The following is a 57,010-nucleotide window of genomic DNA, read 5'->3' on the forward strand; positions in this document are numbered from 1 at the left end:
CTGCATCCGGGAGGATGTGGGAGAGTAGGTCACCGCCGGACAAAATTTGATGGTTGAGGGCCCCGCATGGTTGCGGGGCCCTCACCTGTTTAACCCGCGAACCAACCCTCCCTGCTGGCTAAGGTCCGGGCCTGGCTGATGCTGACAAGGGCTGCCGACCGGGTAGTAAGCAAAATCATGACCCGCCAGCCACGCCGTCCAGCTCCTCAATGTCCTCCGCGGACAGCCCCACTCCGGCGCCGGCTGCGTTGTTCCGCAGATGCCCGGCGGAGGACGTTCCCGCTATGAGCAGGATGTTTGGGCGACTGACCAGAGTGAGATCACCCCCCCGTTCCTTATGGAGTGGAAGGTCAGTTCTGTCCTTCGCTGCTGCAGCCAGGCCAGGCAATGGGCAATGGACAGTGGCGATACGCCGTGGCGGCGAATCACGTGTGTGAGGGCCTCGTCCTGCGTGGTCAGCGGGCCGTCAAAGACGCGGTAGACTTATAGAGCAGAAACCCGAAAGGGCAGCCTGTAACCAAAGACTTCCCGCCGCGAAAGTGGTCCGGGGCAAGGGTTACGGCGGTCATAGCGTGGGGGAAACGCCCGGTCCCATTCCGAACCCGGAAGCTAAGACCCACAGCGCCGATGGTACTGCATCCGGGAGGATGTGGGAGAGTAGGTCACCGCCGGACATACGTTGAAGATAAGGATCCGCACAAGGACGTGCGGGTCCTTATCTGTTTAAGCCTGCACGGAGGCCGCGCCGGCATTCCACGGCACTGCTAAAGCCGTGGGTCGGTGCCCGTTTGCCGCCCCGACCCGTGACCTAAACCCGCCCGGCGGGTCACCATGGTCCGGTGGCCGACGAGAGCATGAGCAGGCATTTTGCCCGGCGGGTCAATTCCGGACCCGATCTGGACCGCACCATGTTCTTCAGTGATGCCGTGTTCGCCATTGCCATGACGCTTCTGGCCGTGGACATCAAGGTTCCCCAGGTTCCACCGGACCAACTGGGCGCCGCCGTGGCCGAGCAGTTCCCGGAATTCGGCGCATATGCCCTGTCCTTTGTAGTGACTGCTGCCTACTGGCTCAGCCATCACCGCCTCTTCCGCCTGCTCAAGGGCTTCACCGGCCGGCTGCAGCAACTGAACCTGCTGCTCCTGCTGTTTGTTGCCCTGCTGGGGTACGCCACGGACATGCTGGCCTTCTACAGTGACCAGGTGCTCGGAGTCGTTATCTATGCGGCGGCGCTGGGACTGATCGGCACCGTCAACAGCGCGCTCTGGTGGTACTGCAGCCGCGCGCACATGTTCCTGGATGACGTGGACCCCCGCCTTCTGGCCTACGCGCAGGTCCTTGCCCCGGTAACGCCCGCCGTTTTCCTGGCCTCCATCCCGGTGGCATTCCTCTGGGGCCCGCAGGCAGCGGCCCTGTCCTGGCTGGCAATTCTTCTGATCAATGCCGTGCTTCGCTACGTGGGCGGCAAGCGCTCCGCCCCGGGCTGACGGCCAGGCGAGGGGCCGATTCGTTGGATTGGGCCTGTGTCGGGTAGTCTTATATCTGCTTCTTACGGAGCAAGCCTGGAGGATTCGCCTAGCGGCCTATGGCGCACGCCTGGAACGCGTGTTGGGTTAACGCCCTCGGGGGTTCAAATCCCCCATCCTCCGCCAAAAAGAAACACCCCGGTCCTTTGGGCCGGGGTGTTTCTTTGTCTGCAGGGAGGCTCCCTAGTGTTGCTTTTCCTGCCGCAGCGCCGCCCGCGTGGCCACGGATACCGAGCCGAAGCCGATCACCGCCGCGGCCCCGGCCAGGCCCAGATACACCAGGGGCTGGATGGTGGGCAGCGGCATTCCCGAGACATTCACCGCGATGCCCATCAGCGGCGGGACGGCCAGGGCAGTGCCGAGGACGACGGCGGCCACTGCCAGCAACAGCGATTCCGCACCCGTCATCCGGCACAGCTGCCGGTCCGATGCACCGAGGGACCGCAGCAGCATCAGCTCCGGCCGGCGCCGGGCGGTGGCCATCACCAGCGAATTCACCACCGACAGGCCCACATAACCGAGCAGCACCAGCATCGCGATGATGTTCACCCAGGATTCCGCCTGCCGTTCCGCAGCGCCCGCGGCACCTGCGGAATCCCGGTCCACGGCGGTCAGGCCGAGCCCTGCGAGCTGTTCGCCAACCTCGGCGCCGTCCGCACCGTCAGCTGCGCTCACCAGCAGGTAGTCATTCAGCCCGGCAGTGGTGTGCTCCAGCAGGACGTCGTTGGCGACCGTCACGTCCCCGAACGCCAGCCCGCGCTGATACGTGGCCACTACGACGGCGGAGGCTTCAGTTCCGTCCCCGTAATGGAAGGCGAACTCCTCGCCCAGACCGACGCCGGACTCCCGCGCCAGGTCCACGCTCAGTGCCACCGTGTCCGGTTCGGTGAGCCCGTCCAGTGACCCTTCACTGACACCCAGATCCAGGGTGGTGTCCAGCCCGTCCGGCTCCAGGCCCTGGATGCCGTAGGCCTCCATCCCGTCCTCGGTGCCCAGGAACCGCAGGTCGGCCAGCACCGCCGAGTGGGCCACCGGGGTAACCGTGTCCACCGCCGGCAGTCCGGCCACCTCGGCGGCGAGCTCGGCAGAGATGCCGGACGCCGGTGCGCTGACCATGTAATCCGCCACCATGCCGTCCCGCGACTGCCGGCCCGCCTCTGACTCCACCGTGGTGGGCATAAACAGCTGCACCGAGCCCAGCGCGATGGCCAGGGCCAGCGGAATGATTCCCGAGGCCAGCCGGCGGGGGAACGCCGAGGCGTTTGCCTCCGCAAGGGCCAGCGACGCCGAGGGGCTGCGGCCCAGCAGCGGCTTCACCAGCCGGAGCACACCGGCCACGATCCAGGGCCCCAGCATGCCCGCGCCGATGATCAGCAGCAGCACGCTGGACGCGGCCACCGCCAGCCCCGCCGTGCCGGGAAGGGCCGCGGGCAGCAGCGCGGCCACGAGTCCCGCCGCCAACAGTGTCATACCGCCCAGCCTGCGGCCCCGGCCAAGCTGCGACTTCTCCGTAACGGCTTCACGCAGTGCCGTGGTGGGGGCCATCCGTACCGTGCCGCGGGCCGACACCAGGGACGCCCCCAGGGCAGCGGCAACACTGAGCGCCACGGCGGCCAGCGCGGGGAGGGGGCTGTAGGCCAGGGCGAAATCCTCCGGGATGATGCCGTCGGCGGTGAACTGGGCTCCGAGCAGATACGCCAGCCCGAAGCCCGGCGCGGCCCCCAGCACGGCGGCCGCGCCGGAAACCAGCAGGACCTCGCGGATGATCATGCCCAGCGTCTGCCCGCTTCCGGCGCCCACGGCGCGCAGCATGGCGAACTCGCGGCGGCGGCCCAGGATGGACAGGGACAGCGTGCCGGCGGTGACAAACACGGCAGTCATCACGGCCACGCCGGCCAGGGAACCGCTCAACAGCAGCAGCATGGACCTGGCCGCGGATCCGCCCAGGTTCTCCACGTCGCCGCGCCGGTCACCGGTGTAGGTGACGACGCCGTCCACCCGGTTTTCGACGTCGGCCGCCAGTTGCTCCGCATCCACGGAAGAATCGGCAATCACGCCGACGGTGGCCACCGACCCGGCATGCGGCCACAATGCCTCCGCCGCAGGGGCGCTGAGGAACACAGCGGGGGAGGAGCCGGCGTCCTGCGCCGAGGCAATACCGGACACGGTGTACTCGGCCGGCACGCCGCCGTGGGAGAGCACCAGACGGTCCCCGGGGGCGGCGCCGAAGGACCCGTCCACCACCACGTCGTCCGCGGCACGGGGCGCCTCGCCGGCGGTCAGCTCATAGGGCGCCAGGACCGCAGAGTCCCAGGCCGAGGCGGACAGGCTGCGGCCGTCGTCGTCCGCCAGGGGAATGCTGACGTTGGCTACCGCCTGCTGAACCCCTGGGATGCCGGCAATTTCGGCAACCGCGTCTTCCGGAAGGAGCACCCGCTCGGCGAAGGGGGCGTCCATATCTTCGACCACCGGCAGGGACTGCGGGGCGCCCACCACCACATCGGCGGCCTGCAGCTTCTCGGCGGAGGTGCCCCCGCGCAGCCCGGACTCAATCAGGACACCCATGGCGGTGATCAGCGCCGCGCACAGGAACACGGCCACAAACACGCCGGCGAACCCGCCGCGGTGGTGCCGGATGGAGTCTTTGGCAAAAGTCCACATGATTAGCGCTCCCCCAGGTAGGCAACGTGCTCGGTAACTTCATGGACGGTGGCGCCGCTCAGGCTGCCGTCCAGTTGCCCGTCGGCCAGGAACACCACGGTGTCCGCCGCGACGGCGGCCACAGGATCGTGGGTCACCATCACCACGGTCTGTCCCAGTTCCGAGACCGTGTGCCGCAGCAGGTCCAGGACCTGGCGGGCCGTCCCGGAGTCCAGCGCACCGGTGGGCTCATCCGCGAAGACGGCGGCGGGCCGGGTGATCAGTGCCCGGGCAATGGCCGCCCGCTGCTGCTGCCCGCCGGAGAGTTCCTGCGGCTTCCGCTCGCCGAAACCGCCCAGGCCCACCGCGTCCAGGACATACTCCAGCCAGACGGCGTCGGTGGCCTGCCCCGCAAGCAGCAGGGGAAGGGTCACGTTGCGGGACACCGTGAGCTGGGGCAGCAGGTTGTAGGCCTGGAAGACGAACCCCACGTGGTCCCGGCGGAACCGGGTCAGCGCCCTGCCGCGCAGCCGGGAAATCTCAGTCCCGCCCAGCAGCACCCGGCCCTGGTCCGGGGCATCCAGCCCGGCAGCGCACTGCAGCAGGGTGGACTTGCCGGAACCGGAGGGACCCATGATTGCGGTGAAGCTGCCCTGCGGAACGGCCAGGGAAATGTCCCGGAGGGCGGGCACGGCGGCGGGGCCGGAGCCGTAGCTTTTGGACACGCCCGCAAGCTGCAGGGCGGCGGGGGCGGAAAACTCGTCAGCATCGGTAAACATGCGGATCATCCTTTGGATTGGGCGGGCAGGTTGGCTGTCTTCGACGCTACGGAGATCGAAGAACGGATCCGATACAGCCAAACGGTCGGTTGGGGGTATAGCTGGCTATACCGACACGGCCAGGCGGCTCCGGCATAATCAGGCAGGTGACTATCCGTGCCGGCCTCGAATCCCGCTTCCGGGATGCCGTTTTTCTCCTGCGGGAGGGCGGCTACTGGCTAGCATCCCTGGGAATGCTGGTGGCCGGGATGGCGCTGCTGCCGTTCCTGCCGCTGGGGGTGGGCCTGTACGCGGTGCCGGGGCTGCTGGGTGCACTGAACCTTCTGGCGGCGCGGGCACAGGGAAGGGCTGCCGGCTTCACCTCCGCGGTGATCCCCTTTGACCGGCGCCATCTGGCCGGGAAGCATTCCTTCGGTGAACTGGCGGCCATGGTCAGTGCCCCGGAGACCCGGCGGGACGTGTCCTGGCTGCTGTTCCATAGCGCCTCCGCCCTGCTGGCCGCGGCACTGACCCTGGCATTGCCGTTGGGCGGTGTGCTGTATGTGCTGGCCGCCCCGTTCTGGGCCCTGTTTCCGCCGGACGCCCCGTTGGAGCTGACTATTACCGTGCGCAGCTGGACCGATGCCGGGCTGATGATGGCGCTGGGACTGGTGTACGTGGCGGGCGCCTGGGTGCTGGTTCCTTGGCTGGCCCGTCGGTTCAGCGGTGCCACCTTGGCCATCCTGTCGCCGCGGCGCTATGCGGACCTGGCCCGGCGGATCTCTGACCTCTCCGCGGCGCGGGCCAGCGCGCTCGCCGCCCATGCCGCCGAGCTCCGCAGGATTGAACGCGAACTGCATGACGGCGCGCAGAACCGGCTGGTCGGCGTCGTGATGATGCTGGGGCTGGCGCAGCGGGCTGCGGAAACCGATCCGTCGGCAGCCGTGCCGTTTATCGGCCGCGCCCAGGATGCCGCGTCCGAGGCGCTGGCGGGACTGCGCGCCGCCGTGCACGATATCTACCCGCCGGTGCTGGACGAGCTGGGCCTGGGCGGAGCGGCGTCGGCCCTGACCAGCCGGTCTCCCATCCCGTGCTCCCTGAACGTTGCCGGCCTGCAGCGTGCTCCGGCAGCGGTGGAAGCGGCGGCGTACTTTGTGCTGGCCGAAGCCCTGACCAACGCGGCCAAGCACTCCGGCGCGGACCGGATCGACGTGGTGCTGCGGACCGAAACCGCGGGCCGCGAGGAGATCCTGGTGGTTGAAGTGGACGACGACGGCGACGGCGGCGCCCGGGTCAGCGCTGCCGGGGACAGCGGGTTGCGAGGCGGACGCACCAGGGACGCGCCCACCAGCGACGGCCGCCCCGGAGACGCGCCCACCAGCGACGGCCGCCCCGGAGATGCGCCCACCAGCGCCGGTTCGGGCACCGGGCTGGCCGGAATTGCCCGCCGGGCCGCGGCGTTCGGCGGCCAACTGATCCTGACGAGTCCGCCGGGCGGACCGACACACCTGCGAGTGGAGCTGCCATGCGCCTTCTGATTGCCGAAGATGATGCCCTGCTGCGGGCTGGGATGCAGCTGCTGCTGCAGAGCGAAGGCTTCGAGGTAGTGGGAGCGTGGGACAACGCCGATGACCTGCTCGCCGCCTTTGAGCCGGGCAGTGCCGACGGCGCCGTGCTGGATGTGCGGATGCCGCCCACCTTCACCAATGAGGGGCTGAAGGCCGCCCTGGAACTGCGGGCCCAGGTCCCCGACTTTCCGGTGCTGGTGCTCTCCGCGTATGTGGAGGACAGGTACGCCAGCCGGCTGCTCGGCTCCGGCGCCCAGGGCGTCGGGTACCTGCTGAAGGAACGCGTGGGCAACGTGGGTGACTTCGTGGACGGGCTGCGCCGTGTGCTGGGCGGCGGGACCGTGATGGATCCCGAAGTGATTGCCCAGCTGTTCAGCCGCCGTTCCACTGAGGACCCCATCCGCTCCCTGACGCCGCGGGAATTCGAAGTGCTGGGCCTGGTGGCCGAGGGCCTGGGCAACACCGCCATTGCCGAGGCCATCACGGTCTCCGAAACCGCGGTGAGTAAACACATCGGCAACATCTTCGCGAAACTGGGCCTCGCGCCGTCGGACAGCGGCCACCGGAGGGTGCTCGCCACGTTGGCCTACCTGCGTTCCTAGCCCGGCTACCCGCCCTCTCGCTCGAGGTGCCTCGGGTCCTGGCCCGGGTTGCCCGCCGGGTCTTGTTTCCCGGTGGCGTCCGGTGACAAGGTGTGAGGCACGGACCGGCCCGGGAGGTTGCACGTGGAACAAAACGGCTCAAAGATTGCGCTGATCACCGGTGCGTCCCGCGGGATCGGACGGCGGGTGGCGGAGCGGTTGGCCGAGCAGGGGACCCACGTGGTGGTCAGCTACCGGCAGAACGCCGAAATGGCCAAGGAAACGGTGGCCCGGCTGCAGGAACTGGGCGGCGGCGGGATAGCCGTGCAGGCCGACGTGGAGAATCCCGAGGACATAGTCCGGCTCTTCGACGCCACTGCCGATGAATACGGCCGGCTGGACTTCTTCATCAACAACGCCGCCGCAGCGGCCTTCAAGAACGTGGTGGACCTGAAAACCCACCACCTGGACCGCGCCTACGCCGTCAACGTGCGCCCGTTTGTCCTCGGCGCCCAGGAGGCAGTGAAGCTGATGGACGACGGCGGGCGCATAGTGGCGCTGACCAGTTACGGCAGCAGCCGGGCGTTCCCCACCTACGCCGCCCTGGGCTCCTACAAGGCCGCCGTGGAATCCTTTGTCCGGTTTATGGCCGTGGAATTCGCCGGGTACGGCATCAACGTCAACGCCGTGAACGGCGGGCTGATCGATTCCGATTCGCTGGACTACTTCTACTCCATGGACGGCATGGCCGCGATGGAAAGCGTGCTGGCCCGGATTCCCAAGCGCCGGGCCGGCACCGTGGATGAAATGGCCGCCGCCGTGGAGTTCCTGCTCTCACCCGGCGCCGAGTACATCACCGGCCAGGTGCTGGCCGTGGACGGCGGCCTGTCCGTGATTGCCCCGCCCTTCCATTCCGAGGCCTCGGGCCCGCCGATCCAACTTCCGGACCGGCCCACCCGGGACCGCCGCTCCTAGCCGAACCCAACAGGAGGCAGCCGTGAGCTACGATTCCACCCGCTACCGGGACTATTTCGAGCACTCGCTCACGTATGCCGCCGGCTTTGGCCGCAACGTGGCCCGTTACGGGGACAGCATTGCGCTGGTGGACCCGCCCACCGGCCGGGAATGGAGCTACGCCCAGCTGGGTGCCGCCGTGGATTCCGTGGCGCGTGCCCTGGCCGAGCGCGGCGTCGGACGCGGGGACCGGGTGCTGTACCAGCTCTACAACGGAGTGGAATTCGCCCTGCTGTACCTGGCCACGCAGCGGCTCGGCGCCGTCAGCGTGCCGGTGAACTACCGGCTGGCCCCGGCGGAAACCGCGCACATCCTGCGGGACAGTGATCCTGCGGTGTTTGTGATCGACGCCGAACACGCGGACGGCGCGCAGCGGGCCCTGGAACTGGCCGGTGTCTCCCCGACGGTGCTGGTGGCCGGGGGCAACGACGCCGGGCGCTGGGGGATGGGGTCCGGGCACCTGGGACAGGACTTCGACGCCGCCGTGGCCGAGGCAACCGGCACCCTGCCGGACCTGCCCGCGGACTTCTCCACCTTCGAGGAAAGCACCCGGTTCTACACCTCGGGCACCACAGGCATGCCCAAGGGTGTGCCGCTGCCCTCCATCGCCGAACTCATGAGCGCCCACGACGTGATCATGCACTTTCCGCTCACCCCGCAGGACCGCACCCTGAACATGACCCCGTGGTTCCACCGCGGCGGGCTGCACTCCGGCGGGCCCAACCCGGTGTTCTACATCGGCGGTTCCGTGGTGCCGCTGCGCAGCTTCAATCCGGCCACGGTGCTGGACTGGGTGGGGGAGCAGGGGCTGACCTACCTGATCGGGGCGCCCACCACCCTGGAGATGATCGCTGCGGAGCAGGAGAAAAACCCGCGCGATCTGGGCACCCTGCACGGCATTGTCACCATGGGTGCGCCGCTGGACCGTGCCGCCGCCATCCGGTACCAGGAACTGCTCACCCCGCGGATCTTCAACGGCTACGGCACCACCGAGGGATTCTGGAACACCTTCCTGCGCCCGGAGGACCTGCCGGCGCACGCGGGCACCGCCGGGAGGTCCTGCACCGACGACGACGTCGCCGTCGTCCGCGTGTTCGAGGGCCGCCGCGGTCAGCCGCACGAACTGGCCGCCCGGGACGGCAGCGAAATCGGCGAGGTGATCATGCGCTCGCCGAAGTCCGGGTTCAGCTACGCCAACCTCCCGCAGGTGGAGGAGGAGAAGTTCCACGACGGCTGGCTGTATCCCGGGGACATGGCCACCTGGGATGCGGAGGGGTACGTGACCATCATGGGCCGGACCGATGACATGATCATTTCCGGCGGCGAAAACGTCCACCCGGTCCAGGTGGAGGCCGCGCTCGCGGACCATCCCGGCGTGCTGGACTCCGTGGTGGTGGGCGTGCCCGATGACCAGTGGGGCCAGCGCGTGGTGGCGTACGTGGTCCGCCGTGATGACACGGTGGACGCCGCCGGACTGGAAACCTTCTGCCGTGAGCATCCCGGTCTGGCGGATTTCAAACGGCCGCGCGGCTACCGGTTCGTGGACGAGGTGCCCCTGACCGCCCCGGGGAAGAAAATGCACTACAAGGTGGCCGACGCCGCCGCCCAGGACTGGTTGGACGGGCGGATGGAGGTGCCCGGGGCGGCACAGAAGGCACCTGCGGATGAGTGAGGACCCGATGGCCGACCGTGTTGTCATCACCGGCATGGGGGCGCTGACCCCGCTCGGGAACAGCTGGCCGGACACCTGGTCCGGCCTGCAGGCCGGGCGCAGCGGCATTGAGAAGATCACCGCATTCGACGCCGCGGAGTTACCCACCCGGATTGCCGGGGAGGTCCGGAACTTCGACGCCGCACAGCTGCTGCCGGTCAAACGGCTGCGCCGTTCCTCCCGCGCCTCGCATCTGGCCGTGGCGGCGGCCCGGGAGGCGGTGGCCGACGCCGGACTGGGGGATTCGCTGGAAGGCACCGAAGCGGCGGTCCTGATTAACAGTGCGGTGTCCGGGTATCCGGAAATCCAGGACGCCACCGAGACGCTGGGCCGGGACGGGCTGCGTCCCATCAGCCCCAGCTTCGTCGCGTCGTCGCTGACCAACATGCCTGCCTGCGAGGTGGCGATTGATCTGGCCGTGCACGGGCCGGTGAACGCCAGCGCCCTGGCCTGCGCCAGCGGCACAGCGGCCCTGCTCGAGGCCCGGCGTACCCTGCTGGCCGGTGATGCGGACGTGGTGGTGGCCGGCGGCACCGACGCAGCGATTACTCCGGTGATGTTTGCCGGACTCTCCGCCATGCGCGGACTCTCCCGGAACAACGACTCCCCGCAGGAAGCCAGCCGGCCGTTCGATGCGGACCGGGACGGTTTTGTCTTCGGGGAAGGTGCCGTGGTGTGCACGCTTGAACTGCTCAGCCATGCCCGGGCCCGCGGTGCCGAGGTCTACGCCGAGGTGCTGGGCGGGGCGATGACCAGCGACGCGTTCCATATTGTGGCTCCGGATCCCAGCGGCAGGTATGCGGCCGAAGCCATCTGCCGCACACTGGACCGGTCCCGGCTGAACCCGGAGGACGTGGACCTGGTGGCAGCGCATGGAACCTCCACGCTGGCCAATGACCGGACCGAAACCCTCGCGCTGCATACCGCCTTCGGCGAGCACGCGCCGTCGTTGGCCGTCACCGCTCCCAAGTCGATGACCGGGCACCTTATCGGCGCTGCGGGCACCCTCGGCTCCCTGCTCTGCGTGATGGCCATCCGCGAGGGCGTCATCCCGCCCACGGTGAACTACACAACACCGGATCCGGAGTGCGATTTGGACTATGTGCCCGGGACGGCCCGCGAATCCCGGGTGCGGTATGCCGTGACGAACGCGTTCGGGTTCGGCGGGCAGAACGCTGTGGCGGCGTTCGGGCCGGTCTGACTCGCGGCGCTAGTAGGTGCAGTAGTTGTGGAGCCCGGCTTCGTACGCTTCCGGGTAGAACTCCCGTGCCAGGTCGATGGAGGTCCGCCACCCCTGCTTAGTCCGGATGCTCCAGGCGGCGTCCAGATAAGGGTCGATGTAGAGCGGTTCCAGACGGGATGTCCACCGGTTGCGCTTTACCGCAAACGAGTCCTCCTCCGGGCGAGCGCAGGTGTCGCCCCAGTACCTCTCAATATTCCCGTAGACCGCGGCGGCGGCCTGGTTCCTGCCGGCATCCGACGTTGACTCACTGAACGCAAGGTCAAGGTACTGCAGAGCGTATTCGCGGGAGCCGTCGTCGACGATCCGGTTCGCGTCCTCGCGCTGGACCCTTATCTCCTCAAGGCGTGCATCGTGAAATTTTGTCCCCAGCCGGTCAACGTAGGACTCGGCTTCCGGTGACGTCATGGCTGGACTGTTCCAGAAGGCTTCGTAGCGCTCCGCGGAAAGGGTGCCCCGGGCATTGGCGGGCGCCTTTGCCCGTTCCAGCATGCTGCTGGCTGTCCAAACGATGCTCGCCAGCAGTTCCGTATCTTCCGGATGGGGGCTGACGGGAGGGGAAGAGAAGGGGCATGCCCGGGGGAGGGCCGCCGCCAAGGCTCCGGGGTAAACCTTGTCCACCAGTCCGCCCACCGGTCCGGTGTCCTTGGCGGCCCAGGACAGCAGCACTTCGTTCTCAGGAGTAACCGCACGCCAGTCGCTGATGAGGGAGCCGGCGGACACGGAGGGGAAGCTTCCGACCGTATCGGGCAAACAGGTTCGTTGCGCGAGTCCGGTCAGGTCCTCGTAGACCATCTTCTTGGCCTGCCGGATCTGCCCGTGCGTGATGAGTTCGGCCAGTTCGTCCACGGCGGCCTGGGCGTTAGCGCGCTTGTCCGGGGCCCGGATGGTTTGTGCCGTGCTGCGCAGATGGTCCGTGCTGTTCCGCAGGCCCTTCGCGGAGGCCTCGTTGAGGACCTTCAGCAGGGCAGCGGTGTCCGGGGTGTTCATCTCCGGTTCGTTCCAGAACGCTGCGTAGTCCGCTTCGCTGATGTCCGCCGGGAGGGGGTCGGATGAGGCGTGTACGTGCTCGCGTGCCGTCACCACAACGTAGCCCTGTGTCCGGGAATCCTGGGCGGATTGGCGTGTGGCGGCGTCCAGCACGGCCGGATAGACGTCGGGCAGGGAGATGGCAGTGACGATCGCGAGGGTGGCCAGGACTACTTTCAGCCGGCCGGGCCTGTGCTGTTTGTGCGGGTGCACAGAGCCCGGCGACTCGGCTCGGCTCCGCATGCCACGTTCCCCCAGACACTTTCCGGCGGGCAGATCCCGCTGCCAAGGAAGCCTAGCGTACGGCGGGAAGCTCCGGCTCGACGCCGGGAACCGCCGGCTCGACGTCGGGCATGGACGCCCCGGGCTGGACCAGTTCGGCGTCGCGGGCGGCGAAGTGTTTCCGCCCGGTTCCCACCGCAAGGGCGGCGAGCCCCACGGACACCGCACCCAGCGCAAAACCGGCGAACACGTCCACCACGTAGTGCCACCCGAAGTACACCGTGGCCAGCGTGGTCAGTGCCGAGTAGATCCACATGATGCAGCGGACCGCCTTCGGCAGCCGGGTCAGGTGGGCCACCAATGCGGCGGTGAAGATGATGGACACATGCAGCGAGGCGAAGGCTGCAATGCCGTGCACGTTTTCCGAGGCGAACGGATCCGTCAGCACTTCGGCACGGTTTTCATACAGGGTGTCCTGCAGGGCCGAGACCGTGGTTTCCGGCAGGTCGTAGAACGGTGTGGCGTCGGCATACACCGGGCCCAGCGAGGGAAGCGCGTAGTAGCTGGCCGTACCCAGGATCCAGTTGAAGGCCAGGGCGGTGGCGTACCAGGCACCCCGCTGCAGGTTGTCGGACCACACCAGCGCTGCGGCCAGGGACACCGGCACAAAGACCATAAACAGCATGTAGACGCCGGAGAGCAGGGCGGCGCTGAATCCGGTACCCAGGAGGTTCTGGAGCACATCGGCCGGGTAGGCTCCGCCGGCAAACCACTTGTCCGAAGCTTCCAGCATGGGGTCGGTCAGGCCCTCCCGCAGGAACGGCAGGAAGCTCTTCAGGTTCCGGTAGGACATGTACGCCAGGTAGAAGGTGAGCAGTCCGGCAATCGCTACGGCCAGCCGCGACCCCGTCCAGCGGGTGCGCAGGACGTGCGACGTTGCGGCGCCCACGCCGCCCAGCTCCCGGCGTCGTGCGAAGACCCGGGGAACCACGTCCGCAGCGATCATCAGCAGCACCATCAGGGGCAGCCGGACGTAGCTCGGGCCAAGGAATCCTTCCGGATCACGGACCGGCAAACCGGCGACGACGGCGGTTGCCAGCATCAAGACCGTGAAGGCTGCTGCAACCAGCAGGGGGACGCCGAAAAGACGGCGCCAGGCAGAGCGGGCAGGCCCGGCGGGGATAGTCATTAGACTGTTTTATCCCACCGGCCCGCGGAATCCGGGGTAAGTGCCCGTATGCTCAGTATGCTTTCGATCACATCCCGGCAGGCCGGTTTTTCGCCGGGCATGGTCTTTGCTGTCAGGCGGTTTCGGACACGGCCGGGGCTGAGGATGCGGTGGAGCCGATGACCCGGGCGAGCTCGCGGGACCGGCTCCACATGGGCCAATGGCCCGTGGGCAGGTCAACGACATCGAGGTGCTCCAGTTTCGCCACCTCGGCAAACATCGGATGGCCGGTCCGGGCCAGTTCGAGCATCTGTGCGCCCGGGATGGAGCAGCAGATCAGGGTAGTGGGAACCTCGCTGCGGGTGCCCTGTGGAAGGTTGGCGGGTTGCCGCAGCACGGCGCCCGGTTCAGGGACGGCCCTGGTCCGGAACCGCTCGAGGGCCTCGGAGCTCAGGCCTTCGAGGCTCGCCTGTTGGCCCAGGACGTCGAAGGGCGGCAGCGGCAGCTCGTCCAGCGAGTCCGGCAGGTCCGGGGCGAAGATGCTTCCGGGCGCGACCGGGCCGGAATCGACCCAGATGACGCTGTGCACGAGTTCGGGGTGCCGGTCGAGGACAAGGCACACGGGAAAGTTGGCCCCGCTATGCGCGACGATAACCGCCGGCTCACCCCCGGCGCGCATAAGGATGTCCTCAATGGCCGCGGCTTGATCATCCAAGGTGGCGGCGGTGCGCGAGGGGTCGTGCTCCTCGAGTCCGGGCAGAGTCACCGCGATGGTGCGGGGGTGGTCTGTGATGAGGTGTTCGAGCACCTCGTCCCAGGCCCAGGCGCCAAGCCAGTGGCCGGCGATGAGGAGGATGGGCCGGTTGCTGTTGTTTGTGGTCATGTTGAAACTTTTGCAGACCCGGCGGACAGGTGTGTGTCACCATTTCTGTCATGAATCTGCAGGAGATTTCCCGGTGAAGCGAACCGAACGGCTTCATGCCCTCTCCGAGATGCTGCGCCGCAGCGGGACTCGGGGATGCAGCGCCGGCCGGCTGGCGCGGGAGTTTGACGTCTCCGTCCGCACCGTCAAAAGGGACCTCGCAGCGCTGGAACGGGCAGGTGCGCCGGTCTGGTCCCGTCCGGGTCCGGGCGGCGGCTACGGACTGGCTGCGGGCGCAACGTTGCCGCCGGTCAGCCTGTCTCCGGCGCAGGCGGTGGCGCTTATGGCTGCCGTCTCTGCCGCATCGGATGCTCCCTATGCCGATTCGGCTGCCGCCGGGGTCCGGAAGATCATGGATGTCCTTGATCCGCGGACCCAACGACGGGCAGATGAGCTGGCCGGCCGCGTGTGGGTCGCCGCGCCTCCCGCATCCGCACGGGTAATCAGATCTGTTCTGGAGGAAGCCATGGCCGAGCAGCGGGTGCTCCGCCTCCGCTACACGGCAGCGGACGGCACGGCGACCGTGCGCGACGTCGAGCCGGTGCTGTTCGCGTCCACGAACGGGCGGTGGTATCTGGTGGGCTGGTGCCGGCTGCGGGATGCCATCCGGTGGTTCGCCGTGTCACGAATCGAAGCAGCCAGCGCAACCGCGATGGCCTGCAGCGGCCACACCGTCAGCGAGGTCGGAGACCCTCCGGCGAATGCACGGCCGGTGAACGGCTGAGCTGTTCACCGGCGATGTGCTGGTGCAGGGGAGGTTTGTCTGCGGGGGTGTGGCCGCGGGGCCGCGGGGCCGTGGGATGCCCTGCCGCTAGTTGCTGAGTGCGTTATCCAGCGGTTCGGAGATCTCGCTGTAGTCGCCGTCTTCCAGCTGCACGGCCTTGCCGTCCAGGTACAGGCTGGGCGTGCCCTTGACCTGGAGGTCCTGGGCATCCTGCAGGTCCCGAGCCACCCGGTCCTTGATGGCGTCCGACGTGTAGTCGGCGTTGAACCGGTCCATGTCCAGACCGAGTTCTTCGGCGTAACCAGCGAAGATGCCGTCCACATCGGACTCGGTCTTCCAGTCCTGCTGGTGCTCGAAGACCTTGGCGGCCATGGCCTCCAGCTTGCCCTGCTCCGCCGCGGCTTCGACGGCGCGGGCGGACGGTTCAGCGTTCTGGTGCTTGGGCAGCGGATAGTTCCGCACCACAATGCGGACCTGGTCGCCGTAATCCTTCTTGGCCTGCTGGATCAGCGGGTCCATCATGCCGCAGTAGGGGCACTGGTAGTCGGTGAAGAGGACCAGGGTGGCCTGCGGATCGGCCGGATCGGTAATGGTCCGGGCGTCCGCGGGGACCAGCTTGTCCATCTTGTCTGCGGGAACGCTGGCTTCGGCTGAAGCGGTAGCGGTGGCACTGGTTTCGGGGGACGGGGTATCTGTCCCGCAGGACACCACCCCTCCACTTACTAACAGGCCGGCGATGATTAGTGAAGGTACAGCCCTGCGCATGGTTCCTTTCCGGTATTGGGGAAGCGCGCGCAGCACGCGCCAAGTACGGGTTGGAAAACTACAGGTTGGACTAATGCAGGTTGGAACACTGCTTACCTTCAATTTTTCCACCGGGCCGCGGGGGTACGAAAGGGGTTTTCCGGCCTTCTGCTGTGATCTTGATCGGGCCAGCGGGTGAGGCAGATTACCGGGACGTGCTATCCGGGACGTGCTTACCCGTGCGGCGGTTGCCGGGTCATCCGGTCCGGAAGTACTCCATCACGCCGGCACCGTCCCAGATTTCCGCATACTTGGCCTGCAGGTCATACAGCGAGGCGTTGTGCACGGTGTCATCCCGGTCGCCGACGGCGTCGCCCACCACAATCGGAATGAAGCCGTGCTGCACCGCGTCCACGGCCGTGGCCCGGATGCAGCCGCTGGTACTGGTGCCCACGATCACCAGGGTGTCCACCCCCTGGGCATGCAGCCGCTCGGCCAGATCGGTGCCAAAGAAAGCGCTCGCATACTGTTTGACCAGTACCGCCTCGCCCTGGACCGGGGCCACTTCCGGCATGATCGTGCCCAGCGGTGCATCGCCGATCAGCAGCCGCAGTGCCGGGACCTTCAGGATGAAGACCCCGCCGTCCGCGCCGTCGGGCCCGTAACTGACCCGGGTGTGCAGCACCGGAATGCCGCCTGCCCGGGCCGCCCCGATCACCGCGGCGGCCGTGTCCAGGAAACCCTTGTCCGGAAGGCAGAGCGGGCTCTGCGGTTCGAAGTAGGCGCGCATCAGGTCCACGGACACCACCGCCGGAGTGGTGCCCGGGGCCAGATTCCCGTCAAAACCCTCGGCAAACCCGGTCACAGCATCGCCACCGGGGGAGCGGGTGCGGCCAAGCCGGTTTCGGTGAGACTGTTAGCCAGCAGGTCGGGAAGCTCGCCGCCGCGGTTGAACAGGGGCAGCGGCTCCTGGCGCGTGGCACGCAGTTGGGTGCGCAACTCAGTGGTGGCGCCGTCGTCGACCGTGCCCTTTTCCGAGCAGACGACGCCGTAGCGGCGGGCGCCGTCCGCGGTCACCAGCCCGCGGCGCACTTCCTTGGCCACCAGTTCCGGGTCCCGCTCCAGGGGATCGCCCCATCCGCCGCCGCCCCACGTGACAAAGTGCAGTACGTCGCCGGGGTGAACCGCGACGTCGTGCACCTTGGAGGGCAGGATGTCCGTGCTGCCGTCCGCCCGGTCGATCCATTTCCGGCCGCGGGCGCCCGGATCGCCGCCGCGGACGCCCCAGGGGTAGGTGAGCCACCGGTCGTCGTGGATGGCGATGGTGCCCGGTTCCAGGAACCGGTAGGCCACGTCCACCCCGTTGCCGCCGCGGTGCAGCCCGGCACCGCCGGTGTCCGCGATGGTTTCCCAGCGTTCAATGACCATCGGGTAGTAGGACTCCAGGTACTCGCAGGGGATGTTGGTGAAGGAAGGCCAGAGGGAATGCCCGTCCGGTCCGTCGCCCACCGGGCGTCCCGGGATGCCGCCGAAGCCGATCGAGTAGAGCTGGAACCATTCGCCCTTGCGGTCCCCGGAACTGTAGTTCCCGGAGTACATAAAGTGCGGCGAGGAGGAGAAACCGGCGCCGTTGAGCAGGTCCGGGTTGGCCTGGCCGAGCAGCCCGCCGAACAGGTCGAAGAGCCGGCCGATGCCGTGGTTCCGCCCGTTCAGCGCCGCGGGATAGCGGGGTTTCCAGAAGGTGTCCTCGGGGATTTCCACGTCCACCAGCGGATAGAAACCGTCATTCCAGAGGATCTGCGGGTCCGCGACGGTGATCATGTAGATCCCGAAGAACATCCGGATGAGGTTCTCGTTAATGTAGTAGTTGATCGGCCCCTGCGCCTGCGGGCTGCTGCCGGTCAGGTCAATCAGCACCTTTTCGCCGGTGCGGGTGATGGTCATCTTCAGTTCATAGGGGCCGAAGCCGCGGCCGTCGTCGTCAATGAAGTCCGTGAAGGACAGCGGTTTGCCCTCTTCGAACACCATGGACAGCAGGGTCTTCATGGCCCGGTAGTTGCGGTCCAGCAGGGCGTTCAGCGCCGAGGTGTAGGTGTCGACGCCGAAGCGGGCGCACATTTCCTGCACCCGGCGGGCGGCGGTGCTGCAGGCGGCCACCAGCCCGTTCAGGTCCGCCCGGTTCCAGTCCGGCTTCCGGACCTGGTTCAGGATGATGCCCAGCGACGTCTCGTCCCGCTCCCCGCGCCGGTAGAGCTTGAACGGCGGGATGACCACGCCTTCTTCGAAGATGGTGCGCGCATCGGTGGGCATGGACGCCGGAGTCTTCCCGCCGACGTCGGTCATGTGGCCGAACTGCGAGGACCAGCCGACAATCCTGCCCTCGTAGAAGATCGGCATCACCACCAGCCAGTCGTTGGCGTGGCTGATCGCGGCGCCGCAGGAGTACGGGTCCGAGGTCATCAGGACGTCGCCCTCCTCGATGGTCCCGTTGAAGTTCGCCAGGAAGTCCGGGATGGAGAGGCCGAACTGGCCCACGATCATTTTTCCGGCCGGGTCGGCGATGAGCGGGAACTCGTCATGCTGTTCCCGGATGCCCGGGCTCAGGGCGGTGCGGAAGAGGGTTTCGTCCATTTCGTAGCGGGCGCTGCGCAGGGCGTTTTCGATCAGGTCGAGGGTGACGACGTCGACGTCGACCGCCCGCAACGGCTCGGTGGCGGTCTCCACAAGCTGGGCCATGGGGGCTACTCCTTGGAATCTTCGGGGGATTTTTCGACGGGGCGGATGAGCAGGCTGCCGTGCGGGTGCACCGTGGCGGTGTGTCCGGGCAGGACGAGGGTGGTGGAGTCCATTTCGGCAATCACGGCCGGGCCGGTGACCACGTTGCCGGCGAGTAGCCGGTCCCGGTCATAGATGGTGGCTTCCACGGTGGCGCCGTCCACGTAGATGCTGCTCTTGGTGCGTTCGGCATCGGACGGATCGGTGCCGCCGGATTCGAGGGTGATCGAGGCGACTTCCGGATGCGGTCCGTTGACCGTGGCCCGGACGGTGACCAGCTCATGTTCGTTGTCCAGGAGGAAGGAGAACAGCCGCTGGTGTTCGGCGTCGAACGCCGTGCGGAGGCCCGCGAATCCGCTGCCGTCCCCGGCCTTGAAGGCATCGAAGTCCATCGGGACGGGGATTTCGAATCCCTGCCCGTGGTAGCGGACGTCCGCGGAGTAGCTGATGCTCAGGTCCTCCTCGCCGAGCCCGGCGGAGAGCAGTGTCTCCCGGGCGGTGCCGGCCAGTTCCTCCAGCAGCCCGGCCAGATCGGCGTCGGAGAAATCGCCGAACGGGCGCACGAGCGTGCGGGCCGCTTCATCGCGCAGGCTGGTGGTGGCGTCCCCGTAGGCGGACAGCACGCCGGGGGAGGGCGGAATGATCACCGGCCAGGCGCCGGTGAGTTTGCCCAGTGCATTGGCGTGCAGCGGTCCGGCCCCGCCGAAGGCCACCAGCGCGAAGTCCCGGGGATCGAAACCCTGCTGGGTGGAGACGAGTTTGAGTGCGCCGAACATGTTCTCGTTGACGATGTGCACAATGCCTTCGGCGGCGCGTTCCACCTCGTTCAGCCCGGTGGCGTCGGCAATGGTTTTCACTGCGGCGGTGGCGGCTTCGGCGTCCAGGCCGATTTCGCCGCCGGCGAGCTGTGCAGGCAGGTAGCCCAGGACCACGTTCGCGTCGGTGACGGTGGGTTCGAGGCCTCCGCGTCCGTAGGAGGCCGGACCGGGCGCTGCTCCGGCGGACTGCGGGCCCACCCGCAGGGCCTGGGTGAGTTGCGGAACGTGGGCGATGGAGCCGCCGCCGGCACCGACGGTGCGCACATCCACGGACGTGGCACGGACGGTCAGGTCTCCGACCGTGGTTTCGCGTCCGATCCGCGGCTGCAGGTTCTGCACCAGGGCGACGTCGGTGGAGGTGCCGCCCATGTCGAAGGTGAGGAAATCTTTGTAGCCGGCCTGCTCAGCCGCCCAGGCCGCGCCGGTCACTCCGCCGGCCGGTCCGGAGAGCAGCAGTGAGACCGGGTTGTCGGCGGCGACGGCACCCGAGACCAGGCCGCCGTCGCTGCGCAGGATGGAGAGCTGGGCGTCCATGCCGGCGTCGGTCATCTGGGCGTCGAGGTTGCGGACGTAGCCGGAGACCTGACCCTGCACGTAGGCGTTGGCCACGGTGGTGATGGCCCGCTCATATTCGCGCAGTTCCGGCAGCACCATGGAGGAGCGGGAGACCGGGATGTCCGGGAGTTCTTCTGCGGCAATTTCGACGATCCGCGCTTCGTGGTCGCCGTTGGCGTAGGCATTGATCAGGCAGATGCTCAGCGCTTCGATGCCGTTCTCCCGGAGTTTGCTCAGTTGTGCGCGGACGTCGTCCTCGTCCAGGGGAATCAGTACGGATCCGGTGGTGGAGACCCGTTCGGTGACCTCCACGGTGTCTTCGAGGTCGGCCAGCGGTTCGGGTTTGGGCCAGATGATCCAGCCGGCGAGTCCGCCGGGGACAAAGGAGCGGGCAATCTGCAGGACCTGCCGGAATCCGCGGGTGGTGACCAAGCCGACTCGGGCACCTTTCTTCTCCAGGATCGCGTTGGTGGCCACGGTGGTTCCGTGCAGGACGTCGCGGACCTCGGCCGGTTCGATGCCTGCTGCGGCGCAGACCTGGCGGATGCCGTGCAGCACGCCGGCGGACTGGTCTTCGGGGGTGGAGGAGGTCTTGTACCGGTGGGTTTCCCCGGTGTCCTCATTGACCAGCAGAATGTCGGTGAATGTGCCGCCCACATCCACGCCTAACCGAAATGCCATCAGTTCTCCTTGAGGTGTGGGGGTGCACTCGGGATGCAAGTGCGGGGTCCAAGTGCGGGGAGCAAGTGCGGGGAGGAACGTGCCGGGACGCGGCGGGTGCCTGACTGTGGTGCGTCGTGCGGTGCTGCGGTGTTGCGGTGCTGTGGTGCTGAGCAGCTGTGGCGCTTTGGTACGTGGTTGCTTGGTGGCTGGATGCTCTGTTGCGTGCCTGATTGCCTGTGCCGTGTCCGGTGGCATCAGGCTAGGTGTGACGTGAAACACTGTCAATAGATTGCATACAACCCATGAATCCGGCATTCACGGTTCCTTGACAGGTAGCGCCGAGTACTGCCAAGTTGTATGCACCATTGGCTTCCGCATTCCGCGGAGGCCGCGTCGCAGGAATCTTCAGGAGGACCACCATGGCACCATCCGAACAGCCCGCCGGGCCGCTGGCCGGGGTGCGGGTGGTGGAAATGGGCCAGCTGCTGGCGGGGCCGTTCTGCGGCCAGCTGCTCGGCGACCTGGGGGCCGACGTCGTTAAGATCGAAGATCCCGCCAAGGGGGATCCGCTGCGCCAGTGGGGACGGCAGCTGCCGCAGGGGCAGTCGCTCTGGTGGTCCGTCGTCGGGCGGAACAAACGTTCCGTCACGCTGAACCTGCGCGATCCCGAAGGCCAGGCGCTGGCACGGCAGCTGATCGCCCAGGCTGATGTGCTGGTGGAGAACTTCCGGCCGGGGACCATGGAGCGCTGGGGGCTGGGGTTCGCTGAGCTGCAGGAGCTGAACCCCGGGCTGGTGATGGTCCGGGTGTCCGGCTTCGGGCAGGACGGCCCCTACTCGCAGCGGGCCGGATACGGTGCGATTGGCGAGGCCATGGGCGGGCTGCGGTATGTGGTGGGCGATCCGTCCACGCCGCCGTCCCGGGTGGGGATTTCCATCGGGGATACCCTCGCGGCCCTGTTCGCCACCATCGGTGCTCTTGCGGCGTTGCAGGAGCGGCAGCGCAGCGGGCGCGGGCAGGTTGTGGATTCGGCGATTTACGAGGCGGTGCTTGGCGTGATGGAGTCCCTGGTGCCGGAATGGCAGGTCACGGGATACCAGCGGGAACGTACCGGTGCGGTGCTGCCCAACGTGGCGCCGAGCAATGTGTATCCCACGCAGGACGGGCAGTGGCTGCTGATTGCTGCGAACCAGGACACCGTGTTTGGGCGGCTGGCCAAGGCGATGGGTGTCCCCGAGCTGGCTGATGATCCCCGTTACGCCACGCACGGTGCCCGGGGCGAACGGCAGGAAGAGTTGGATAGCCGGATTGCGGAATTCACCTCCGGGTTGGATGCGGAGGCACTGGAGTCGCTGCTGGAAGAACACGGGGTGCCCTCCGGCAGGATCTTCCGGCCGGTGGACATGTTTGCCGATCCGCAGTTCCAAGCCCGTGAATCCATTACCGAGGTGGAGCATCCGGTACTGGGGTCGGTGGCCATGCAGAATGTCTTTCCGCGGCTGAGCCGGACCCGCGGAACGGTGCGCTGGCCGGGCCCGGAGCTGGGTGCCCATACCGCGGAGGTGCTGGCCGGCATCGGCGTCGATTCCGATGCGCTGGCCCGGCTGCGGGCGGGCGGCGTGGCATGAGCATTCCCGGATTGCCGCAGTCCATCCGGTTGGTGGAGGTGGGGTTGCGGGACGGCCTGCAGTCTGTGCCCGAACCGTTGGCGACGGCGGAGAAAGTGGAGCTGGTCCGGCTGCTGATCGACGCGGGTGTGCGGGAGATTGAAGCGGTGTCCTTTGCGCATCCGAAGGTGCTGCCGCAGCTTGCCGATGCCGCGGCCGTGATGGCGGCGGTGCCGCGGATCCCCGGAGTCCGGTACCGGGGCCTGGTGCCCAACTACCGCGGTGCCGAGCGGGCGGTGGACTGCGGTCTGGACGAGCTCGTGGTGGTGGTGTCTGCGGACGAGGAGGTCAGCCTGCGCAATCAGCGGCTGACCGTCGCGGAGGCGCTGAACGATCTGGCGCGTATCGGGAAACTTGCCGATGCTGCCGGGCTGCGTCTCGTCACTGCCGTGGCGTGCTCGTTTTTCGCACCCGCCCGCGGTCCGGTTCCCCGGGCCGAACGGTTGCGGGTGGTGCAGGCTGCCGTCGACGCCGGGTCTGCCGGTGTGTACCTGGCCGGGACGTCCGGTGAGGAGGAGCCCGGGGAAATGTACGACGGCGTGGCGGAGGCGCGCTCGCTGTATCCGGGTCTGGAAGTGGGGGTGCATCTGCATAACCGCAACGGGTTTGCTCCTGCCAATGCTCTTGCTGCGATGATGGCCGGTGCGGACTGGCTGGAAGGTTCCTTTGCCGGGCTTGGCGGGGACTTGTGGTTTCCCGGCGATCCGTCGGTGCTGGGCAACGCACCGCTGGAGGATCTGGTGCATTTGTGTGACGGGTTGGGGATTTCCACGGGAATAGATCTGCCGAAGTACATGCGTGCGGTGGACCGGAGTATTGAACTTACGGGGCGGCCTTCGGCGTCGTTCGTTTCCCGTGGCGGCACCCGTGCCGACCTGGCAGCAGCGTCCTGGCCCGAGCTGCCCGAACCTGCAGCCGGACGGGGATAACGTGGTGGGCATGGAAGAACCCACCGCGACCGCTGCCCCTGCGGGATCTGGAGCGCCGGATGATGCGGCCGCAGGGCACGCTGAGTCGCCGGCCCAGCCCGCCCAGCCCGCTGAGTTTGCTGCGCCCGCTGAGTCGCCGGCGCAGCCCGCCGCCCCCGCCGATGACAGCGCCTATGCCCGGATCCGGGAGCTCATCGCCTCCGGTGAGTTGGGGCCCGGGACCTGGTTGCGCGAAGCTGCCCTCGCTTCGCGGATGGGTGTCAGCCGTACTCCTATTCGGGAGGCCCTGAGCCGGCTGGCGGCCGAGGGGATTGTGGAGCTGAGCCGCAACAAGGGTGCTCAGGTGGTGAGCTTCAGCGGCAAGGATGTCGCGGATTTGTATGACGTCCGTGCCGGGTTTGAACCTCATGCTGCGCTGCTAGCGGTGCCCCGGCTGACCGATGCCGATGTGGATCGCCTCGCAGAACTTTCATCGGCCATGGAAGAGGCTGCCCGCAGCGGTTCGCTGGAAGGATTGGGAGTCCTCAACAAGGAATTTCACGAGATTTTCGTCCAGAGGTGCGGCAACCGGCACTTTGCTGCAGCCTTGCAGACGTTGATGCGTCCTGCCGTTGTGGCCCACACCTTCCATAAGTACAGTCCGGAAGCGTTGCAGCGAAGCATGTCCCATCATGCCGAGCTGGTGGCAGCGGCTCGGGCGCGGGACGGAGAGTGGGCCGAAGCCGTCATGCGCACCCACATCCTTGCCGCGCGGAACGCGGCGGGAGCTGTGCAGGCTGTTTCGTAGGGAGGATGGCGTTCGAGGGGGTCCGCCGCGTGGGCGGCCACCGGCGACAGCGCCCCTGCACCGCCGACGACGACAGCGCCCCTGCACCGCCGCCGTCAGGCACCACTCCCGGATGGCTCTTCTGTCGGGACGAGCCTCATCAGAAGGGGGCTGCCTCGGCAGGCTCGGATGCTGGATGTTTGTGTGACTCCGCCAGTTCAAGGAAGGGCTCGGTCCGGTAAACCCGCCCGGTAGGCGAGGTCCATTCCATTACCCCGGGTTTCGGCTGGCAGGCCTTCCAATAACCCAGCGTTTTGAACCGGTGATGCCTCCGGCACAGATGAGCCAGGTTCGAATGCTCGGTGTTCCCGCCCTTCGCCCAGTCCATGGTGTGGTCAATCTCAGTCACCCCGGTACTGACCCGGCATCCGGGGAACCTGCAGGTCCCGTCCCGTGCCCGCAGCCATCGGGCGAGTCCGGCCGGGACTTTCCTCCGCCTGCCCACACCCAGAATCTCTCCGGTATGCGGGTCCCGGACGAGTCCGGTCCACCGGGTGGCGCTGCGGGCCAGCCTCCTGGCAGCTTCGGCGCTGATAGGTCCGTAGCCGTGGAGTTCGGCGGGCTGATCGTCGGCGCCAAAGAGGGTTTCGGCGTTGATGAGGACCATGATCTCGGCGCGAGGAATGGTCCCGGTTTCGTCAGGGTCGGTGCGCCTGGCACCGGCGTTGCCAGTGTGACCGCCATGCTCGGCAGTGCCCGCGTGGCCTCCATAGTTGGCCGTTCCAACATGAGCTTCGCTGCCGACCAAGCCCGCGTGACCACCGTCGGTGTTGCCCGCATGCTGACGGCGGCCGCCTGGTCCGAGACTGCCCAGCAGCAGCTGGGTCAGGATGTCGGCCCGCAACTGGTCCCGAGTCCGCGGGTCACCGGCCAGCTGCTCTCCTTGTGCACTGGTGCTCAGGGCGGTGTAGATCTGCTGGGCTTCGGGTGCGGGCAGCAGAGCGGACAGCCAGGACATGCCGTCCTCGGCCGGATCGAGAATGACCTTCCGCTTCTCGAAGGCGCTTTGGTGCCGGGCGGGAATGGTTTGGGGATATTTCTTCTCCCGGAGCCGGCGGGCTTTGGCGGAGAACTGGGCCCGGGTCTGACCTTCGGCAGCGCTCAGCAGGTCCGCTTCAAGCTCGGGCAGGTCAGCAGCGGGAACGTTCTCGCACTGGTCCAGAAGAACCTGCGCATGCCCGTAACTGAGCGTGCCGTCTTCCAGAGCGGTGAGGGTGGGGGTGTGCGGGCCGCAGAGGCTGCCTGCTTCGTCCATCAGCCGTTGGGCGGTCATTTGCGGGACTCGCAGAATGGCCGCACACTCAGTGGAGGCAAGGCTGAATGCCATGCCCGGTTCCAGCCGGCCGGTTGCGTCCCGGTAGCTGTCCCGGAAGACCTCCTGCATCCGGTTCATCAGGCGGGCCTGCTGCGCCTGCGCCCAGGCAATCAGATGTGCCATCCGGCCCAGAGCTTCACCGGTGGTGACTTCATCGAAGCATTCAAGGTTTGCCAGTGACAGTGTTCCAGCGAAGCCATCCGGATAGTCGCCCACGAACGCATCGGCAGCCTCGGCTCTGTCGGTTCCATCCGTTCCAGTGGGCCGGGCAATCCCAACGGTTGCTGACCGAGGGCTGCTAACGGAAGCCTTTGGATCCGCAGAATCGGCGGCCAAAGCAGCACGATAAACAGCAAGGCTATGCGACTCGGACTGCGCGTCCGCTTTGCCAGCGGACCCTTCTGGTGAAAGGTTGTCGCTGGCCGGCATTCCGGTTCCTTGCCCGGATTTCCCGTCCTGATCCATACCTCAGGATTTCATCCGGCACTGACATTCTTGGGCCCAAAACAGGCCCAAAACGGCACGGTGGAAAACCTTTAAATACCTGTCTTTGTGTGTCGACTACTTGCTCTCAATTCCGGCCTCCCGAGCGGATGTCCGACGCGTTCTCATGGCTAGCGGAGAGGTTCTCCTGGCCCCCACACCCCGTCACGCCCGCCCCGTCACACCCGGCCCGACACCCGGGCAATCCGCTCCCGTGCGGACCGCTCGCTGGGACCCATAGGACCCAGACCCAGACGGATAACCCCCAAAACCAGTTTCACGGGAAACTTCATGGGCACCGGAACCGGACCAATATGCGGCGCCTTCAACCCGAGCAGCTCCCGATGCTTCGGTTCCAGACTGGCCACGGCACCGGCAAACAGCACCCGGTAGCCAAAACGCTGGTTGCGAGGCAGCGGAGGCCGACGCAAAAACCGCAACGCCTCCTGCACATGGTCGCTGCTGCGCAGCTGGTCATCGTAGGACGCCATCTGCTTGCGCAGCTCGTCCTCGGAACGCGGAGGATCCGGAATGCCCATCAGCTCCCCGGCCACTGCCCACTCGGCCACATAGGCGTCCGGACCACCGGGAATCGAACCGCCGTAGCGCTGGTGCGAGGACAGGAAAGCATCAGTGAACGCCAGATGCACCCAGCGGGCAATCTCAGGATCGTTCGCGGAATACGGCTGCTCGACGTCGTCGGCGTCCAGATAGGTGCCGTGCACCCGCTCATGCAGACGCAACACCCAATCCGACCCGGCCTTGGCCGCCGTCGTGGACCCGTAAGTCACCGTGAAGATCCAGCGGATCGTCCCGGCCAGCCGCCCCAAAGGATCCGAGCGATAGTCGGAGAAATCATGCACCCCGGCCATCGCACCGGGATGCAGCGCCTGCAGCAGCAGGGCCCGGATGCCCGCAATGATCGGCGTCATGGACCCGTGCACCGCCCAAACCGCTGACTCCGGACCAAAGTGGCCAACGTCGTCGCCCTTCGCCAACTCGAGCTCCCACTGCGGGATCTCGGTGGCGTTGTTGCTGAACGTGCCGATCAGCTGGCGGCGCCAGGAGGCGATGGACTTGGGAAGGGAAATGCTCACGTCTCCAGTCTGGTCCCGAAGGAGCCGTGAATCCAGAGCCTTGCCCGCCTGCCCCTGCGGTGGCCGGCCCCAGCGGAGAGGAAAGCACGACGACGACGGCGCGCCGCCGCCCCCGCGTCACCGCCGCCGCCCCCGCGCTCCGCCGTCGTCGAGTGCCCTAACTCCGGATCAACGCAACAAAATATCCACCGACCGCGACCCGCCCATCCCGCGCTCCAGCACACCGGACCGGTTGGTGACGTCGTCGCGCAGGATCTCGGTGACCGAGCCCAGGAACCGGGACAAATCGACCTTGTCCTCCGGTGCCGCAAGCAGCAGCTGGAAGCCGAACTCGTGCAGCGCATTAATGGACGCCTCGGCAAAGGAGAGCGAGGACTTCACAAACGCCTCATCCATCATCACCGTGCCGTAGGTGCTGAAGCCCTGGGACACAATGCCCAGCTGGTACGCCAGCGCGGAGGCCATGATGAACGCGGTGAAGCGCTGGCCCTCACCGCCGGACATCAGCGACGCCTGGAGGTTGGTGTAGGTGTGCCCGTTGGCGAGGCGGTGCGTGCACGTGATGGTCACGTGCGAACGGACGTCGAGCACCTCGGCGCGCCAGCGCTTCTCCTCGGGGTCCTTCAGCCGGTCCACCAGCCCCTCCAGCGCGGCGTACCGGGCGTCCATATCGGCTTTGTCCTGCCGGGAGCCCATCATCGGCAGCGCGTTCTTCAGCTCGGTCCGGAACTTGTACGCGGCGTCGGGAATGGTGGTGGCCACCTCGATCTCCAGGTGGCTGCCGGCGTGGTATTCCACCCGGCGGAGCACGGAGTTAAGCGGCAGCAGGCGTGAGGAGATGCTGCGGCGTTCCTCATCCAGCAGCTGCAGCAGGTCGCTGAAACGCTCGTAGGTGCGGTTGTTGAAGTACTCGCTGAACTCGGCCTCGCGCTGCGGCAGGCCCTCGGTGATGATGCCCTCGAACCGGTCCTCGTACGCACCGGCGGCCTCCACGGAGGTGCCGAAGTCCGAGCCCCACTTGTCCGAGAAGGTCTCGAAGGTCCGCTCCAGCTTCGCGCGGGTTTCCAGCAGGGTCTTCTCCAGCCGTGCCTGTTCGGTGATCAGGGCACGTTCCACCTCGCCGGCGGCTTCCTTCAGCCGGGCGGCATCGGTGAGGTCGCCGAACGGGTCGAACAGCTCGGCCAGCGCGGTGCGCAGGCCCTCGGACAGCGCCTCGGGGGCCTTCGCGGAGAGCACGGTGCGGCGTTCGACGGCGGCGGCCAGATCGGCGTCGAGCCTCGCCGCTTCACCCTTGAGCCCGCCGACCTTCTCGGTGGCGGCGGTCAGGTCCAGCTCAGCGGTGTCGAGTTCGAAGCGGATCTGTTCCAGGTCCGTGTTGGCGTCCCGGGCGGCGTCCAGCCGGTCGGTGGCCTGCGCGACGGCGGCGCGGGCCTCGTCGGCGGAGAGCTCCTCCCACGTGCGGGTGTCCTCGGCGACGCGGCGGACCGCGGCCAGCCGGCGGATCAGCGAGTCCTGCTCCGCGGCGTGCTGCCGGGAAACGGTGTCCGCCTCTTCAAACACGGTGCGCAGGGCCAGCAGCTCGTTGCCGAGGGCGGCGACGGTGTCCTTGTTGTCGAAGCCCAGCACATTGTCTGAGGCCTTGGTGTGCCGGTCATCCTTTTCGGTGGTGCTGCGGTTGCGCTTGACTGCACCGCCCAGGCTGACGCCCTTGGCGACGTCGGCCAGCCCGGCCGGGTCCTCCACGCAGACGAAGTCGTAGTGCGCGGTGATTTTCCGGCGCACCCAGTCGCCCATGGCCGAATCGTGGGTGAGCAGCTTGGTGATCAGGTCATCGGGGCCGGGTTCGGTGGGTCCGTCCAGCGGGACGGACACGTCGATGCAGCGCACGTAGCCCTGCATGTCGTTTTCGCTGAGGAAGCGGGTGACGGCGGCCATGTGTTCGCCGGGGACCAGCAGGGCGGTGGCCAGGGAGCGCAGGGTCCTCTCGGCGGCCGGACGCCACTGGGCGTGTTCGGCGGGCAGGTCGATCAGCTCGCCGGCGAACGGCATGTCCGCTTCCTTGGTGCCGGTGGCGGCGCAGATCCGGGTGCGCTGGTCCAGGGATTCCTGCCGGATGTTGGACTTGCGGCGGCGGAAGGAACCGATCTCGTTTTCCAGCTTGGCGATCTGCCCCTTCAGGGACCAGGCCTCGCCGTGCGCGTTGCTGCTGCGCTCCTTCGCGGCCTCCAGGTCCGCGGTGAGGGACTTCACCAGGTCGGTGGCGCGGCTGCGGGCGGTGACCAGGCCGGCGGGGGAGAAGTCGACGTCGATCCCCGCGGCGGCGAGCTCCTCGCGGAATGCGTTTTCCACGGTTTCGCGGGAGCGCAGCTGCGCGGTGGCGGCGGCGAGTTCGCGTTCCAGGGTGGCGATGGCTCCGCCGCCCTCTTCGGCGTAGCGGGCGCTGAGTGCGTCGCGCTGGTCCTTGAGCGTGGCGCGGCGGGTTTCCGCGGCGGACAGTTCGGCACGCGCGGCCGAGGCGGCGGCCTCGAGCTTTTCCGCGGTGCGCGTCGCGCCTTCCAAGGCCAGGCGCTGCCGGTAGGCGGGCAGGCCCTCGGTGGTTAGGGCCCGGTTGGTGGCCAGCGCGTCCGCGGCCTGCCGGTAGCGGGCGTGCAGTTCGGGGACGGAGGCCAGGTGGTCGCGCTGCTGGCGGGCGCGTTCGAGCTGGCGGCGGATGCTGCGCAGGTGGCTGAAGTCCTCCACCGCTTCCTCGGCGGCGGTGAGGGTGCGCGGGGTGTCCAGCACGTGGGTGCGGAAGAAGTCATTGACGGTGCCGCCCAGGCCCTTGCCGGTCTGCAGGATGCGCAGCAGGTTGAACGCCTTCTCATCCTCCACACCCAGGGCGTGCCGGTAGCGTTCGGCAAAGAGCTTGTGCGAATCGAACACGGCGGCGCCGGGCAGCAGGTTCTCCAGGCTGCCCTTGGTGAAGCGTCCGCGCATCCCGGTCTGCAGGGCGTTGATGTCCAGCGGCCGGTTGTGCACCACGTAGAAGCGGCCCAGGTTGTGTTCGGTGCCGGTGGCCGGCAGGTCCATGACCACGGAGAGGGAAGTGATCTGGCCCAGCCCGTTGTCGAAGGTCAGGCAGACCGCGGACCAGGTGGCGCCGGGACGCTGGTAGGCGGTGCCCGCGCCGTCGTCGGCCCCCTGCGTGCCGAGCCGGCCGCGCATGTAGGAGAAGGCGGTGCGCTTTTCCTCGGCGTTGGTGCCGCTGTTGTTCTGCGCGGCCTCGTTCATCTTCGGACGGGCGTCCATCACCAGCAGCATCGCGTCGAAAACGGTGGACTTGCCCACGCCGGAGTCGCCGGTGAGCAGGGTGCCGGCGCGGTCCACCTTGATGGTGTGCGCGCCGTCGAAGGTTCCCCAGTTCACGATCTGCACGGAGGAGAGCCGGTTCTGGCCGGGGTTGATCAGGTCTCCCATGGGGAGGGTGGTTTCGATGCTCATGCCGGCTCCTCGCCGTCGTTCAGTTCAAGGGCGGGGGCGGGTTCAGTGTCGGCGGCGTCGACGTCGAGCGTCGGCGCGCCGTCGTCAACGGTTTCCGCGTCGCCGGCGAGGGTGGTCATGAAGTCCACAATGTCGCCGATCTGACTGTAGGGCAGGGCCAGCGGCAGGGCGCCGGAGATGACCCAGACGTTGTCCAACTCGGTGGGCAGCAGCAGCCGGCGGTCCTGCACGAGCTTGCGGATGGCCGCGTCCGCGGTGTCCTCCACGGACTTGGCGTCCTGCTGGAGCGGGTCCACGTAGGGCTCGAGCACCTCGATGATGTCCTGCCGGGCGATGGTGGCCTCGTTCCCGGTGCCGGTGTGCCGGTCCAGGATCAGGCGCATGCGCAGCAGGAGCAGGGTTTCCTCTCGGGTCATTTCGCGCTGGCGCTGCAGGGCGGAGGTGTGCGGTTCGGCCATGTCCACCGGGCGCAGCAGGGCGACCTTGCGGTCCTCGTCAATGACCAGGGTCAGGAACAGTTCGCTCAGGCGCACACGCAGCTGCTCCTGGTTGTCCACCACGGTCTCGTACACGTTGTCGGAGGAGCTGGCGTCCAGGTAGGGGCCGCGCAGCAGCCGGATCAGGGCCTGGCGCAGTTTCAACGGCAGGGTGCCGGTGTCGCCGGGGAACAGTTCCGGGCCGTCGACCAGGATGTCGCGCTCTGGTTCCTGTGATTCCAGCTCGTCGAGCTCTTCGGGGACGGTTTCGTGCACGGTCTCGCTCATTTTTCGGGGGCTTTCGCGACGGCGACGGCGGGCAGCAGCGCGGTGCGCTCGCTGCCGTCGATCTGGGTGAAGGTGACGGATTCCAGCGTGTCCCCTGCGGCGCCGCCGGCGGCGAGCAGGGCGCGGATGCTGTTCAGGTGGCGGTGTTCGGCAGGGAGCTGCTCGAATACCTTGGCCACGGTGGCACTGGGGCGTTTCGCCGTCGCGCGGGCGACGGCGTCGGCCAGGATCCGGCGGTCCGCACGCGGGGTGCGGGCCGAGCGGTGGATGTCCGCCTCGGTGAACTGCGGCGGTTCGGGCAGCTGCTGCGGGGCGGCGTGGTCCTCGGGGTTGTAGACGCGGACCATGCTCAGCGATTCAAAGGCCGAGCCGTGCAGCTGCGGGGCGGGCACGACGGCGGCGCGGCGGCGGCCGCGCGGTGCCTTGTGGATGGCGGCCTCGGCGGCGCGGATGAGCTGGCGCAGCTGCACTGATTCGCGGTACTCGTCGCTCTGCACATAGGTGTGCATGGATTCGGAGAGCCGGCCGTAGATGCGGTGGATTTCGGTGGCCTGGTCCCGCATGTCGGAAATCAGCCGGTACAGGCTCTGCCGGTCCTCGGGGGTGAGGTTGTCGGCGAAGTCCCGTTCGAGGACTTCGGCGATGGCTGCGCGGAAGCGGGCCTGCTGGTCGGCGTCGTTCAGGAAGGCGGTGAAGCCCTCGTAGGTGCGGCCTTCGGCGGTGCTGCGCAGCTTTTTGTCCGCTTCGAGGATTTCGCCCATGGTCAGGCCCTTGGCGGCGTTGGATTCCACCATTTCCTGGCGCAGGTTGTGCAGCATCTTTTCCAGGCCGTCGCGCATGCGTTTGAAGTCGGCCGGCAGGGCGGCGGCCAGGTCCAGGATGTCGCGGGCGGCTTCGACGGCGGTGTCCTCCGGCAGCGGCGGGGGAGCCTCGCCGGTTTCCAGGGCGCGGATCATTTCCTCGCGGCGGGCGACCTCTCCCTTAAGGACGGCGATGCGTGCGGCGGGGTCCGGGTTGGATTCCTGCGCGAGGTTTTCCACCCGGTCCAGCAGGGTGGCCAGGCGGGAGGAGTTCAGCGAGGTTTTGTCGCTGCTGAAGCCGTCCAGGTAGGAGAGGAAGCGGGCGGAGGATTCGGTGAGTTCGTAGACGAACTTTCCGTCCGCCCGGGGACGGGCGAGGTAGCGGCGGGCCACCCAATCATCGGCGTAGTTCCGGCCGGTCCAGTCCTCGCGCAGCTGCACGCCGTCCATCCGCAGCCGGTTCAGGAAGGTGTCCGTCATGGCGTGGAAGTCGTCCAGGCCGACCCGCGGGCGGGTGCGGGTGAAGGCCTCGCGGAAGAGCGCCAGCACCCACGGGTTGGCGTTGGTCAGTTTCCAGCCGGGGGCGGCCTGAAGCCGTTGCAGTTCGGCCCAGTGGGCAACGGCGTTCTCGATGAAGGACATGCTGCGCTTTCCGCCCGTGCGGTGGGGGTAAAACGGGCCTCCTCGATTTTAGCCGGGTGGAGGAGCGGGGTGGGTCAGGGCGTGCGGTGTGGGATGGGCGAGGCCGCAGGCACCGTTACATGCCCGTCGCAGCGACGGGCACCGAAGCCTCTAACAAGAATCAGGAGACCGGCGCTGGCTGCGTGAAGGTACGGGATTGCCGGTTCCCTGGGGTGCATTCCTAATCAACACGTCTGGCTGATCGGACCTCGCTAGCGAGCATTGGAAAATCTGTATAGACACATGCCACTCGCTGCGCCAAGGTTGGCCGAGAGTCAAAGCGCTCAAAAAGCCCTGGTGCGTCCGCTCCCTGTCCGGTGTCCTCCAACGCTGCAGCAGCCCTTTCAAATCCGACCAGGTCTTCTATGAGCTCTGCGGAAAGATGGTGCCGGTCAAGCATCCATGTGCCGTCACCGCTTTGGCCGATAGGGATCAGCAACGCAATGAAGGTGGCCACCTGCCAGCCCTTGTCGCTATCGATGAGCTCCCAAAGTAATTCGGCAGCCCGGGAAGGGCCGGAGAAATCTCTCAGCGCCCAAAGACAGCGGAGAGTCCGTTCGATCTCATCTTCAGGTCCGCGGGGGTCGAGAGCATACAAATGTGCCTCAATAGCATTTGCAACATTTAACTTTGCCTCGTCGAACCATTCAGGAACAGGCTCTTTCGGCCCCGGCCGTCCAAAATCCCTGATGAGGTCAGAAGCAAATGCAAGACCCGAAGAGCTGACACTGCATTGATTTAGGAGAGCAACGGCGAGATCGGATTTAAGCTCCGCAAGGAGGTATCGTCCCAAGGTGAGTAGTTCGAACGATGGCGGACCGGATTGAATCCCTGCGCCCTCCTTCCCGATAACGTCGTATTGTCGAGAAAGCATAAGCATCAAAGGTTCAGTCGGGAGATCCTTGTGATCATGACGCATGATCTTTTGAACAACCATGCTCGCGTTGTCGGTCAGGAATTTTTCGACCTCCTGTGCCGCGTCCCCCGAGATCCCCTGTCCAAGCTGACGTAATGCTTCGGCGACCTTGCTATTTGGCAGGTCGTCCCGGGGAACGCCGACCTGCGTGTACCTGTAGAAGTAGTCCGGATGCCCTACACCGCACCGCCGTCCAATGTCGGTGCGCGCTTCGACTCCGTAAGCTGTATTATTCTTCGCGCTTCGTAAGGGTAAGAACAAGTGGGCTAACAGGTTCATAAGCTTGTCGGGATAGATGGCATTTAGACCCGCCATGTAACCGCTCCAGCGGGCCCACTTCTCCGCGTGGGTCTCCTTTCCGAGCGGATCCCAATCTGAATAATGTCCCAAGAGCTCGGCGTCGTGTTCTTCAATCAGTGAGAACACGGCAGGTTCGAATGTGCGGATGAATGTCATGGCAACAAAATCCGGAAAGTCTGCTTCACCGCTTAGCTCTGCCCATGCGGCATCTACCTGAGTAAAGAGTCGCTTTACCGCGCGTGGCTGGGCCAAATAACTCCGCATGCACTCCCACCACATCTCGGAGAGACGTTTGGACTCGGAAGGAAGCAGTTCCAACTCGTGATTGGTCTTCACCTCCGCCAAGACGAGATTGAGCAACTCCAATTGTTCACCGCCGAGCATCGTCGGAATGTCCAAGCGAAGTTGAATCATCTTTTCCAAATAGGCTCTGGCTCTCTTACTATCGTTATCCACCAGTCCGGTGCGTTTGAGCACATCGATTAGCGTGGACTCGTCGTAACAAAGCAAGTAGTACACGTTGGGAAGCCGACCCAACATGCGGACGAGCTTGAAGGTCGTCAGCAGCTCATCCGGCCCGAGACGGTCCAGATCGTCTATAAGCATGAGGACTGGACGCTGGAGGGCTTGAAGATCTTCGGCTACCTTCGCCCTAAGTTGCTCTGGGCTCGTTTCGCCAGAAACTACCTTGCCCAAAGCCTCCAGGACTCCGGAACCGTCTACGCCGGCGATTCCCCCCAGGCTCCCGATTGGGGAAATACTGGTAATCCACGACCCGATTTTCTTCCGTGTCTCCTTCTCCCTCAGCTCTTCAGGCAGCGCCGAGTTCAGCTCGGAAAAGAACCCAAGAATGGCACTGTCAAGGGAGGAGTACGACCAAGGATTGTACCGGGCGGTTTGCCATGTCCCTTCGTTTTGCAGCGTTCTCTCCACAGCATTGAGCACTGTGGACTTGCCACTGCCCCAGGGCCCAACTAGAGCAACCACGGCGCTGTTCGTGCGGTCGTGCATCAACGACAAAGAGCGGCTCAAACGCGCGACAAGGTCGCCCCGGTCCCGGGATGCATGTGTCCCGGCAAGAGGGTCATCTCCGTACAACGCAGAGGAATCGTTCATTACCTGACTCTCAAATTGGTTCGTATGCCGGCAACCACTATGGCAGACATGTGCCGGATCGTCGGGCGGCCAGACAAGAACCGCGAAACCTCTGACGTCCGTTCGTGGATGCTGGTTGTTCTAACCTGCAACGTGCAACCGGCGCAGCGCGGCCTGCGAAGAATTTTTCACCGATGGTGAGCAGGTCCGCCAGCTTTCGGTCCAGCTCTCCTAGCAGTCCTTCGTGAACCCGGTCGATGCCCTTGAACTCCTTGACACTCAGCGCATCTCCGATCCAGCGACACCGTACCTGCGCCCGTCGCTCGTGAGGGCCCTTCCCGGTACGTCCGCGGCCGCTTGAGGGCCTGCTACCTAGGACCGTAAGGATGTCCGCTATGTGTCCTAGAGTGAGTGCATGACTGACTGGGGATGGGACAAGAGTAAGCAACTCGGCGGAGGTGGCTTTGGCAAAGTCTATGAGGCGCACGGACCAACGGGCGGCCGATTAGCGGCAAAAGTTGTGCGGAAGGCCGGGGGAGCAACCCGTGAACAGCTCATCGCACAGGACGCACCAGAGTCACCCCATGTCGTCCCGATTCTGCACGTGGAGGAAACGCCTGACTCATTCGTGCTTTTCATGCCGCGTGCGGATTACTCCCTCCGAGAAAAAATTGGATCCGGCATTGCCGCCACCGAGGCTATTGCCATTTTGCTCGATATCGCGGAAGCACTGAGCGTCATCGCCCCCGTTGTCGTGCACAGAGATATCAAACCCGACAATGTTCTCCACTGGCAGGGCAAGTGGGCGCTTTGCGATTTCGGAATTGCCCGATATGCTGGCGCGGCCACAGCTACGGACACTCGCAAAGATTCATTGACGGCCCCCTATGCTGCTCCAGAGCAATGGCGGTACGAGAGGGCGACTAGTGCAACGGACATCTATGCCTTTGGAGTGATGGCTTACGAGCTCCTGAGCGGGCAGCGACCGTTCTCTGGCACGCGTGAAGAGCTGCGAGACCTACACCTGGGCACAGTACCGCCATTGCTGCCCGGAAACCGCAAACTGTCTTGGATCATCAACGAGTGTCTTCAGAAGGCACCGGAGGCCCGGCCCACTGCAGCGAATCTGCTAGTTCGACTTCGTCGAGCAGGCGAAGAAGCTGCGACGAAGGGAGCAGCATCGCTAGCGGCAGCTCAGTCGGCCGTTCTGGAGGCACGCGCAACTGAGCAAGCGCAGCGTGAAAAGGCACGGACGGAACACGAGCGGCGCGAGGCCCTGAGTGCCAGCGCCCGCCTCGGTTACTCCGCACTGGTGGAGGAACTTGTTGAATACATTACCGATGGTGCGCCGGCAACGACGGTAGACAAGCATGGCGGCGGCGTCTCGCTGTTGCTGGGTGAAGCACGCTTGCAGGTGTCTGAGCTAAGGGATAGCCCTGGACTGGACGCGCAGTTTGATGTCATTTCGTACGGCGAAGTGCGGCTGGAAGCCAATGGTATGTCGCGATCCCACTCCCTCTACTTCGCTGACTTCGACAGCCCTCGGAGCTATTCATGGTTCGAACTCGGATTCATGTCAATGATGGGCGGAGACTTCGACAACGATCCAAGAGCGGAACCACCGTTTCGGGGCTTCAGTGCTTTCGACGGGGTAGTAGGTGGGTTGCAGCTCGCTTGGGGCATTGAGTCGTTGGACATCGGAGAACTCGATGGATTCGTCGACTTCTGGGCGGACCGATTCGGGCGAGCTGCCAAGGGCCGGTTCCCTCGGCTCTCCCAGCTACCTGACGGGCGAACTAGATACCCCGCTGGTCGGAAGTAGCCAAGCGTGGGCGCGGGTGGCCGTGTCCGAGGTTTGCCGAGTGGCGGGGCGCGCTCTTCGTTTCGGCAACGGTTCATCCGGTTTCTTTAGCGACCAGGTCCACCCGATCAGTACCGGGCACCACACCCACCCTCAAGGGCACGCGACAACCGACCGATACCGGTGGACCTTTCCTCAAAGAATTTTGCGTCTCTCAATACCGATTTAACCGTTTCAGGTGCCACCGGAATTGGTTAGTCAGTAGTGTTAACAAAATTGTTGCGCAAGTAGTCTGCGAGCCCTGAGATATCCGGATAAATGGTTGAATGCTTGTAAGAAAACCGCTCTTCAAGGACCCGTCGAATATCAGCTTTGCCATTGGGGGTAATGAGGAACGTGAATGTGGGTGCAAGGTTTTTGCCATTCGTGCTGGCCTTTCGTGACGGTTTAGCAGTCTTCAAATAAATCGAAGAAGCCGCTAGGAGATCCGCCTTTTTCCAATAGGAGTTCGCAGACGCAATCTTAAAGTAAGGTGCGATTCCCGCGCTCATCATAGGGACCCCATCCATTAGGAACCCAGCATTCTGAGCAACTATTCGGTCGTCATAGGCGGGTGGCACCCAAATGCGTCGCTTCGCACCCGTGCCCCAGTCCGCACCTTGTCGGTCCTGGGATGTCGAAAGCGCGTGCCAAAAAGGGTCGCGTGTGCCGCCGGAAGCGTCTAGTCTAATCAGGTTGTCGGGGGGCGCCTCACCATCTTTCATGACTGGTGCCGTGGCTATGGCGAAGAGCCGGGCTGGCTTATCGTCGTGGGCTTCATTGTGCTCCACCGCAAACCAGGCGCCAATGTATGGATTCTTGGTTACATCAATGAGTCGCGTTGGTCCACCATGATGCTGAACACGAGCAAAAATTTCTAGGGCGGTCCGTCCATCTAGACGCCACTCATCCCTCGCTATGCGTAGAATCTCCTTCTCCGCTCTGACGAGTTGTGCCTCCTCTGGATAGGGTTGTGGGTTCGTCGGTTTCTTCTCCGGCGGTTGGACCCCGTTGACGGCCATGAGCCGCCTGAAGAGGCCACTATGCAGCCCCCAGGTCGCGTCCTGCTGGCCCCGCCAGACAAGGCTCAAGGTGGGGTTTTTCTCTATCAGACGAACTATCTTTTTATTGAGTGCGTCAAATGATTCCACCTCTTCCTCATCCCGTTCGTAGTAACTTCCTGGACTCGTCATTTCCGCCGAATAGGACGAGGGTGAATCCTCTACCTCTCTGAAGTCCTTGGCGCTACTCAGTGTGTCCCGGAAAAGTGGCTGCAAATCCGCTATTAGATTTTGTTGGTTGGCGCTCAAAGTTGCCAGAGCTGGTTTTAAAGCGAGTTGAATCTTCTCAAGGGCATCCCCTCGAATGTTTGCTGCGGCTGAGGACGACAAGAGTTCTTGTATGCGAGCGATATACGCTGGCGAAACAGATCCGCCAATCCAATCGTTTGTTTTCGCCAATTCAGAAACCGTCTCGTTGATTCGGGTCTGGATGCCGTCCAAGTCGCGCGAGCGACTAATTTTCTTACCGCTTTCTTCCATAACAAATAAATCCTTAAAGTGTTTTGTCGATGCTGTCCCGCTAATGATAGCTTTGGGTGAGTCAATCGATGGCAGCGGCGCTCCGCTGATGCTGAATAGGATGGGCCGATCGTAAAGTGCTTTGTAGATATAACACCAGAAATCTGATCTTTGCGATACATGGGCTCTAGTCACGTTTAGTAGTGATCTATGACGATGCGGTTTGCTCGGCAGTAAATAGCTCCAGCTATTTTCATGCCCAGCTCATCCTGCAACTCATCGATCACCCGATCAACTGGAAAACGCAATGACACGGGCTGTTGAGCCAACCCCGTACCCGCCCCACCTCTGGCGCCGCCCGCCCCCGCCGCCTAAACTAACGGCCACATCGAGCGCGCCGACCCGAGGAGCAGCATGCCCACGATCGCCGAAACCGTCGTCCACAACCTCGCCGCCAACGGGATCCAGCGGATCTGGGGAGTGCCGGGCGATTCCCTGAACGCGGTGACCGAGGCGATCCGCCGGGAGAAGGGCATCGAGTGGATGCTCACCCGGCACGAGGAGGAGGCGGCGTTCGCCGCGGCTGGCGAGGCGGCACTGACCGGCGATCTCGCGGTATGCGCAGGCAGCTGCGGGCCCGGCAACATGCACCTGATCAACGGACTCTACGACGCGCACCGCAGCCGGGTGCCCGTGCTCGCCATAGCCTCGCACATCCCGAGCGACGAGATCGGCAGCCAGTACTTCCAGGAAACCCGCCCCACCGAACTGTTCCGCGACTGCAGCGTCTTCTGCGAAATGGTCCTCAGCGCCGACCAGATGCCGCGGCTGCTGGAAATCGCCATGCGCACCGCCATAGAAAAGCGGGGCGTCGCCGTGCTCGTGATGGCCGGTGACACCGCGCTCGAAGACGCCGTCGACGAGCGCGTCTTCACCGTCCGCCGCACCGACCCGGTCACCGTGCCCTCCCCGGCGGAGCTGCAGGAGGCAGCCGCCACGCTGAACTCCTGCGAGAAGGTCACCATCCTGGCGGGCGCCGGCGTCGAGGGAGCACGCGAGGAGGTCCTCGCCCTCGCCGACGCACTGGGCGCGCCGATCGTGCATGCCCTCCGCGGCAAGGAATTCATCGAACACGACAACCCGTTCGACGTCGGCATGACCGGGCTCCTGGGCTTCGCGTCCGGCTACCGGGCGATGGAGGACTGCGACGCGCTGCTGATGCTCGGCACCGACTTCCCGTACCAGCAGTTCTATCCGAAGCACGCGAAGATCCTGCAGGTCGACATCCGCGGCGAGCAGCTCGGCCGCCGCGTGCCGCTCACCCAGGGCCTGGTCGGCGGGGTGCGGGAGACGGCGGAGGCGCTGCTGCCGCTGCTCGAGCGCAAGTCCAACCGCACCCACCTGGACAAGTCGCTGGACCACTACCGCCGCACCCGGAAGCAGCTCGACGACCTGGAGAAGCAGGGCCCGGGCGCCATCCACCCGCAGCACCTGGCCCACCTGATCGATGAACTCGCCGACGACGACGCGGTCTTCCTGCCCGACGTCGGCACTCCGGTCATCTGGGCGTGCCGGCACCTGCACGTCGGCGCACGACGGCGGCTGATCGGCTCCTTCTGGCACGGCACCATGGCCGCTGCCACCCCGCTGGGCCTTGGCGCCCAGGCGGTGGACCGGAACCGGCAGGTGGTAATCCTGGCCGGTGACGGCGGCCTGGCGATGATGCTCGGCGAGCTGCTCACCGCGGTGCAGCACAACCTCCCGATCAAGATCGTGGTGTTCGACAACGCCGCGCTCAGCTTCGTGGAGGTGGAGATGAAGGCTGCGGGCATCGTGAACTTCGGCACCGGGCTGCAGAACCCCGACTTCGGCAAGGTGGCGCAGGCTGTGGGGATGCACGGCGAGAGCGTCACCCGCCCGGAGGATCTCGAAGGCGCACTGCGCCGGGCGTTCGAGTACGACGGTCCCGCGCTGGTCTCCGTGGCCGTGGAGCGGCAGGAGCTGTCCATGCCGCCGAAGGTCGACGCGAAGCAGGCCACCGGGTTTGCGGTCTACGCGCTGCGCACGGTGATTGCCGGCAACGGCCGCGAGCTCATCGACCTGGCCCGGGCCAATGCCCGGCAGCTGCTCTAAGGACTGCATTGGCCGGGGCTCAAGTTGTGCAGACAGGCGAAAGAACTAAGCGCCTTTTAGTAAAACTGCGTACTCAGGCCGCTAGGGTGCCCGTTCCATCAGTCGGTTGCCGGATCTGACGAGATAGCGCTTGGTGCCCATCATTTGAAGCTCCCGACGACGCTGCATCGGGTGACGTGGATTTCCTCTGGCCGTGAGCTCATCAAAGGTGAACACCCTGACCCCGAGTTGGTTGAGCGTGTCGAGTACGTCCACCTTCGCTTGCCGTAGCGTCGGGTGCTTCAGATCGCCCCATGCGCCGAGAACTTCCGTGGCACTGTATTTCCGGAGTTGGTGCTCGATTACGGCGCAGTTTGTTTCAGAGAGTTTCGGATCATAGGAGGAGAGGTTCGAAGCATTAGTCGCCCGCTCCGGATAGAGGTTGAGCATCATCCACGCGGTGTGATTGTTGTCCGTACTCGCCCTCACGAGGCGGTTAACGGTTTTGTCTGACTGCGTCCGGTCTGCAAATGACGGATTCATGCAGATGGCGATGAAGGGCGGATTTTGTGGCGACGCACCCGCCACGCGGCCAAGTGCAAAACGATGGTTCTGTTCTTCGGGGTCCGGATCCCAGAGATCGGGTTCGTGCCTCGGGGAATAAGGAATCACGTGCATACATCCTTGCCTCGGATGGGCGCTACCGCCCCCTTGATAAGCTTCCAGCGGCGTGTGCGGTTCGGTACTAGCTCCTCCGATTTTGAGCCTTGTTCCCTAGTTCCCGACACCATCCAGCTGGACGACTTCGCTATTGATGACCTCGTCATCTTCAGCCCGGTGTCCTGGTTTGGTCAGCTCCAGGCTGGCTAGGTGTTTCTGCAGCCGCTTGGACATTGGGAGGAAAGTACTCAGGGTGAGTCCGCCGGAGAGAACCGCCCCTACGAGAGGGATAGCTTTCGCGACTCCGCTGGCGAAGAGGCTTTTGGTCATCCTCACACCAAGATTGCTCGCTACCTTTTTTACGATCGGATAGACGACCCCCTTGGTGAGGGCTCGCTGCGGTAGTTTCTTTGCCACATTGGCGGCGACCATACCGGCGACCTTTGCTACTCCACCTTGGGCCATTTGTACGCCGAACATCACACCCACAAACAGGATGAGCATGCTCTGGGTTGCCTCATCTATTTCTTCTCCATCGTCGGCGAAGAGATCAGGCCAGCTGTAGATGTAGGCGAGTTTCTGGGAGATCCGCAGCATGTGACCCAGGTACTGTGCTAGGTCGGCTGGGACAGTGCCGATCATGGCCAGACCGCCGGGAATGCCGGAGAGGGTTGAGAGGCCGGTGACCTTGCTCGTTTCATACGCGATGGATGTGTTGGCGATCTCGGTGATGACCTTGAGTGGAATACCCGCCGCCGCTGGGCTGTCGGCGATAGCCCTGTTGATCTGTTCCTCGGTGCAGTGGCGCTTGAGCGCGGTTCTCAGATAGGCGGCTCTGTTGATCCTCGCACCGGGTAGCTTCGCCGCAGCGTCCAATACTTGGGTGAAGCTCGATCCCTGGTTATCTAACTCGTGCGTCTCGGTCATTGCTTGAGGGTATCGGCAGGTTCCGGTTCGCACGTGAATTGGTGGGCCTAAATTTGCGGTGATTTCAGAACTCGGGTTACTCGCTGAAGTTGCTTTAGCGGTTAGAAGCGACCACACCGAATAGTCGGAACCAAGCACGCGAACAGAAAAGTGCGGAATGCGAAGGGGCGACCATGCTCGGAACTGTCTCTGTTCTAACGCTGGCTCTAACGCGCTGCGGAGGGGTAGTGCTGTGCTGCTGGGCGGGTGCCGTTGACGGATAGTCAGGGCACGGGTTAATGATTGCGTTGTACGGCGAAGCGCAGTGACCAGGAATCATCTGAAACCGTTCGGAGCCCTCGCTGCAGAATCTTCAATGTGGATGGGTAACCGCCACCGCAGATAGCGAAGTAGGCCCCTCACATCCTCGGGTAAACGGCCGATAGTGAAACCTGTTCACATCGCACGTTTACCGGAGGACCCTTGAAGTATTTGAAGATTGTTGTCGTTGCCGCACTCAGTGCCATGGTGGTCACTGGCTGTGGCGACACGGGCCCCGCGTCAGCGGATAAAGCGGTCATTGAGGCGTCTGCCTCCAGTGCACCAAGCGCACAGACTTCAGCCCCTAAGCAGGACGGCACAGCATCCCGCCCATTCGCTTTCGGAACACTGGCTACGTCTTCTGCCAAGAGCCGATGGGATGTGACTGTGACTGAGACGGTAACGACTGGGGGTGCGGCATTGGTCCTCGCCGAGAACCCATATAACGAGGTCAAGGACGGATGGGACTACGTGCTCGGCCGCATGACCTCGGTAGTGAATGAAAACCTTCCAGGTGAGGATGCAGGGGACCCCGTGTCTCCAACAGCATCTGTTATGCCGGTCTTCATCGGCAGCGACGGACGGATCTACGACATATGGAACGACGACAACTCGGCGGTCGTGATGGAAGAGGACTGGATCGGACAGCCCGAAATCATTGCCAAGACAGGGATTGAAACTACTGGACGCTTCGCTATCCAGGTGCCACGTGCCGCTATTTCAGGGGGTCAGTTCGCGACACGTAATCAGGTCAAGGGAACTGTTCTCTACTTCGGGGAACCCATTAAGTAGGACAGGTGAATAGAACGGCGGCCAGGGAACCGTCGGTATCCCGCCGCACGCCTCATCCCCGATTCAGCCTCACTCTACCTGCGCTTGAAGAGCACGAACTCTATTTCGTCGGCACGGACTTTGCGTGCACCGTCCAAGCGTTCCGTGGCCTGCTCTGCCCAAGAGCCGGCCACGGCGCAGTAGCGGGCGTAGGTGTCCGGGAACCATGCAGTCTTCGGAGCGCCGGGCCAGACATCGGATAGGTTGCGGGCAACCACCTGATCGAGGATGAGGTAGCGGGGTGGGGTTTCCTGGCCCTGGGCGAAGTAGAGGAACTTGGTGGAGAAAGCCGGGCCGAACCATGGAATGCGTCCCGCGCCCCGGTTCGTGGTCAGCAAACCGTAGACGTCCTGTGCAGATTCTCCGCTCCTGACCGCCTGCCAAGCTTCGACCAGCAGCTCTTCGGCTCTGTCCTGATGGGCGGCGAGGGCGTTCAGACGCTGATGCAAGCGTGGTGCTCTGCCGCCGAGACCCCAGGCGAGTGAATAGTACAGAAGCTGGAATGCATTGGACGGGGTGATCTCACGGCCGCCCAACTCGAATACATCCGCACGGGAAACCTTCTTGATGCCCGGGCCTGCCAGTACACCTTGCAGCGGCGGCAAACCGCGCGTGCTGAGAGCGCCCTGCCATCGCTCGCAGCTGACCGCTATATCGTGGCCCATGACAGCGTCCTCTCCGGGAAGAGCGACGAAGAGGTCTTCAGGCAGGGGCGCATCAACGTTGATCATGGCGTCACTCTACGGGGGTGCATCGCCGGTTTACCTGCGGCACGCACGACGGTCCCAGTGAAACCATCGCGGGCGCCATTTCGTCGGACTCGCCCGGGGGCTGGGTTCGGCACAGATACGGGGGCCCTTGCTGACTCTGCTCGGTAGCGGCTCACCTGTATGTCGTTCAGGGAGGAGGAAGCGGCTAGGCGAAGTCTGAAAAAGAAGACTCAAAGATATCTACGTCTGCATCTTAGGGGCGATACTCCTTGCCCGGATGGTCCGTAGCGTTTCGACCCGTGAACATTGAAACCTTGCTCGTCATCATTACTGCAATCCGTGCAGGTGCCTCAATAGCAGGCGCTTGTTGGGCGCTGTTCTCCATACTCGTTCTGCCCTGGCACCGGCAGCGGCGGCTTCGGGCTATCCCTAGGCGGTGCGTTGGTTCTCCATCCATGTGCGATGCCCGGTTGCGGGCTTGGCGCGGTGGCGGGACTCAGTCTGGCCCTAGGCGCCGTCGCTTCCCGTCCAGAACTGATTTACTCGGCGCGACCCACGTCAACACGTGTAAATTTTGGTGGCTACCACTGCTAAGGCGCCTCCTAGGCGTGGCGGACGCTCTTCTGCGGCTTCTGGAATTCTTCCCGGGATAATAGCCCGCAATGCGACGGAAAGTATATTTCTGCATTTTGTCGGTCGGCACCAGGTCCTGCTCCGGGTGGGTCTCCTGTCAGCACTGACCCATGCCTTCGCCGAACTGTCCGTCCCGTTGCCGGGTGCGCGGCACGATGTTCCCGCCCGACACCTCCGAGACGAGATAGGCGCCACCCCGCGATGCGCTAGTCTTCCGTCGGGAAAGTCCCACAGCGGCTGCTCGCCGGCAATCGGCTTGTACCCGACGGCGGCACTGCCGATGCTGCCCTGGAAGGGGGCGTAGGACGCCGTCGTATTGCGGCTGGTGAGCGTCAGTTCGGCGGTCACCAGGATGGCAGGTTCAGACGTTTATAGCTTCTGCCAACGTTCATGCCGCCGGGACCTATCAGCGGGCATCCCGACGCCGGGTGAGGCGCTCGGTGAGGAGCCGGTTGGCCCAGTTCGGAGATATCTGGGCCGTCGCAGCGAGGACGCGGGCCTGAATGCCGACGGCGCGGTGGACGTTCCGGGGCCACCTCCGGTTGCGGGCCTTGATGCTGCGTTCCACGGCAGCGACAGCGGCGGCAGCAACGTCGGTCTCGTTCAACCGCACGCCGAACGACTGGATGGCTCCGATACTGACGCCCTTGACCATCCCGGTGTTGACGAACAGCGGCCACAGGTCGAGCACGGCAATGCCATGTTCCGCCCATTCCAGTTCCAGCGCCTCGGTCAGCCCGCGGACCGCGAACTTCGTGGCCGAGTAGGTGGCAAGATCAGGCTGCCCGTAGATGGCCGAAGCGGATCCCAGATTGAGCAGCACCGGCCGGACGGCGTTTTTCAGGTAGGGGAACGCAGTGTGGGCGCCGTTGATGGTGCCGAGAACGTTGACGTTCACGAGTGCCCGGTGCCGTTCAAGATCGGTATCGACAAACGGCCCGGCAGCCAGCAGCCCAGCGTTGTTGACCAGCAGGTCCAAATGGTCCTCGCACACGGAGGCCAGTGCGTCGCGCCACTGCACGGGGTCGCAGACATCGAGCGGTCCGGTGACGACAGTCGTGCCGTGCGCTGCAGCGATGTCCTTGAGGTCAGCAAGGCCCTGGGTGTCGAAGTCGAAGGCACCGACCCGCCATCCGTTGCGCAGCAGAAGGGCCGCGGTGGCGTGTCCGATGCCGCGGCCGGCACCGCTGACGACGGCGACGCGGCGTGAGTGCTGCTCAGTCCCGGCCATGTCAGGCCGCCACACGGTGGGATGCGGCCTGGGCAGTTGCGGCGCGCCGCGCCCCGGCCTGACGCTCGGTGCGCAGGGCACGCATGTAATCGTCAAAATCCACCTGGATGGTGTGCCGTTTGCTGGTGACGTACCGTTTGGCGACCGCCTTCCGGTGGCGGCCGATCTCCGCGTTCATCTCCTCCGGTTCCGGCAGGGCGTAGCGGCCCTGGAGATGGTCTGCGGCGAGCTCGGACTGCCGCTCCGAGATCGGCATGATCGCCCCGAGCGGCTGGACCAGTCCGATGAAATACAGTCCGGGCACCGTGGGGTGGAACATCCGCTTGTAGAGCCTGACCTCGTTGTCTCCGCCGGGGTCAAGGAAGTCACGGCTGAAGAAGGGAAAGGAAATCTTGTACCCGGTGCAGTAGACCACCAGATCGGCCGCGACGCGGCTTCCATCGGCGAAGACCACGTCGTCGCCGTCGAACCGCTGGATGGTGGGCTTGGGGACGACGGCGCCGTGCGCCAGCCGGTCGAGCACCCGGCTGGACATGGTCGGGTGGGCCTGGGCGAACTTGTGGTCGGGCTCCTGCAGGCCGTAGCGCGACATGGGACCGGTGGCGGCGCGCATGAGCAGCCGGGCGACGGGCCAGCGGACCCAGGACGGGATCCTCTCATTCCCGGCGATCTCGTCATAGGGCTTGCCGAAGACGTACTTGGGAATGATGTGCACCCCGCGCCGGTGGGAAAGGTAAGTCTCGGCCGCGTGATAGCTGGCGTCCGTGCAGATGTCCATGGCCGAGTTGCCCATGCCGAGCACCACGACCCTCTTGCCGACGAGCTGCTGCTCGTCCTTGTAGTCGTGGGAGTGCATCTGCTCGCCGGTGAAGGTCTCCGTGCCGGGGAAGCCGGGCTCCGGCATCCGGGGGTCCCAGTGGTGGCCGTTGGCGACCATGGCCGAGCCGTAGAACCGGGTCTCCCCGCTGTCCAGTCGCACCTCGAAGCCGCCGCCGGGGAGCGGGCGTACCTGCTCCACGCCGGTGGTGAAGGTGATCTTGTCCCGGAACCCGAAGTGGTCCACGTAGGCGTCAAAGTACGCGGCGATCTGGTCGTGGCGGGCGAAGTTGGGCAGGGTCTCCGGCATCGGGAAGTCACTGAACTCCATCCGGCTGCGGGAGGTGTTGATGTGCAGGGACTTGTATGACGCCGACACGCCGTTGCTGTTGCCCCATACCCAGTTGCCGCCCACCCGGTCGGAAAGCTCGAAGCAGTCGAAGTCCAGTCCCCGTTCGTGGAGCACCTTGGCGGCCGTGATGCCGGAGGAGCCGGCGCCGATGATACACACGCGCCCGCGGTCGCTGCGGCTGAGATTGTCTGCGGAGGACGTGCTGTGGAATGTCGTCATTGGCGCTCCAGGGCTGTGAATATGACCGGTGGTCATGTGATGTGTGTCACTGTAGACTGCCCGACTGTGACGATCAACATCAACACTCCGACACGCAGCACCGGTCCCCGCGGCCTGGAGCTGCTCCACTCGCTTCCGGCACCCGGTGTGCCGGAGAAAGAGCCGCTGCTGTTCGTGCACGGGCTCGGACACGGAGCGTGGTGCTGGTCCCACTGGCTGGAGGCTGCGGCCGCTGCCGGCCATCCGGCCTACGCTGTCTCGCTGCGCGGCCACGGCACGAGCCGGGGGCCGCTGCGGACGGCACGCCTGAGCCACTACGTCGACGACGTCGTCCACACGGCAGCCAGCCTGCCCCGGCGTCCGGTGCTGGTGGGACATTCCCTGGGCGGGCTCGTGGTGCAGCTGGCGCTGGCCCGGTACGCCGCCCGGGCCGGTGTCCTGGTGGCTCCCGTACCGGCCCACCCTGCCGTGGGCTCCCTGCTGGCGATTGCCCGCCGCCACCCCGGAGACGCGGCCCGCCTGTTCCTCGGCCGGTCCTTGCCGCTGCGCCCGGAGTACCTGTTCAACCAGCTCCCCGGCCCCGAAGCCCAGCGGCTGGCCGACCGGTGCGGGCCGGAGTCGCCGCTGGCCCAGTACCAGCTGCTGATGCACCGGCCGCCGGGGCAGCCGCGCGGCGACGCACCGGTGCTGGTGCTCGCCACTCCGGATGACGCCCTCGTGCCGCTGGCCGACGTGCGCCGCACCGCATCCCGCTACGCAGCCCCCGTCCTCACCTTCCCCGGCCTGGGCCACGACCTGATGCTCGACCGCGGGTGGCACGCGCCCCTGGAGGCGATGACCGGCTGGCTCGCCCAGCTGCCGCCGCGCTGACTACCGCCGGATCGCGGGCGGCCACACCCCGTCGGGGTTATTCCGGACCGAACGCGGCCTCGAGCACCGCGACCAAACGCTCGACGGCGGTATGCCGTTCCCGCCGGGCCGTGCTGCTCAACCCCAGCACCGGATCCAGGCCCGGGCTGTGCGGGGCCAGTGCGATGTGGGGCAGCAGCACCAGCAACAGGGCGAGGAAAGCCTCGAGGTCTGCCTGCGGACGCAGGTCACCCCGTTCGGAAGCGCCGGCCAAGAGCGGCCGCAGCACGGCGGCGTAGTGCTCATTGGCGACCTGGCGGACCGCCATCCGCGCGGACCGCTCCGGTTCCACGTTGACCGCCACGGTCATGGCGAGCTCCAGGGGGTGGGAATGGAAGTACTCCTCCCACAGCACCACCAGCTCGCGCAGCGGAACGAAGAACCCGCGGCTCCAGTCGAGGGACCGGATCACCACCTCCATGTCCGCCCGGATGCGGACGCTGGCGCGCTCGGACAGGTATGCGTACAGGTCCGATTTGTCGCGGAAGTACTGGAACAGGCTGCCCTTGGCGACACCCGCTTCGCGGGCGATGACGTTCAGGCTGCCCCCGGAGAAGCCGTGCCGGGAAAACTCATCCTCTGCCGCGCTGATCACCGCGTTGCGCCGGGCCTCCGGCAGCCGCTCCCACGTCGTCGTCGGCATCCAATGTCCTCCCGCTTGCGCTCACCGTCAGCCCCAGTCTCCCAGAGTCCTTGCCCGGCCCGGACGCGGACGCGGGAGGCAGGGCCTTGGCCCCGCACCGTGGCACACCGCCCTAGAGTGATCGAATGACCATTGAACTGCGTGCGATGCCGGCCGACAGACTCCCCGCATGGCTGGAGGAAACCCGCCGGAGCTACGAGCAATCACGCATTGAGTCAGGCGAATCCGCTGAAGTGGCGGCCCGAAAAGCGCGGGCCGGGATGGCGGCTCGTTCCCGGACGGAAAGATCGCGCCCGGGCACACCTGGTGTACGACGTCGTCGCTCGCGATGACAACGGACAGTCCACAATCGTCGGGTACCTCTGGATTTCGCAAACACAAGACAGCGCAGACGCGTGGTGGGTGTCGGATATCGAGATTCATGATGGCCATCGGGGCAAGGGCTACGGCCGTGCCGCAATGCAGCTGGCGGAGGGTGCCGCGGCCGAACAGGGCGCTGTGACGCTGGGCCTCAACTTGTTCGGCTACAACACCGTGGCCCGTGACCTGTATGAGTCCCTGGGGTATGAGACCGTCTCCACGCAGATGCGGAAGCCGGTAGGGAAATGATCGATCAAAAACCGCGACGGCCGGACGTGACGGCGGTGGAGCTGGTCGGGAAAGCACGGCGGCTGCCGTGGTGTTCCTGCCGCAGTGTTCCTGCCGCCCGCCGTTCCGGCGTCCCGCCGTCGTCGTTCCCTGTTCCCTAGGACTGAGGGGACTTCACCGCAATCACCGGCGCATTGGCCTCGAGCAGGATCTGCTGCGCCGCGCTGCCGAGCAGGAACTTGCCCACCTTGCTGCGGTGCCGCACCCCGATCACTACGGCCGAGGCGCCGACCTCTTCGGCGGCGTTGAGGAAATCTCCCACGGCATCGCGGTCACGGGCATCCGGCAGCCGGTAGGTGACCGGAACGCCCTGGAGCTCAGTGCCCTCGGGATCAAGCTGCGTGCCCTCGAGATTGAAAACCACCAGGTCCTCCTGACGGCGTCGGGCTTCTTCGAGCGAGGCGGCTAGTGCAGCTTCGCCCTCGGGGGTGCTGGTGCGGGCAACAATGACGGTCATGAATACTCCGGGGTAGGAGGGGTAAAACAGGACGACGGTTCACCTTTGGGAGCGAATTTGTCCTTCAGGTTCTCCACGCCAAGTAGAAAAAAGCAAAACCTCGGCAATTTATTAAGCGGGGCGAGCAGACCGACTCCCTCAATATGACGCAGATCACTTAGGGTCATTAGGTGGTCGGCTCAACGCTGAGTACCGGCCGGCTTTTAGTCTCTACCACCCCCACTAAGGACAGTTGATTTCGTGAGCTCATCACCAGATCGAGCCGGGTCCGGCGCACGTCGCAAGCATCCGGTCTTTATGGCCGTCTATGGCATCGTGGCTGCTGCCACGATCGGCCTGGCCACCTTCGTTTCCATCCAGTCCGCTTCCGGCGGATCGGACATTCGTGCCAATCTCACCCTGATTGCCCCCGCGGGTGCCGGCGGAGGCTGGGACATGTTCATGCGCGAGCAGCAGCAGGCCATGCGCGCCAACGGCCTGGTGAACAACACCCAGGTAGTGAACATCCCCGGGGCTGCGGGCACCATCGGCCTCGGCCAGCTCTCCACCATGTCCGGGCAGGCCAACAACCTGATGGTCACCGGCGCCGGCCTGGTCGCCGGCGTCGCGCAGCTGGACTCCGCGGTCACGCACGACGACGTGCGGCCCATCGCGCGCGTGGTGGAGGAGTACGACGTCGTGGTGGTTCCGGCCAGCTCCCCATACAAGACCCTCGATGACCTGGTGCAGGCATGGAAGGCCGACCCGGCGGCGATCGCCTGGACCGGCGGCGGCACCTTTGACCAGCTGGTCATGACCGAACTCGCGCTAGCTGCCGGCGTGGACCCCTCCGACACCACGTACATTCCCAAATCCGGCGGCGGCGAGGCAGCCCAGGCACTCATCACGGATACCGCCAAGGCCGCCACATCCGGGTACAAGGACGTGGAGGACCAGATTGACTCCGGACGCCTGCGCGCACTCGGGCTTGCCGCCCCGCAGCGGCTGGACGGCGTCGACATCCCCACCCTGACCGAGCAGGGCTACGAGGTGGACCTGGCCAACTGGCGGGCCATCCTCGCTCCTCCGGGCATCACGGATGAGGAATTCACGGAGCTTCGGACCCTGATCGAGGAAACCATCGCGACCCCTGAATGGAAGGACGCCGTGGAGCGCAACAAATGGGTCGATGTGTACCTGTCCGGAGACGAGTTCGATGAATTCATGATCTCCGAGCAGCAGCGCATCGGCGAACTCGTGAAGGAGATCGGCTGATGAGTACTCCAGTGTCCCCGTCCGCCGGCATGGCGGAACCGCAGCGGCCCGAAACAAGCACGTCAGAGACGACGCCGGCCGGCCGGACCTCATGGTGGGACGGCCGCAGCGGGCTGCTCCTGTCCCTGCTCATGGTGCTCTTCAGCACCTATCTGCTGGTCGGCATCCTGACGATGGACGTGGGGGAGGGCGTGGACTTCCCCGGTCCGCGGTTCTTCCCCGGCATCCTGATGGTTGCCGGGTACGTCCTGGCCGTGCTGCTGGCGCTGCACTACGTGCGCTCGCCGGAACATCCCACCGAGACCTCCGCACGGACCTACCGAACCTTCACGGACTGGTCCGCAGTCCTCTGGTCGGCCGGAGGCTTCCTGCTGTTCGCCCTGACCCTGGAAACACTGGGCTGGATTATCGGCGCCGCCCTGCTGTTTTGGTTCGTGGCCAAGGGTTTCGGCAGCCGCCGCCCGCTGTTCGACGTCTCATTCGCCCTGCTGATCAGCAGCGCAATCTACCTGGCATTCTCGGTCGGCCTGGGACTGAACCTTCCCTCCGGCATTCTTGGAGGCGGTTTCTAACATGGATTCACTCAACCTCTTGGCGGAAGGCTTCTCTTCCGCACTGACCCCGATGAACCTGCTGTGGGTGCTTGTCGGCTGCCTGCTGGGCACTGCCGTCGGCGTCCTGCCCGGCCTCGGTTCCTCGATGGCCGTGGCCCTGCTGCTGCCCATCACCTTTGCCCTCGACCCGACGGCCGCGTTCATCATGTTCGCCGGCGTGTACTTCGGCGGCATGTTTGGCGACTCCACCATGGCCATCCTCATGAACACCCCGGGGCAGGCTTCGGCCATCGCCTCCACGTTCGAGGGGCACAAAATGGCCAAGGACGGCAGGGCCCCGCAGGCGCTGGCCACCGCGGCCATCGGCGCCTTCATCGGCGGCATGATCGCCTCCGTCCTCGTCGTCTTCCTGGCTCCGGCACTCGCGGATTTCTCAGCGAACTTCGGCCCCGCCGAGTTCTTTGCACTGGCCCTGTTCGCGTTCGTCGCCACCTCCTCGGTGGTCTCGGACTCCGTAGTGAAGGGCCTCGCGGCACTGGTGATCGGTCTTGGCATCGCCACGGTGGGCATCGATCCGTTCTCGGGTGCGGAACGCTTCAGCTTCGGTGCGCCCCAGATGTTTGACGGCATTTCCTTGATTACCGTCACCGTAGCCATCCTGGCGCTGGGCGAGGTATTCCATATCGCCTCCAGGATCCGCCGCGATCCGACCGGCAAGCGCATCAGCTCCGCCGGCCGGCCCTTCCTCTCCCGCGCCGAGCTGAAGGAGGCAGCACCGGCATGGGCCCGCGGCACCGCCATCGGCCTGCCCTTCGGCGTTATCCCGGCCGGCGGGTCCGAGATTCCGACCTTCATTTCCTACGACGTGGAGCGGCGCATTGACCGCCGCCGCAAGGAGCCGAAGTTCGGCAAGGGCGCCATCCGCGGCCTGGCCGCTCCGGAGGCTGCGGGCAACGCCACCACGGGCACCGCGATGGGAGCCCTGCTGGCGCTGGGCCTGCCGGTCTCGGCGACAGCGGCGATCATGCTCGCCGCGTTCCAGCAGTACGGGCTGCAGCCGGGCCCGCTGCTCTTTGACCGCTCGCCGGACCTGGTGTGGGCGCTGCTGGCCAGCTTCTTCATTGCAATGATCGTGCTGCTCATCATCAACCTGCCCTTCGCCGGGCTGTGGGCCAAGCTGCTCCTCATCCCGGCCCCGTACCTGTACGCCGGGATTACGGTCTTCTGCGGTCTGGGTGTCTACGCCACGTCCGGGGCGGTGTTCGATCTGCTGATGCTGCTCGGCCTCGGCCTGGTCGGCTTCCTCATGCGCCGTCACGGGATGCCGCTGGCTCCGCTGATGATCGGTGTGGTGCTGGGTCCGCTGGCGGAAACGAGCATGCGGGACGCGCTGCTCTCCTCCAACGGTGATTACTCCGTGTTTGTCACCGGACCCATCCCGCTGGTGCTCTACGCACTGCTCCTCGTTGTGCTGGCGTTGACGCTGCGGTCCAAGATCATGAACCGAACCCGGCAGGACGTGTAACTCCTTCGCTGCGGAACTGCGGAACAAACCGTGAGGGGCCCTGCCGATTGGCAGGGCCCCTCATGCGTTTGTGCGGTGCAATATGTTGGTGCCGTGCAATAGCAGTGCAGCGGAGGATCAGAACAGCGGCCAGGGTACCGCCGGCATGCCGCCGGTCGGAGCCGGAAACATCCCGGCTGAACGCAGCCGGGTGCAGCGGGCGGCGAACGCCGCAATCTCGTCGGCGGTGAGCAGCGTTGCCAGCTGCAGGCCGAGCTCGTCGTCCAGTCCCGAGAGAATCCGGTCAATGCCGGCGAGTTCCTCGGCGCTGAGCGCCTCCCCGATCCAGCCCCACAGCACGGTGCGCAGCTTGTGCTCCTGATGGAAGGTCAGCCCGTGGTCCACCCCGTAGCGGTGCCCGCCGGGCATCGCCAGAACGTGGTCGCCCTTGCGGTCGGCATTGTTGACCAGGACGTCGAACACCGCCATCCGCCGCAGCACCGCCGTGTCCTCATGGATGAGCGAGACAATCCGGCCGGTGTCGTCCTGTCCCTGCAGGACCTCTTTCCACCCGGTGTCCGGCACGTCCTCCTCCGGGACCAGATCGACGGCGTTTTGCTCCGGGTCGGTCTCCTGCCAGAGCTGGGCCATGCCCTCGCCGAACTGCCCGTCCCGCAGCCAGGTGCGCGGCACGATGTTCCAGCCCAGCGCTTCGGAGACCAGATAGGCCGCCACTTCGCGGTGGGCCAGGCATCCGTCGGGAAAGTCCCAGAGCGGTTGCTCGCCGGCAATCGGTTTGTAGACCACCGCGGCGTCGCCGATGCTGCCCAGGAAGGTGGCATTGGACGCCGTCGTGAGCCGGCCGGTGAGTGTCAGCTCGCCGGTGCCCAGGTCCGGAGCCGGCATCAGGGCTCGGGGAATTCGCAGATGTGCCCGTCGGGGTCCATCGGCTGGCCGCAGATCACGCAGAGCGGACGCCCGGCGCCCACCACTTCGCGGGTGCGCTTGGCGAAGGCCCGGGCGGTGCCGACCGGCATCCGCACCCGCAGCACCTCCTCGGCGTCGTCGGCCTCGTCGTCGTCATCCTCGAGGAGGCCGTCGTCGTCCTCATCCACCTCGCCGAGCGGGTACGCCTCGATGACCACCTGCGCCGTCGTCGGGTCCCAGCCCAGGCTCATCACACCGGCGCGGAACTGTTCCTCCACCGGATCGAGATCGTCATTGTCCACCAGTTCCAGCGGAGTGCTCGCGGGAACGTGGAAGGGGTTGCCGTCGACGGTCATCAGCTGGTCGAGGATCTCATCGATCTTCTCGGCAAGCTGGGCGGACTGCAGTTTTTCCAGGGCAATACTGACCATCTGCTTCCCGGTGCGAACCTGCAGATAGAAGGTGCGCTGGCCCGGGACGCCGACGGTGCCGATGACAACGCGGTCCGGCCAGTCGAAATCGTGAACGGTTGTAGGCATGGAACTACTCTAGGCTCATTGCGCCGGCGGTGCCTGCCCGGCGCCGCCGCCCACCGGCGCATCCTCCGAGGGAGCGTGCGCCGCCAGCCAGGACAGATCGCCGGCGTCGGTGTTCGTGGCGAGGACGGTGGGCCGCCCGGTGCCGTAATGGACGATGGACACGGACGCCGGACCCACGTTGAGGCGCTGGAACATATCCAGGTGCATGCCGAGCGCGTCCGCGAGGACCGACTTGATGATGTCCCCGTGGCTCACCGCCGCCCACACGGCGCCCGGCCCGTGCTCGGCCTCGAACGCGGCGTCGTGCCGGCGGATGGCGGCCACCGAGCGGGCCTGCATCGCGGCCATGGACTCGCCGCCGGGGAAGGTGACGGCGGAGGGTGAGGACTGCACCGTTTTCCAGAGTTCCTCCTTGGCCAGGTCTCCGAGGGTGCGGCCCTGCCAGGCGCCGTAGTCGCATTCGGTGAGGCCGTCCTCGACCGGGGTGTGCGGTGTGCCGGTCTGGCGGTCGAGGATGAACTGCGCGGTCTGCCGGCAGCGCTCGAGCGGGCTGGACACCACACCGATGAGCGGAACGACGGCGAGCCGGTCACCGGTGGCGGCGGCCTGGTCGCGGCCCACCTGATCGAGTTCGACGCCGGGGGTGCGGCCGGCCAGCAGCCCGGAGGCGTTGGCGGTGGTGCGGCCGTGCCGCACGAGGATTACTGTTGCCATGCCCCCAGCCTAGTCACCTGCCCTACGGCGGCGCGGACGCAGGCGGACGGATGCGGAACCATGACCGAACCAGAATATGGCGCTGCTTCACTCAAAGCCGCAGCCGATGCGCAGGACCGCGCGCGTACTGATGGCCGCTGGTTTCCATGGGTGTGCTTAGTTATGTTTCTGATTGTCATTCCCGGGGGAGCGGTGGTGCCGTGGGGATGGCCTGAGGCTCTCGTGGTCACATCCAGCACCCTTGGCCTCATGCTGTGCACCGTTCTGATCATGAGCAGGATGCGGGCAGCCCCGCGTGGCAGTAAGACCGCCACTAATGTGGCCGTCGGATGCTGGGTCGTCCTCAGCACGTCCCAAAACCTCATCAAACTCGGGTGAAGCAGGGTTTGTCACCACCGAAAAGCGCCAGTCGCGGGACTGAGGAACAAGTAGTTGCCTCCGTAGACTGGCCGCCATGGCATGGCGCGTGGGGATCATCGGAGCAGGGATCGGTGGCCTGACGGCCGCCGTAGCGCTGGCGGCTGACGGGCACGAGGTGGTTGTGTACGAGCAACGCGCCGAGCCTGCCGCTGTTGGGGCAGGTCTGACCCTGTTCGGCAACGCGTTCCTGGCGCTCGACGCCGCTGTTGCGGGACGGTGACCTAGACACCGCGCTCATTCGATACAGTGCCCTTCGCCGGAAACGGGCGACTCCGATCTGGCGACAGTCGCGCCTCATGGGCGAGGTTGCCCAGACATCTTCCCCCTTGGCCGTCCGAATGCGCAATGCGCTGCTAAGGGCGATGCCGCCCGCGGCGATGGCGAAAGCAGCTCAACGTGCCGGGCGATGGACACCACCTTCGACGAACGGATAAAGAAAAGCGTCCAGTCGGGTCATTTTTGACCTTTGCTGTCCGCTCACTACTAGGCCACTGGCACCCGTTTACAGGTGCCCTCGTGTGGTTCATAGTCTGGGCATGAGAGTGGTTGGCATTCTGCCCGAAGACGCCCCCGACCCCCGTGCTGAATGGGTGGAGAACCTGAAGCGCATGCCCATTCCGGTGCTGGGACTTATGCCCCAGCCGTCGCTGGAGGACACGGACTCCGTCAGCGTGATGTCCGTTCTGGATTACCGCGGGTACAGCGAAATGACAGCAAGCATCTCCTACACGCTCTGGCGCAACCCGGATGACCGCTCCGACCCGGTGAACCTCGCGGACCTCGACGAGGAGACCCGCAGGGCAATCGAGGAAGTGCCGCCATGGCCCCGGCCCCAATGGCTGATTGAGGAGGTGGAGCGGATGCGTTATCCGCAGCTGTGGGAGGCCGTGCGAACCACCTGGCACCGCGAACGGTCCGAGCGCTCTTCGGTTCAGAGCCTCCTGGCCGACCATGTCAACTACATCCTCATGAACCAGTACCGGGAAGAGCTCTGGCCCGGCGGCGATCCCTTGGAGCAGCATGCCCCCGTTGTAACCGGCCGAATGGTCAACGGCCGGGCCAGCACCGTTATCAACGGCGTCGAGGTACCCGGTGCAGAGGTCGATACCGACCCGTTCGTGTACGGCGTCGGAGCCCGGCTCGCAGGCGGCGGCGTCGTGACTGCCGTCCTTCCACGCGCTGAACTCCAACGGATCCAGGTCCGGTTTACAACCCGAAGCTAACGGCCAGGCTCCGCGGGGTAACGTCCCTATGGGGCCGAATCCACCACGGAAGTACG

General features: G+C 65.7%; 47 protein-coding genes, 1 tRNA gene, 1 rRNA gene and 1 pseudogene (1 of these 50 cut by a window edge). 22 read left to right on the forward strand and 28 right to left on the reverse strand.

The annotated features are described in order from the left end of the window. Positions 1-557: 557 nt before the first annotated feature. The 3 genes from rrf to AC5RTS_RS08130 all read left to right on the forward strand — a co-directional run bounded on the left by rrf (position 558) and on the right by AC5RTS_RS08130 (position 1,652). Positions 558-674: ribosomal RNA gene (gene rrf / locus AC5RTS_RS08120) — 5S ribosomal RNA — on the forward strand. A 165-nt stretch (positions 675-839) separates the two neighbouring features. Beyond that, a complete protein-coding gene (locus AC5RTS_RS08125; RefSeq protein ID WP_493991562.1) occupies positions 840-1,487 on the forward strand; it encodes a TMEM175 family protein in 648 nt (215 codons plus the stop codon). Positions 1,488-1,564: 77 nt separating this feature from the next. Then, positions 1,565-1,652 (forward strand) — tRNA-Ser (locus AC5RTS_RS08130). 57 nt (positions 1,653-1,709) lie between these two features. Here AC5RTS_RS08130 and AC5RTS_RS08135 read toward each other — a convergent pair. Both AC5RTS_RS08135 and AC5RTS_RS08140 read right to left on the reverse strand, forming a co-directional pair. Next, entirely contained in the window at positions 1,710-4,187 is a 2,478-nt protein-coding gene (locus tag AC5RTS_RS08135) for an ABC transporter permease (RefSeq protein ID WP_493991563.1), read from the reverse strand. A gap of 2 nt (positions 4,188-4,189) precedes the next feature. After that, positions 4,190-4,945 (reverse strand): ABC transporter ATP-binding protein, encoded by a 756-nt coding sequence (locus AC5RTS_RS08140; protein ID WP_493991564.1) that lies wholly within the window; start codon positions 4,943-4,945, stop codon positions 4,190-4,192. Positions 4,946-5,091: 146 nt separating this feature from the next. On the opposite strand from AC5RTS_RS08140, the gene AC5RTS_RS08145 reads away from it, so the two are divergent. The 5 genes from AC5RTS_RS08145 (at position 5,092) to AC5RTS_RS08165 (ending at position 10,999) form a co-directional block, all read left to right on the forward strand. Further along, positions 5,092-6,462: a sensor histidine kinase gene (locus AC5RTS_RS08145; protein ID WP_493991565.1), complete on the forward strand. Its 1,371-nt coding sequence runs from the start codon at positions 5,092-5,094 to the stop codon at positions 6,460-6,462. Then, complete coding sequence (locus AC5RTS_RS08150; protein WP_493991566.1) at positions 6,450-7,094, forward strand: response regulator transcription factor; 645 nt, start codon at positions 6,450-6,452, stop codon at positions 7,092-7,094. The genes AC5RTS_RS08145 and AC5RTS_RS08150 overlap by 13 nt, the downstream gene beginning before the upstream one ends. A gap of 123 nt (positions 7,095-7,217) precedes the next feature. Then, entirely contained in the window at positions 7,218-8,048 is an 831-nt protein-coding gene (locus tag AC5RTS_RS08155; RefSeq protein ID WP_493991567.1) for an SDR family oxidoreductase, read from the forward strand. Positions 8,049-8,070: 22 nt separating this feature from the next. Then, entirely contained in the window at positions 8,071-9,759 is a 1,689-nt protein-coding gene (locus tag AC5RTS_RS08160; RefSeq protein ID WP_493991568.1) for a class I adenylate-forming enzyme family protein, read from the forward strand. Continuing rightward, positions 9,752-10,999 (forward strand): beta-ketoacyl-[acyl-carrier-protein] synthase family protein, encoded by a 1,248-nt coding sequence (locus tag AC5RTS_RS08165; protein ID WP_493991569.1) that lies wholly within the window; start codon positions 9,752-9,754, stop codon positions 10,997-10,999. The genes AC5RTS_RS08160 and AC5RTS_RS08165 overlap by 8 nt, the downstream gene beginning before the upstream one ends. Positions 11,000-11,008: 9 nt before the next feature. Here AC5RTS_RS08165 and AC5RTS_RS08170 read toward each other — a convergent pair whose 3' ends face one another. From AC5RTS_RS08170 to AC5RTS_RS08180, 3 genes are all read right to left on the reverse strand, one after another. Further along, positions 11,009-12,310, reverse strand: a complete 1,302-nt coding sequence (locus AC5RTS_RS08170) for a hypothetical protein (protein WP_493991570.1) — start codon at positions 12,308-12,310, stop codon at positions 11,009-11,011. 52 nt (positions 12,311-12,362) lie between these two features. After that, positions 12,363-13,478: a phosphatase PAP2 family protein gene (locus AC5RTS_RS08175; RefSeq protein WP_493991571.1), complete on the reverse strand. Its 1,116-nt coding sequence runs from the start codon at positions 13,476-13,478 to the stop codon at positions 12,363-12,365. A gap of 112 nt (positions 13,479-13,590) precedes the next feature. Then, positions 13,591-14,340, reverse strand: coding sequence for an alpha/beta fold hydrolase (locus tag AC5RTS_RS08180; RefSeq protein ID WP_493991572.1), 750 nt, complete (start codon positions 14,338-14,340; stop codon positions 13,591-13,593). Positions 14,341-14,413: 73 nt separating this feature from the next. Between AC5RTS_RS08180 and AC5RTS_RS08185 the strand changes: the two genes are divergently transcribed. After that, on the forward strand, positions 14,414-15,103 hold the full coding sequence (locus AC5RTS_RS08185; protein ID WP_493991573.1) for a helix-turn-helix transcriptional regulator: 690 nt from the start codon (positions 14,414-14,416) through the stop codon (positions 15,101-15,103). Positions 15,104-15,190: 87 nt separating this feature from the next. Here AC5RTS_RS08185 and AC5RTS_RS08190 read toward each other — a convergent pair whose 3' ends face one another. From AC5RTS_RS08190 to AC5RTS_RS08205, 4 genes are all read right to left on the reverse strand, one after another. Then, positions 15,191-15,868 carry a DsbA family protein gene (locus AC5RTS_RS08190; protein ID WP_493991574.1) on the reverse strand — a complete coding sequence of 226 codons (678 nt, stop codon included), beginning with the start codon at positions 15,866-15,868 and terminating at the stop codon, positions 15,191-15,193. Between the two features lie 235 nt (positions 15,869-16,103). Next, positions 16,104-16,712: an isochorismatase family protein gene (locus AC5RTS_RS08195; RefSeq protein ID WP_493991575.1), complete on the reverse strand. Its 609-nt coding sequence runs from the start codon at positions 16,710-16,712 to the stop codon at positions 16,104-16,106. Beyond that, positions 16,709-18,583 carry a hydantoinase B/oxoprolinase family protein gene (locus AC5RTS_RS08200; protein WP_493991576.1) on the reverse strand — a complete coding sequence of 625 codons (1,875 nt, stop codon included), beginning with the start codon at positions 18,581-18,583 and terminating at the stop codon, positions 16,709-16,711. Before AC5RTS_RS08200 ends, AC5RTS_RS08195 begins: the two co-directional genes overlap by 4 nt. 5 nt (positions 18,584-18,588) lie before the next feature. Continuing rightward, on the reverse strand, positions 18,589-20,676 hold the full coding sequence (locus AC5RTS_RS08205) for a hydantoinase/oxoprolinase family protein (protein WP_493991577.1): 2,088 nt from the start codon (positions 20,674-20,676) through the stop codon (positions 18,589-18,591). 401 nt (positions 20,677-21,077) lie between these two features. Here AC5RTS_RS08205 and AC5RTS_RS08210 point away from each other — a divergent pair, with 401 nt between their 5' ends. The 3 genes from AC5RTS_RS08210 to AC5RTS_RS08220 are packed head-to-tail and all read left to right on the forward strand — an operon-like array spanning position 21,078 to position 24,041. Next, positions 21,078-22,286: a CaiB/BaiF CoA transferase family protein gene (locus tag AC5RTS_RS08210; RefSeq protein ID WP_493991578.1), complete on the forward strand. Its 1,209-nt coding sequence runs from the start codon at positions 21,078-21,080 to the stop codon at positions 22,284-22,286. Then, positions 22,283-23,254 (forward strand): hydroxymethylglutaryl-CoA lyase-like TIM-barrel protein, encoded by a 972-nt coding sequence (locus tag AC5RTS_RS08215; RefSeq protein ID WP_493991579.1) that lies wholly within the window; start codon positions 22,283-22,285, stop codon positions 23,252-23,254. The genes AC5RTS_RS08210 and AC5RTS_RS08215 overlap by 4 nt, the downstream gene beginning before the upstream one ends. 10 nt (positions 23,255-23,264) lie before the next feature. Further along, a complete protein-coding gene (locus tag AC5RTS_RS08220; RefSeq protein ID WP_493991580.1) occupies positions 23,265-24,041 on the forward strand; it encodes a GntR family transcriptional regulator in 777 nt (258 codons plus the stop codon). 139 nt (positions 24,042-24,180) lie between these two features. Here AC5RTS_RS08220 and AC5RTS_RS08225 read toward each other — a convergent pair whose 3' ends face one another. The 6 genes from AC5RTS_RS08225 to AC5RTS_RS08250 form a co-directional block, all read right to left on the reverse strand. After that, entirely contained in the window at positions 24,181-25,611 is a 1,431-nt protein-coding gene (locus AC5RTS_RS08225) for an HNH endonuclease (RefSeq protein ID WP_493991581.1), read from the reverse strand. A 446-nt stretch (positions 25,612-26,057) separates the two neighbouring features. Next, positions 26,058-26,975 (reverse strand): oxygenase MpaB family protein, encoded by a 918-nt coding sequence (locus AC5RTS_RS08230; protein WP_493991582.1) that lies wholly within the window; start codon positions 26,973-26,975, stop codon positions 26,058-26,060. A gap of 168 nt (positions 26,976-27,143) precedes the next feature. Further along, entirely contained in the window at positions 27,144-30,455 is a 3,312-nt protein-coding gene (locus AC5RTS_RS08235) for an ATP-binding protein (protein WP_493991583.1), read from the reverse strand. Continuing rightward, complete coding sequence (locus AC5RTS_RS08240; protein ID WP_493991584.1) at positions 30,452-31,219, reverse strand: DUF4194 domain-containing protein; 768 nt, start codon at positions 31,217-31,219, stop codon at positions 30,452-30,454. Before AC5RTS_RS08240 ends, AC5RTS_RS08235 begins: the two co-directional genes overlap by 4 nt. Then, complete coding sequence (locus AC5RTS_RS08245) at positions 31,216-32,661, reverse strand: DUF3375 domain-containing protein (protein ID WP_493991585.1); 1,446 nt, start codon at positions 32,659-32,661, stop codon at positions 31,216-31,218. Before AC5RTS_RS08245 ends, AC5RTS_RS08240 begins: the two co-directional genes overlap by 4 nt. A 220-nt stretch (positions 32,662-32,881) precedes the next feature. Beyond that, entirely contained in the window at positions 32,882-35,032 is a 2,151-nt protein-coding gene (locus tag AC5RTS_RS08250) for a KAP family P-loop NTPase fold protein (protein WP_493991586.1), read from the reverse strand. 394 nt (positions 35,033-35,426) lie between these two features. Here AC5RTS_RS08250 and AC5RTS_RS08255 point away from each other — a divergent pair, with 394 nt between their 5' ends. Next, a complete protein-coding gene (locus tag AC5RTS_RS08255) occupies positions 35,427-36,833 on the forward strand; it encodes a serine/threonine-protein kinase (RefSeq protein WP_493991587.1) in 1,407 nt (468 codons plus the stop codon). 233 nt (positions 36,834-37,066) lie between these two features. Here the strand turns inward: AC5RTS_RS08255 and AC5RTS_RS08260 are convergent, their stop codons facing one another. Continuing rightward, positions 37,067-38,566, reverse strand: coding sequence for an FRG domain-containing protein (locus AC5RTS_RS08260; RefSeq protein WP_493991588.1), 1,500 nt, complete (start codon positions 38,564-38,566; stop codon positions 37,067-37,069). 219 nt (positions 38,567-38,785) lie between these two features. On the opposite strand from AC5RTS_RS08260, the gene poxB reads away from it, so the two are divergent. After that, positions 38,786-40,504, forward strand: a complete 1,719-nt coding sequence (gene poxB / locus AC5RTS_RS08265) for a ubiquinone-dependent pyruvate dehydrogenase (RefSeq protein WP_493991589.1) — start codon at positions 38,786-38,788, stop codon at positions 40,502-40,504. A gap of 81 nt (positions 40,505-40,585) precedes the next feature. Here poxB and AC5RTS_RS08270 read toward each other — a convergent pair whose 3' ends face one another. Then, positions 40,586-41,161, reverse strand: a complete 576-nt coding sequence (locus AC5RTS_RS08270; protein ID WP_493991590.1) for a DUF1643 domain-containing protein — start codon at positions 41,159-41,161, stop codon at positions 40,586-40,588. A gap of 96 nt (positions 41,162-41,257) precedes the next feature. Then, on the reverse strand, positions 41,258-42,070 hold the full coding sequence (locus tag AC5RTS_RS08275) for a hypothetical protein (RefSeq protein ID WP_493991591.1): 813 nt from the start codon (positions 42,068-42,070) through the stop codon (positions 41,258-41,260). Positions 42,071-42,757: 687 nt separating this feature from the next. Here AC5RTS_RS08275 and AC5RTS_RS08280 point away from each other — a divergent pair. Continuing rightward, entirely contained in the window at positions 42,758-43,162 is a 405-nt protein-coding gene (locus AC5RTS_RS08280) for a hypothetical protein (RefSeq protein WP_493991592.1), read from the forward strand. 74 nt (positions 43,163-43,236) lie between these two features. Here the strand turns inward: AC5RTS_RS08280 and AC5RTS_RS08285 are convergent, their stop codons facing one another. From AC5RTS_RS08285 to AC5RTS_RS08300, 4 genes and pseudogenes are all read right to left on the reverse strand, one after another. Next, positions 43,237-43,932, reverse strand: coding sequence for an 8-oxoguanine DNA glycosylase OGG fold protein (locus tag AC5RTS_RS08285; RefSeq protein ID WP_493991593.1), 696 nt, complete (start codon positions 43,930-43,932; stop codon positions 43,237-43,239). 715 nt (positions 43,933-44,647) lie between these two features. Then, positions 44,648-44,898 (reverse strand): annotated as a pseudogene (locus AC5RTS_RS08290) (protein kinase family protein); the annotation flags it as partial. A 52-nt stretch (positions 44,899-44,950) separates the two neighbouring features. Continuing rightward, positions 44,951-45,775 carry an SDR family oxidoreductase gene (locus tag AC5RTS_RS08295; protein WP_493991594.1) on the reverse strand — a complete coding sequence of 275 codons (825 nt, stop codon included), beginning with the start codon at positions 45,773-45,775 and terminating at the stop codon, positions 44,951-44,953. Position 45,776: 1 nt separating this feature from the next. Then, positions 45,777-47,162, reverse strand: a complete 1,386-nt coding sequence (locus tag AC5RTS_RS08300; RefSeq protein ID WP_493991595.1) for a flavin-containing monooxygenase — start codon at positions 47,160-47,162, stop codon at positions 45,777-45,779. A gap of 66 nt (positions 47,163-47,228) precedes the next feature. On the opposite strand from AC5RTS_RS08300, the gene AC5RTS_RS08305 reads away from it, so the two are divergent. After that, positions 47,229-48,032: an alpha/beta hydrolase gene (locus tag AC5RTS_RS08305; RefSeq protein WP_493991596.1), complete on the forward strand. Its 804-nt coding sequence runs from the start codon at positions 47,229-47,231 to the stop codon at positions 48,030-48,032. 37 nt (positions 48,033-48,069) lie between these two features. Here the strand turns inward: AC5RTS_RS08305 and AC5RTS_RS08310 are convergent, their stop codons facing one another. After that, positions 48,070-48,714, reverse strand: a complete 645-nt coding sequence (locus AC5RTS_RS08310) for a TetR/AcrR family transcriptional regulator (protein WP_493991597.1) — start codon at positions 48,712-48,714, stop codon at positions 48,070-48,072. A gap of 210 nt (positions 48,715-48,924) precedes the next feature. On the opposite strand from AC5RTS_RS08310, the gene AC5RTS_RS08315 reads away from it, so the two are divergent. Next, entirely contained in the window at positions 48,925-49,323 is a 399-nt protein-coding gene (locus AC5RTS_RS08315; protein ID WP_493991598.1) for a GNAT family N-acetyltransferase, read from the forward strand. A gap of 136 nt (positions 49,324-49,459) precedes the next feature. Here the strand turns inward: AC5RTS_RS08315 and AC5RTS_RS08320 are convergent, their stop codons facing one another. After that, positions 49,460-49,819, reverse strand: a complete 360-nt coding sequence (locus tag AC5RTS_RS08320) for a universal stress protein (RefSeq protein WP_493991599.1) — start codon at positions 49,817-49,819, stop codon at positions 49,460-49,462. A gap of 297 nt (positions 49,820-50,116) precedes the next feature. Between AC5RTS_RS08320 and AC5RTS_RS08325 the strand changes: the two genes are divergently transcribed. Genes AC5RTS_RS08325 through AC5RTS_RS08335 form a run of 3 tightly spaced genes read left to right on the forward strand, consistent with a single transcriptional unit; the run spans position 50,117 to position 53,152 of the window. Next, positions 50,117-51,073: a tripartite tricarboxylate transporter substrate binding protein gene (locus AC5RTS_RS08325; protein ID WP_493991805.1), complete on the forward strand. Its 957-nt coding sequence runs from the start codon at positions 50,117-50,119 to the stop codon at positions 51,071-51,073. Beyond that, positions 51,073-51,645, forward strand: coding sequence for a tripartite tricarboxylate transporter TctB family protein (locus AC5RTS_RS08330; RefSeq protein ID WP_493991600.1), 573 nt, complete (start codon positions 51,073-51,075; stop codon positions 51,643-51,645). The genes AC5RTS_RS08325 and AC5RTS_RS08330 overlap by 1 nt, the downstream gene beginning before the upstream one ends. 1 nt (position 51,646) lies before the next feature. Further along, positions 51,647-53,152, forward strand: a complete 1,506-nt coding sequence (locus AC5RTS_RS08335; RefSeq protein ID WP_493991601.1) for a tripartite tricarboxylate transporter permease — start codon at positions 51,647-51,649, stop codon at positions 53,150-53,152. A gap of 117 nt (positions 53,153-53,269) precedes the next feature. On the opposite strand, the gene AC5RTS_RS08340 is transcribed toward AC5RTS_RS08335, so the two are convergent. Genes AC5RTS_RS08340 through AC5RTS_RS08350 form a run of 3 tightly spaced genes read right to left on the reverse strand, consistent with a single transcriptional unit; the run spans position 53,270 to position 55,311 of the window. Next, positions 53,270-54,037: an SCO1664 family protein gene (locus AC5RTS_RS08340; RefSeq protein ID WP_493991602.1), complete on the reverse strand. Its 768-nt coding sequence runs from the start codon at positions 54,035-54,037 to the stop codon at positions 53,270-53,272. Beyond that, entirely contained in the window at positions 54,037-54,597 is a 561-nt protein-coding gene (locus AC5RTS_RS08345; protein WP_493991603.1) for a DUF3090 domain-containing protein, read from the reverse strand. Before AC5RTS_RS08345 ends, AC5RTS_RS08340 begins: the two co-directional genes overlap by 1 nt. Before the next feature lie 15 nt (positions 54,598-54,612). After that, the gene (locus AC5RTS_RS08350; protein ID WP_493991604.1) at positions 54,613-55,311 is read right to left on the reverse strand and encodes a histidine phosphatase family protein; all 699 of its coding nucleotides are present in this window, start codon (positions 55,309-55,311) and stop codon (positions 54,613-54,615) included. Positions 55,312-55,765: 454 nt separating this feature from the next. Here AC5RTS_RS08350 and AC5RTS_RS08355 point away from each other — a divergent pair, with 454 nt between their 5' ends. Together AC5RTS_RS08355 and AC5RTS_RS08360 are read left to right on the forward strand one after the other, a co-directional pair. Then, entirely contained in the window at positions 55,766-55,951 is a 186-nt protein-coding gene (locus AC5RTS_RS08355; RefSeq protein ID WP_493991605.1) for an FAD-dependent oxidoreductase, read from the forward strand. A gap of 316 nt (positions 55,952-56,267) precedes the next feature. Further along, positions 56,268-56,954 carry a hypothetical protein gene (locus AC5RTS_RS08360; protein WP_493991606.1) on the forward strand — a complete coding sequence of 229 codons (687 nt, stop codon included), beginning with the start codon at positions 56,268-56,270 and terminating at the stop codon, positions 56,952-56,954. A gap of 26 nt (positions 56,955-56,980) precedes the next feature. Here AC5RTS_RS08360 and AC5RTS_RS08365 read toward each other — a convergent pair whose 3' ends face one another. Next, on the reverse strand, positions 56,981-57,010 hold the 3' portion of the coding sequence (locus tag AC5RTS_RS08365; RefSeq protein ID WP_493991607.1) for a CU044_5270 family protein. The gene runs 1,005 nt beyond the window's last position; the window shows 30 of its 1,035 coding nt (coding positions 1,006-1,035); its start codon lies beyond the right edge, outside the window; it ends in the stop codon at positions 56,981-56,983.

Source organism: Arthrobacter sp. MDT1-49-2, from assembly GCF_059090185.1.

Excerpts from the sequence above, each read along its gene's own strand:
- AC5RTS_RS08220 (WP_493991580.1), top strand. The coding sequence starts at position 23,265 with ATGGAAGAACCCACCGCGACCGCTGCCCCTGCGGGATCTGGAGCGCCG.
- AC5RTS_RS08340 (WP_493991602.1), bottom strand. The coding sequence starts at position 54,037 with ATGCCGGCTCCGGACCTGGGCACCGGCGAGCTGACACTCACCGGCCGG.
- AC5RTS_RS08310 (WP_493991597.1), bottom strand. The coding sequence starts at position 48,714 with ATGCCGACGACGACGTGGGAGCGGCTGCCGGAGGCCCGGCGCAACGCG.
- AC5RTS_RS08140 (WP_493991564.1), bottom strand. The coding sequence starts at position 4,945 with ATGTTTACCGATGCTGACGAGTTTTCCGCCCCCGCCGCCCTGCAGCTT.
- AC5RTS_RS08235 (WP_493991583.1), bottom strand. The coding sequence starts at position 30,455 with ATGAGCATCGAAACCACCCTCCCCATGGGAGACCTGATCAACCCCGGC.
- AC5RTS_RS08250 (WP_493991586.1), bottom strand. The coding sequence starts at position 35,032 with ATGAACGATTCCTCTGCGTTGTACGGAGATGACCCTCTTGCCGGGACA.
- AC5RTS_RS08270 (WP_493991590.1), bottom strand. The coding sequence starts at position 41,161 with ATGCACGTGATTCCTTATTCCCCGAGGCACGAACCCGATCTCTGGGAT.
- poxB (WP_493991589.1), top strand. The coding sequence starts at position 38,786 with ATGCCCACGATCGCCGAAACCGTCGTCCACAACCTCGCCGCCAACGGG.
- AC5RTS_RS08135 (WP_493991563.1), bottom strand. The coding sequence starts at position 4,187 with ATGTGGACTTTTGCCAAAGACTCCATCCGGCACCACCGCGGCGGGTTC.
- AC5RTS_RS08300 (WP_493991595.1), bottom strand. The coding sequence starts at position 47,162 with ATGACGACATTCCACAGCACGTCCTCCGCAGACAATCTCAGCCGCAGC.
- AC5RTS_RS08180 (WP_493991572.1), bottom strand. The coding sequence starts at position 14,340 with ATGACCACAAACAACAGCAACCGGCCCATCCTCCTCATCGCCGGCCAC.
- AC5RTS_RS08320 (WP_493991599.1), bottom strand. The coding sequence starts at position 49,819 with ATGACCGTCATTGTTGCCCGCACCAGCACCCCCGAGGGCGAAGCTGCA.
- AC5RTS_RS08325 (WP_493991805.1), top strand. The coding sequence starts at position 50,117 with ATGGCCGTCTATGGCATCGTGGCTGCTGCCACGATCGGCCTGGCCACC.
- AC5RTS_RS08205 (WP_493991577.1), bottom strand. The coding sequence starts at position 20,676 with ATGGCATTTCGGTTAGGCGTGGATGTGGGCGGCACATTCACCGACATT.
- AC5RTS_RS08295 (WP_493991594.1), bottom strand. The coding sequence starts at position 45,775 with ATGGCCGGGACTGAGCAGCACTCACGCCGCGTCGCCGTCGTCAGCGGT.
- AC5RTS_RS08350 (WP_493991604.1), bottom strand. The coding sequence starts at position 55,311 with ATGGCAACAGTAATCCTCGTGCGGCACGGCCGCACCACCGCCAACGCC.
- AC5RTS_RS08360 (WP_493991606.1), top strand. The coding sequence starts at position 56,268 with ATGAGAGTGGTTGGCATTCTGCCCGAAGACGCCCCCGACCCCCGTGCT.
- AC5RTS_RS08215 (WP_493991579.1), top strand. The coding sequence starts at position 22,283 with ATGAGCATTCCCGGATTGCCGCAGTCCATCCGGTTGGTGGAGGTGGGG.
- AC5RTS_RS08150 (WP_493991566.1), top strand. The coding sequence starts at position 6,450 with ATGCGCCTTCTGATTGCCGAAGATGATGCCCTGCTGCGGGCTGGGATG.
- AC5RTS_RS08330 (WP_493991600.1), top strand. The coding sequence starts at position 51,073 with ATGAGTACTCCAGTGTCCCCGTCCGCCGGCATGGCGGAACCGCAGCGG.
- AC5RTS_RS08190 (WP_493991574.1), bottom strand. The coding sequence starts at position 15,868 with ATGCGCAGGGCTGTACCTTCACTAATCATCGCCGGCCTGTTAGTAAGT.
- AC5RTS_RS08240 (WP_493991584.1), bottom strand. The coding sequence starts at position 31,219 with ATGAGCGAGACCGTGCACGAAACCGTCCCCGAAGAGCTCGACGAGCTG.
- AC5RTS_RS08200 (WP_493991576.1), bottom strand. The coding sequence starts at position 18,583 with ATGGCCCAGCTTGTGGAGACCGCCACCGAGCCGTTGCGGGCGGTCGAC.
- AC5RTS_RS08285 (WP_493991593.1), bottom strand. The coding sequence starts at position 43,932 with ATGATCAACGTTGATGCGCCCCTGCCTGAAGACCTCTTCGTCGCTCTT.
- AC5RTS_RS08355 (WP_493991605.1), top strand. The coding sequence starts at position 55,766 with ATGGCATGGCGCGTGGGGATCATCGGAGCAGGGATCGGTGGCCTGACG.
- AC5RTS_RS08335 (WP_493991601.1), top strand. The coding sequence starts at position 51,647 with ATGGATTCACTCAACCTCTTGGCGGAAGGCTTCTCTTCCGCACTGACC.
- AC5RTS_RS08245 (WP_493991585.1), bottom strand. The coding sequence starts at position 32,661 with ATGTCCTTCATCGAGAACGCCGTTGCCCACTGGGCCGAACTGCAACGG.
- AC5RTS_RS08165 (WP_493991569.1), top strand. The coding sequence starts at position 9,752 with ATGAGTGAGGACCCGATGGCCGACCGTGTTGTCATCACCGGCATGGGG.
- AC5RTS_RS08275 (WP_493991591.1), bottom strand. The coding sequence starts at position 42,070 with ATGACCGAGACGCACGAGTTAGATAACCAGGGATCGAGCTTCACCCAA.
- AC5RTS_RS08210 (WP_493991578.1), top strand. The coding sequence starts at position 21,078 with ATGGCACCATCCGAACAGCCCGCCGGGCCGCTGGCCGGGGTGCGGGTG.
- AC5RTS_RS08170 (WP_493991570.1), bottom strand. The coding sequence starts at position 12,310 with ATGCGGAGCCGAGCCGAGTCGCCGGGCTCTGTGCACCCGCACAAACAG.
- AC5RTS_RS08345 (WP_493991603.1), bottom strand. The coding sequence starts at position 54,597 with ATGCCTACAACCGTTCACGATTTCGACTGGCCGGACCGCGTTGTCATC.
- AC5RTS_RS08255 (WP_493991587.1), top strand. The coding sequence starts at position 35,427 with ATGACTGACTGGGGATGGGACAAGAGTAAGCAACTCGGCGGAGGTGGC.
- AC5RTS_RS08175 (WP_493991571.1), bottom strand. The coding sequence starts at position 13,478 with ATGACTATCCCCGCCGGGCCTGCCCGCTCTGCCTGGCGCCGTCTTTTC.